The organism is Sphingobium sp. Leaf26 (assembly GCF_001421665.1).
Classification (GTDB): Bacteria; Pseudomonadota; Alphaproteobacteria; order Sphingomonadales; family Sphingomonadaceae; genus Sphingobium.
The window spans coordinates 107,028-162,589 of sequence record NZ_LMKV01000029.1 but is presented as its reverse complement, the minus strand read 5'-3'; the positions used below and the strand labels follow the sequence as shown (position 1 = coordinate 162,589).

Below are 55,562 nucleotides of genomic sequence, written 5' to 3'. Positions count from 1 at the left end.
GCGCCTGTCCGGGCCGGCGGAGGATCGAGAGTGACACCGGGTCGCCATTTTCGGTCCGCAGGAAGATCTGCGTCTCGCCCTCGCCAGCGATCGTGCCCGCGACATGGAAGGCATCGCCCAGCCCGATGATCCGTGGGGGTGCTCCGGGCGCGACCAGGGCGGACAGCACGGCCTTCACCCTGTCGACTTCCGCAGGCGTCGCCGGAATCTGGGCATCCGGGGCGATCAACTGGATCTCGCTGGGACGATTGCCGGGACGGGCGAACAGGATGACCTGCGCCTTCTTCAGCTTCGGGATCTTCCCCCGTGCGTCGATGGGGGCATCATAAAGATAAGTTACAATAGGACTGATTCCCGCATCGCCGCGAATCAGCCCCGCTACATCGGCCTCCACAAACAGTCTTTTATGTCCCGACGGCACGATTCCCGCCTGTACGGGCTTCAGGGCTATGATGTTGCGAATGCGCACATGGGCCACCAGCGGTGCCTTGTCCGCCAAGTCCACCATATCGGCGTAGGACAAGCCCGCCGGTCCGAATGAGGGTTTCGTCACCACTTTTTCATTCTGGGCAAATGCCGGGAAAACCGCGGGAGATGCGGCGGAAATGAGGCAGGCCAACCCAAAACGGGTCAGGCGGGTAGCGGATTTCATCGTCATCTTCGTCCTGTGTTATTGGCCCGTGGCAAGGATGTCACAGGCAAGTCATTCCGATATGAAATGGTAACCGCAAATGAACAAAACGATAAAGCGTTTGCGTGCCACGATGCGCCGCGATAGGAGTTTGCGCGGTAGCAAATGAACGGACAGGGGCCAAAGGCGATTGGGATAGCCCGGTCGGCTTGGGTCGTTTTTGGCTGATTTTGTATAAACCACTGGTAAGATGAGTTAAGGAGTGTCGTTGCCGAATGGCCTATGCTGACCACTCGCAAGGATCGAGTCGGACTGTCTCGATCGTCATCGTCGCCCTGATTCACGCTGTTCTTGGCTATGCCTTCGTCACCGGTCTTGGCATGAAATATGTCAAAAAGGCGGCAGAACAGCTGAACGTGATCGACGTGAAGGAGGAACCGCCACCACCGGACGAGGAGCCGCCGCCGCCGCCGCCAGATCAGCCGATCGAGCCGCCGCCGGTTGTCGCGCCTCCGCCGATTGTGCAGACCCCGGCGCCTGCGCCGCCGATTCAGACCGTTCGGACACCCCCTCCGGTGTTCAATCCGGTCCCGGTCGCCGCACCGCCGCCCCCCCCGGCCGCACCGCCGCCACCGCCTCAGGCTGCAACGCGCGCTTCGCCGCGTAGCTCGCCGGGCAGCTGGCTCAGCGATGCCGACTATCCGAGCCGCGCGCAGCGCGAAGAACGTTCGGGTACGGCCGGTTTCCGTCTGGAAATCGGCGCAGATGGTCGTGTGACCAACTGCACCATCACGCAGTCGACCGGCCATGCCGACCTCGACGAAGCAACCTGCCGTCTGCTGCCGAAGCGTGCGCGCTTCAAGCCGGCCAAGGGTTCTGATGGCGCGGAAATGCCCGACACCTACAACGGGCGTATCACCTGGCGTCTGCCGGAATAATCCTGATCGGGAAGGCGTGCGCGTGACGCCGCCTTGCCCTAGCTTGATCTCATTGAGAGGGAAGTCTTGAACATGTTGATGTATCTCGCAGCTGCGGCTCCCAAGCCGGAAAACCCCTATGGCCTGATGGAAGCCCTGGAACAGGGTGGTACCATCGCCTGGACCGTGTTCCTCATCCTGTGCGCCATGTCGGTCGGTACTTTCTACATTCTGTTCACCAAGCTGATCGAACAGCAGAAGGTGATCAACCAGGGCAAGAAGGTTCGTGCGACCTTCTGGCGCTCGGCTTCGCTCAAGGAAGCGTCGGCCAAGCTCGAAAAGAACTCGGCCTACAAGCAGATCGTCGACGACGGCATCAAGGCCCAGGACGAACATGGCAAGCTGAAGGATCCGGTCGAAGCGCATGACTGGCTGCACGGCTCGCTGGCGCGTTCGGAAGCCGCGATCAACTCGTCGCTGAACGGTGGCCTTGCTTTCCTCGCAACCGTCGGTTCGACCTCGCCGTTCATCGGTCTGTTCGGTACCGTTATCGGTATTTACCGCGCCCTGATCAAGATCGGTGCTGCCGGTCAGGCCTCGATCGACGCCGTCGCCGGCCCGGTCGGTGAAGCTCTGATCATGACCGCCCTGGGTCTGGCCGTGGCCGTTCCCGCAGTGCTCGCCTACAACTTCCTGCAACGCCGCAACAAGTCGATCGCCGAACAGCTGAACGGTTTCACCGTCGACCTGCTCGCCTATCTGGTTTCGGACGGCGCCGTGAAGCCTTCGGTCACTGCCGCTCCGGCGGTTGCTGCCAAGCCGGCTGCTGCTCCGACCAAGGCCTGATTGCCTTAATACTCCGGTCAGGAAACGGGGTGGCGGCTGCGACCGCCCTGTTTCCTCCCGGACGTGGGCCTCGTCCGACGAGGCACCATCGATACCAAGGTTAGGATATATCAATGGCAATGAGTGCTGGCTCTGGCGGTGACGACAAGCCTTTGTCCGACATCAACACGACGCCGCTCGTCGACGTCATGCTGGTGTTGCTCATCATCTTTCTCATCGCGGTCCCGGTCGTCGTCCAGACGGTCGACCTCCAGCTTCCCAAAGTGGCTTTCGAGCCCACTACGACGAAGCCGGAAAATGTGTCTCTTTCGGTTACGCAGGCCTCTGATGGCAAATGCGCGGTGTTCTGGGGCATGGCTCCTGTAAGCTCCAGCGAGTTGCTGGATCGCGCCGTGGCCAAGCTGGAAGCGGACATCAAGAAGGTTGGTGGCGTTGAAAACATGACGCCCGAGGATCTGCCCGAAGTGCATATCCGCGGCGACATCAACACCCCCTATCGTTGCATCGGCGGCACCATCTATACGATGCAGCGCGCTGGTTTCCCGAAGGTGGGCTTCATCTCCGAGCCGGAACCCGGCACGACGACGACCCGCCTCTGACCGGCTGATTAAGGAGATTTCGCTATGGCTATGAGCATGGGCTCCGATGATGGTGAGCCGATGATGGAAATGAACACGACGCCGTTGATCGACGTCATGCTCGTTCTCCTCATCATGTTCATCATCACCATTCCGATCCAGACCCACGCGGTAAAGATCGACCTGCCGCAGAACGCGCCGCCTACGGACAGCGTGATCGACCCGGTCAAGAACAAGGTCGCGATCGATCCGGCTGGAATCATCACCTGGAACGGTTCGGCAATCGATCTGCTGACCCTCCGTCAGTATTTGCAGCAGTCGCTGCGCCTGCCGGTCGAGCCGGAACTACAGTTCCAGCCGAACGCCGCCACGCGCTACGTCACGGTTGACGAAGTGCTGGCGGAGATCAAGCGTGCGGGCGTGACGAAGCTGGGCTTCGTCGGCAACGAGCAATATGGCAGCTTCTGATCGCTGACATCCGACAGCGCTTTTCCCGCGCAAGACTTCCCGGTTTACGGGATGGCGGGTCGGATCAAGGCCACAGAAGATTGCGGATATTCAGGGGTCGCCTTCGGGCGGCCCTTTTTTTGTGCATGCGCTGCCGGAAAAGCGGCAGGCCGCGTCGCAATCGGCTCGGCCTTAACCCTTTGCTTACTTCGTCGGCCGACAATAGCCCAACGGCAGAGCGGTAGCGATATGGGTGCGGAACGACAGACAGAATATGGCCAGAAGGGCCGGGCGGCGGAACGCCGCCATGTCCAGATCGGGGTCAAGGTACGGCGGCCGGGTGAGACCTGGTTCACCAGCCGCATCACTGACGTGTCCATCACCGGATTTCGCCTGCAAAGCTTCATGAAGCTGGCGGTCGGCGCGGACTTGTGGATCATGCTGCCGGGATTTGAGGGACGCCGCGCGCGCGTACTGTGGACCCGTGGCCCGGAAGCCGGATGCGCCTTCGAGCGGCCGCTGCATCCCGCCATTCTTGATCATATCGTGCGATTAAACCTAAGCGCTGCGGCGCGCTGAGTCGCCTGTGCGGCCGGTCAGGTGGCGGCCACGTCCTGGAACTGGAGACTGGCGAGACGGGCATAGAGGCCCTCCTGGGCCACCAGCGCCGCATGGTCGCCCTGTTCCACGATCCGGCCTTCATCCATCACCAATATGCGATCCGCCGCCCGGACCGTCGCCAGCCGATGGGCGATGACGATCGTAGTGCGACCCTGCATCAGCCGGCCCAGCGCATCCTGCACCAGCCGTTCGGATTCCGCGTCAAGGGCGGAGGTGGCTTCGTCCAGCAGCAGGATCGGCGCGTCGCGCAGCAGTGCGCGGGCGATCGAAAGGCGCTGGCGCTGGCCACCCGACAGGCGGGCGCCGCCTTCGCCCAGATGGCTGTCCAGCCCCTGCGGCAGGGCGCGCAGGAAGGATTCTGCGTTAGCCGCGCGGGCGGCGTCCCAAATCTGCGCGTCCGTGGCGTCCCATCGGCCATAGCGCAGATTATCACGGGCTGACGCAGCGAAGATCACGCTGTCCTGCGGCACCATGGCCATCATTGCGCGCAAGGCGGCGGGATCGGCATCGGGCAACGCTACGCCGTTCAGGCGCACCGTACCGGCGGATGGGTCGTAGAAGCGCAGAGCAAGCTGGATCAGCGTGGATTTGCCCGCACCTGAAGGACCGACCACGGCTACCGTCTCGCCCGGCGCCACTGCAAAGGACACGCCATGGAGGGCGGCCTGATCAGGCCGGGTGGGATAATGGAAATGCACATCCTGGAAGGCCAGATGCGCGCCCAGATCGGCTGGTGCGAGGATCGCGGGATGAGCCGGTGGCACGATATCCGGTTCGGCCGTCATCAATTCGTGCAGGCGGCTGGCCGCCCCGGCGCCACGCAACAGATCGCCCCAGCTTTCCGATAGCGATCCGAACGCGCCGGCCACCAGGCCACCTGTGAGCACGAAGGCCGCGATGCTGCCGCCCGACAGTCGGCCGGCGGCAACGTCGAGCGCGCCCTGCCACATGACCGCGGTAATCGACCCGAAGACCAGGGCGATCACCACGGCGGTCATTAATGCACGCAGGGCGACTCGTTTCCGGGCGGTGCCGAAGCCATTTTCCACCGTCGCGTCGAACCGCGCGGCCTCCCGTTGTTCCTGTCCGAACGCCTGGACGATCTTCATCGCACCCAGCACTTCACTGGTGATGCTGCCGATATCGGCCAGCCGATCCTGGCTGGCACGGGACAGGCCGCGCACCCTCCGGCCAAGGCCGATCAGCACCAGCAGGATGACCGGGATGCCGAGCAGAAGCATGGCGGCCAGTTTGGGCGCCAATGCGAAGAGATAAGCGAGCCCGCCAAGGCCGGTGACGAGATTGCGCAGTGCGACAGAGGCGGTGGAGCCGACCACCTGCTCGACGATGGCAGTGTCGGCGGTCATGCGCGATGCGATTTCGGACGGCCGGTTTTCCTCGAAGAAACGGGGGGCCTGGCGCAGCAGATTGGCTTGGGTGGCGCTGCGAATGTCGGCGACCACGCGCTCGCCCAGCCAGGACACGAAATAGAAGCGCAGTGCCGTCGCCAATGCCAGAACGACCACGATCATCAGCAGATATTCGAACCAGCGGCTGATATCGCCGCCGCCCATGAACCCCCGGTCGATGACGAGACGAAAGCCGCTGGGGATACCCAATGTCGCTGCCGATGAGACGATCAGCGCCAGCAGCGCGCCGGCAATCCGGCCGGGATAGCGGCGGGCGAAGTGCCACAGCATCGACAGGCTGCCAAGGGCGGGGCGCGCGTTGGCGCGGGCTGCGGGTTGCGGGGCATCCTCCATGGATGCCGCGCTTAAAGCTATTTCCATTCAGATGGAACATCCGACCGCCCGGAAATCGCGTAAAACATTGAGCCATCAGCCCCGGATCGCCTCAATGTACCGGTCAGCTATCCCGCGCAATCTCTCCTGCCAGTTGCATGACACGGCGGGCATCGGCCTGACCGGTCAGGGCATAGGCCATGCTACCCGCTTCCCAATAGGCCATGGTGTCGCCCTGTCTCCGCGCCATCATCGGCGTCGCTTCAGCCGGGGTTTCGGCCCGGTCGGCGAAGAAGGACAATTGCTCCCCCTGCGGAGTCACCATCGACATGGCGATGGACGGGCTGTCGGCGGTGGGGAAAAGCTGGACGTCGGTGACACGCCACCCGGCGGGGAAGGCGGGCAGGACGATGCCGGTCGACTGCTCGATCTCCTGTGGGTTGAGCGTGGCGCTTTCGACCTGCGACTCCATGCCCTGCCGCAGCAGGCCGGCACGGCGCGAGGCGGCCGCTTCATCCAGGAAGCTGCTGGCCTGAGCGCTCTGGGGAAATTCGCCCAGTTCGCCGCGCGCGATCCAGCCAGTGGCGATCAGGGCGGCGATGGCGGCGGCGCGGCCCATGTGGCGCCAGGTACGGCCAGTGTCATCGTCGTTGGCCACCGGCAGGCTGGTATCGCGACGGCGGCCGAGCAGCGTACCCTTGGTCCCGTCCTGCATCAGGCGGAAGTCGATGTGCGGCCAGCGCTTGCGCCAGCGCCGCGCGACCAGCCGCTCACCGGGCCGGGCGGCATCGTCCAGCAGCACGACGCCGTTGGGCGACAGGCGGGCGAACAGGCTGTCGGCCGCACCGCGCACCAGCGGATGCACGCTCCAGGGCGGGCCGTCGATGATGATGAGGTCGATACGCTCGGGCAACTGGTCCAGCGCATACCAGCGGCCGGGCCAGTCGGCGCTCTCTTGGGTCAGCGGCGCATGGCGGATATCGACGTCCAGTGCATGGTCGGCCAGCCATCGGCGCGTTGCATCGACGAAGCCGTCATGCTGGTCGAAACTGTGCAGCCGGCCGCCGCCATGGATTTGCAGCGCGCGGGCGGCGATCAGGGAGGAGGCGCCGGCCCCCAGTTCCACCACATGGGCGGGGCGCAGCCGCGCGATTTCCCGCACGATGTGACGCAGGAAGCCGACATCCGCCTTCCAACTGCCAAGGTGGGGAAGGGCATCATGGGCCAGATCCAGTTCATCGAGCAGAGCGCGCTTGTCCGCTGGCCGCCCGCCCGAGAGGCTGGCGAGCAACCAGGGCCAGCCGATCGCGCCGAATGCAATCCGCCAGGCCATGTCGGACAGGCGGCGCGGCAGGGCGCTGCTGACCGGCCGAGGCTCGCCCAGAGGTAGAAAGCCGGTAAGATCGCGGGATGTCACGGGAAAGCACTTTCTTCTGTAGAGGCAAGGCTATGGCGCCCCTTGTGTTTCACGCATATGACGCAGCTTCGCATGGTCAATGACGGACGCAGGGAATGCCGATGACCCGTATAATTTCCGCGACCGTCGAACGTTGGCCGGTCGCGGGCGCCTTCGTCATCAGTCGCGGCGCCAAGACTCATGTCGATGTGATCGTCTGCACCGTAGGGGATGGCGCGCATGAAGGGCGGGGCGAGGGCACGGCCATCTATTATGAAGGCGAGAGCGCGCAAGCCTGTGTCGCGGCGCTCCATGCCTATGCCGGGCCACTGGAGCGCAATGCGCTGCTGACCCATATGCCGCGCGGCGCGGCACGCAATGCGCTGGACTGCGCATTGTGGGATCTGGAGGCGAAGCGGGCCGGGGTGCCGGTGTGGCAATTGGCCGGGCTGGCTGCGCCCGCGCCGTTGCCGACCGCCTTCACCATCAGTCTGGGCGATCCGACGAAGATGGAGGCGGATGCACGGGCGGCGGCCGCACGCGGCTTTGCTCTGCTCAAATGCAAGCTGACCGGCGAGGGCGACCGGGCGCGGATCGCGGCCGTCAGGGCCGGTGCGCCGGATGTGCGGTTGATCGTGGACGCCAATGAAAGCTGGCACGCCATGGACATTGCAGCCGAAGCGGCGGCGCTGGCGGCGCTGGGCGTGGAAATGGTCGAGCAGCCGGTGATCCATGGGCAGGAGGAACGGCTGGCGGGTATCAATGCCATGCTTCCGCTGTGCGCCGACGAAAGCTGTCACACCCGCGCCGATCTTGACCGGCTGGGGGATTTCGATGCGGTCAATATCAAGCTGGACAAGGCCGGCGGCCTGACCGAGGCGCTGGCGCTGGCGACCGAGGCGCGCGCGCGCGGGTTTCGGATCATGGTCGGCTGCATGCTGAGCACGTCGCTGGGGATCGCGCCGGCCGCGCTGGTGGCGCAGGGGGCGGACTGGATCGACCTGGATGGCGCGCTTCTGCTGGCGGAGGATCGGCCGGGTGGCCTGCCATTGCGCGACGGGTTGTTGCAGCCCGGAACGTTCTGGGGGCAGGGCTGACGCCTGATCAATGGCACCCGATCAGTAGCTTCCGCTTAGTAACCCAGGGTCAGGCCGACCGCATAATATTTGGGGCCGACATTGGCCTTGGCCCGCAGTTTGGGGATGATCGGCATGGCCAGCGTCGCATAGGGACGGGTATTGTCGCCGCTGAAGCGCACACCCGCGCCGATCGTGGCCGACAGCGGAATGGTGTAGGCCGCCTCGACCCGGCCATAGAGTTTCGTGTCGCCATCGCGGACATAGACGCCCGCGCCCGGTGTCAGGCTGAACCCGGCCATATTGAACGCATAGCCTGCCCCCAGTTCCGTACCCCAATGGCCGTCAGCGCGGCCATAATTGGCTTCAGCGCCCAGTCCTTTGGCGGATGCGGTGGCGGGCAGGGCGACGGCGAGCGCGGCGACGGTGAGGATGAGGTGCTTCATGGCCTATGCGGCTAGGGTGTCGGACATCGACCGACAAGGCAGGGTGGGATGAGGCGAGTCGGTCCTGCGGCGGAGCGGTGGAAGTTGCCGCCTTTCGCCGGGCCGGAGGATGGAGGGATATATGGCGATGCCCGTCCATCATCAGGTCTGGCGCGACAGGTACGGGGCAAAGGCAAAGGTCGGACACGCAAAATGCCGTTCGGGCCATGCGGAACAGAAGCGCCCGGCAACGCATGGCGAGCTATGCCTCGCCAGCCGCCCAGTAAGGCCCTTCGACAAGCTCAGGGCGAACGGGATCGCCTCACTTCCAACCCCTAGGCGTCATTCCAGCGGGCGCCGTAGCCCGCTGGATACCGACGGGAGGGGCAGACCTTATTTCGCGCCCGGCTTTCGTGCTGCATGCGCCTGGGCGATGGTCGCGCCGGGCGTGCTGGCCAGCCGGGAGATGGTCTTGAGCGCATAGTCGAGCTGGAAATCCTCCACGCCCTTCTTCTTCAGTTCCTCGGCCGACATGGCAAAGCGCGGATCGTCCTTTATGTCTTCTTCCAGCGCCTTGTCGTCGGCCTTGATCTCGTTGATCAGGTGACGGCGCAGGTCGCTTTCGCGGAATTTCGGCCTGTTCTTATAGTCGGGATCGGACAGTTGCGGCACGCGGATATCCGGTTGGATGCCGCCTTCCTGCACGCTGCGGCCAGATGGGGTATAATAGCGTGCCGTGGTCAGCTTGAGCGCCGTGGTGCTGGACAGCGGCAGCATGGTCTGAACGCTGCCCTTGCCGAAGCTGCGTTCGCCCATCACCAGCGCGCGATGCTGATCCTGCAAGGCGCCGGCCACGATTTCGGAGGCCGAAGCGGAGCCCGCATCGACCAGCACGATCACCGGCAGGCCCTTCGCATCGTCGCCGGGCTTGGCATAGTAACGCTCGACATCACCCTTGGCCCGGCCGCGCTGCGACACGATTTCGCCGCGTTCCAGGAAGGCGTCGCTCACCGTTACCGCTTCGTCCAGCAGGCCGCCGGGATTGGAACGCAGGTCGAGGATATAGCCGGTGGGCTTGTGGCCCAGCGACTTGTCGATGCTGCGGATCGCCGACCGCACGTCCGCCCCGGTATTGGCCGAGAAGCTGACGATGTTGATGACGCCGATATTGTTCTTCACTTCCCATTTGACGGGCTTCAACTGAATGATCTCGCGCGTCAGGGTCAACTCGATCGGCTTGTCGCGGCCGGCACGGACCAGCGTCAGCTTCAGGCTGGTGCCCGGCGCACCGCGCATCTTGTCCACGGCCTCGTCCAGCGTGCCGCCATAGATGAGCTGGCCGTCGATATGGGTGATATAGTCGCCCGCCTTGATGCCCGCGCGCCAGGCAGGGGTGTCCTGGGTCGGGGCGATGACCTTGACCGCGCCATCCTCCTGCGTGACCGACAGGCCAAGGCCGCCATAGCTGCCCTCGGTCTGGGTGCGCAGATTCTGGAAATCGCGCGCATCAAGGAAGCTGCTGTGCGGATCGAGGCTGGCGAGCATGCCGTCGATCGCGCCCTTGATCAGCTTCTCATCATCGACCTTTTCGACATAGTCGCTGCGCACCTTCTGGAACACGTCCATGAATTCGTCGAGCGCCTTGTAGCTCGATGCCTCCCCATCGGCGAGCGCCGCGGTGGTAGCCGGAATGAGCGCAAGCGCCCCGAGCGCAACCGCGCCCTGGAGGAAGGTGGATTTCATGGCTGTCCTAGGAGTGTGCATCAATAGCCCGATATACGCCGATTCGCATGCCAAAGCAAAAGCGCGCTTCGATGGAGTGTCGCCCCGTCTCGATCAGCGTCAGGTTAACGGGATTCCAGCAGGGGTGCGACCAGTGGTCTGAACGCTTCGGGCGTGGCGGCGAGGTGCGCGAGGGTCTTCGCCCGTTCCGCTTCGCCCATCCTGGCGATCTTGGACCGGCCCTTCTCGAAGATCGAATGGTTGGTCGCCTGCGCGCCATGGATGAAGCGCTGGGTGATTTGCAGCAGCATATGCGTGGGTGCGACCATCGCCACCAGTTCCGGATCGACCCCGGCGGGCTGGTAGGTATAGACGACCTCGCGGAAGGCGTAGGACATGGATTCGGCGAGATTGGTGCCGAAACTGTCGCCGAAGATCAGCAGTTTGCCGCCGATCGGTGCCGTAGGGTTCCGATAGATGCGGACACAGCCATGATTGTGGATGCCATTGTCGAAGACCAGCCGGTCCGACATTTTTTCGTTGAAGCACAGTTCAAAGTTCGAGCTGGGGGGATGGAGTTTACCGCCGAGATCGCCGATCTTCTGCTTGACGGCAAAAGCGGACGGCATGCCATCAACGGGCAATTCCCAGCGCTGGAGTACGGTCTGCGCGGCGATCATGGCACCAAAATCGGTCCAGTGCGTATCCGTTTCCGCAAAGCTGAGCGTTCGGGCGTTCCACAACTCCCAGCGCGGCATGATGACCGGTTCATCCCTGAACCTCTTCAGGAAATCGTCGAACATCGTGCCGGATGCGCGGGGAAAGGGATAATAATCCCGCAATATCTCTTCTTTGGCGGGGGCGACCAGCAGGCTGATGCGGTTCAGGCCGAAATCGGACTTCCATGCGGGAAAGCGCGAAAAGAGATCGGTCCAGCTTAGCACGCTGACGTCGTCGAGCACCCCCGGTCGGGTGAACTGGGCGACACTGTCGTTGGTGTCGTTGCTGAGAAACAACTGTCCCATGCGGCCGAGCAGGGTCTGCGCGCCTGTGGCCGGAATGTCGGGGCTGGGGCCGCCGCGCTTGACCATGCCGGTCAGGGAAAGCCGTTGCCGTTCCTGGTCTACGACCTCCCACCGGCAGATGACATCGCGCCCCTGATCCTGCCGCACGGTCATGCAGACATGGAAGACGCCCTTGCGCGCCGGAACGTCCACAACGAAGCCCGGTGCGGCGATGCAACTGGCCAGCACTTCGTTGCCGTGTTTGATGGTGACGGGCACGCCATTGCCGGCATTGGCAACATGGCCGGAAAAGACCAGCCGGTCATCACCGATCGCCAGCGGTTGCGCGATCCATACCCGGCCGAGCTGGTCCGGCCCCTGCAATCCGTTCAGGCTGATCGCCCAATCCGCATCGGCGGCGGCGTCCATCTGCTTTGCCTCATCTATCATCGTCTTGAAATAGTTCCAAACTTGCTATGTTGTCAGGATTGACACGCTATGGGCAATCGCATCAGCGCTCAACGGTAAACATCGTTCCGGTCATCAGCCCAGCCCCACAAGCGGGACGATATCGACCGGCCGGCCGTTGCGGCGCAGTTCGACGGTGATGTCGGGGCGTTCGGCGCCGGTGATGCCGACCGGTTCGCCCTGTCGCACGGTGTCGCCGACCTGCGCCGTCACGCGGTGGAGGCCGGTGATGAGCGTGGTCCAGCCCTGTCCATGGTCGATGATCAATATCTGCCCATAGTCGCGATAGGGGCCGGCAAAGGCGATGCGACCGGCGGTGGGGGCGATCGCCTGCGCGCCGGGCTGCGTCACCAGCGTCAGGCCGCGCGAACGGACACCGCCATCATTGACCTCGCCCATGCCGGTGACGAGCTGGCCGATCACCGGCAGCCGATAAGGGGGCGGGCCGCCGGCGGAGGCATCGCGCTCCGGGCCGGGCGCGCCGGCCTGATCGGGGCGGGCGGGGCGCAGCAGCGGGCCGGACAAGGCCGCCAGTCGATCGCGCAGGTCGCCCGCTTCCTCCAGCCGGTCCATCAGGTCGACAATGTCGCGCGCCCGCTCGCCCAGCGCCAGCGCCCGTTCGCTCTCCATCCCCGCATTGGACCGATAGTCGCGGGCGGCCACACGCTTTTGGGCTTCGAGCGCAGCAAGGGCGGTCTGCCGTTCCTTGCGGTCGGCCTGCGCCTTTGTCAGGGCGTCGGCGGCCTGCTGGGCGGTGGCGCGCAGGGCGCGGCTCTTGTCCAGTTCCTGCCGCAGGCCGGCGGTGCGCTGTTCGATGACGGGCAGCACCTGCCCCAATACCGCGCGCATATGGACGGCGTCGGCCACCGATCCGGGTTGCACCAGCGCGAGCGTCAGCGGGCGGCGGGCCATCATCTGGAGCGCGGCAGTCAGGCGGACGACGGGTTCCTGCTTCGCGGCGAGGCGGGCGGCCTGGGCGCGTTGCAACCGGTTGATGATGGCGATGCGGGCCTGTGCCGCCTGGATATCGGCTTCCGCCTGCTGGATGCGGGCGGCGATGGCGGCGGCGCGGCGGCGGGCCTGTTCGGCTTCGTCACGGGCGGCGCTGGCCTGTTGTTCGAGGCGGGCGGAGCGATCGCGCGCCTCATCCGACTGGCGTCGGGCATTTTTCAGGGACTGCTGCTCCTGCGCCAGCGTCGTGCCGGCGGTGCCGGACAGGATGATGGCGCTATCGTCCGCCGCGGGCAGGCGCGTGGCGGCGAGGGCCAGAAAGCCCGCCAGTCCGCCCGCGATGATGATATTGCGCTTCACCCGATGCCCTGTCCCTGCATGGCCTTTGCCTAGGCGCAAAGCGGGCGTCTTTCTAGCCTTCGCGGTGATAGGGGTGGTTCGCCAGGATGGAGCAGGCGCGCCAGAGTTGTTCGGCCAGCATCGCGCGGGCCATCATGTGCGGCCAGGTCATCGCGCCAAAGGCGATGAGCAGGTCGGCATTGGCGCGCTCGGCATCATCGAAACCGTCGGCCGCGCCGATCAGGAAGCGGCATTCGCGGGTGCCCGCATCGCGCCAGCCCTCGATCCGGCGGGCAAAGTCCATCGATCCGAGTTGCTTGCCCTTTTCGTCCAGCATGACGGTGACGGCGCCGGGACCGACGGGGGGCAGCTTGCCACCCCGGTCGGGCATTTCGGTGATCTTGTGCGGCATGGTCAGTCGCTTGACATAGCGATCGACCAGTTCGGCCTCGGGCGAGCGCCCGATCTTGCCGCGCGCGATGATGTGGAGGAGCACACTCTACTCCGTTCATGCTGAGTAGGAGCGAAGCCCCGTATCGAAGTATCCGCGCGATCCTTCGATACGCCCCCCGGATCACGTCCGGGGTCAGCGGCTACTCAGGACGAACGGAGATTGCCTGAAAGTTCAGGCGTTGCCCGCGACCGGTGCGTCGACGAAGCCCCACATCCGTTCCAGATTGTAGAAGCTGCGTACTTCCGGCTTGAACAGATGGACGATCACGTCGCCGGCGTCGATCAGCACCCAGTCGGCGACCGGAAGGCCCTCGACCCGCGCGGAGCGACCCGTTTCCTTCTTGATCCGTTCGGCGAGATGCTGGGCGATCGCTGCGACCTGACGCGACGAACGGCCGCTCGCGATCACCATATAATCGGCGATGCTGCTCTTGCCTTCCAGCGGGATGGAGATGGTTTCCTGTGCCTGGTCGTCGTCCAGCGATTGCATGACAAGGGCGTGCAGGGCGGCCACGGATTCGGCACCAGGGGCCGTGTCGTTGGCAGGGGCGAGGTTAGACAATTAAACTCCAATCTAGATGACGTACCGGCGCGTGAGCGGATCGCGCACACACGTTGCTTCATATTCGCGATGCCAGAGGGGGTTCGCCTGCCGCAGCAGGGTCGCCGATCTTGGATCAGGGCGGAAGCGCAATAGCACGAGCGCCGGTGGTCTCCAATTCGTCCAGTCTGCACTCTGGCGCGCGGACCGGACGAAGCGCCGCAGCCAGCTCATGGCCACAGAGCCACGGGCACCCCTATCATAGCGCGGACGGGCGATCACGGCAATGGGCATTTGCCGGGCGATGCCGCGCCAGTCGCGCCATCGGCCAAATTGCGCCAGATTGTCGGCCCCCATCAGCCAGATGAAGCGGTTGCGCGGGTAGCGCCGGGTCAGTGCGCGGAGCGTGTCGATGGTGTAGCGGGTGCGCAGGTGACGCTCGATCGCGGTCGCGCGAATCGGAGCGCGGCGGGCGATCTTGCGGGCATGGGCGAGGCGCGCGGGGAGCGGGGCCATGCCCTTTGCGGGTTTTAGGGGATTGCCGGGGGAGACGAGCCACCAGATTTCATCAAGGTCTAGGGCGGCCCTGGCGAACAGGGATATGGCGCGATGGCCATCATGGGCCGGATTGAAGGAGCCGCCGAGCAGGCCGATCTTTTTCATGGGCCTGCCATGCCAGCGCCGGGCCAAGGCTGCAACGGTGGACGATGACAGGCGATCCCGTCAATGATCGGCGGCGCGTTTCCATTGGCGCTGATAGGGAATCCGGTCGAGCTTTGCCATCAGGTCCGCAAAGGGACCATCCGCCCGCGTGGCGGGCCGGTGTGATGGCATAATCCTCTCTGTCTTGTGTTCAGGCCGCCGCAGCGGGCGGCGGAATAGTATGGACTTCCACATGACACTCTCCGACCCGCGACATGTTGATCCGTGCCGCTTCTGGTGAAGATACGCGGGGGGGCGGAGGCTTGTTCCTGCTTTATTTCATTCCGCCGCCGGCAGAGCGCGCGCCTCGTCGGTCTGGGCGTCGCGCGCCAGAACGTCGAGCGGCTCCATCGCCTCGATCTCCTTGCCGCCGGTTTCGATGTCGAGGTCGCGGAATTTGCGGCCGGTGGACAGGACACGGCTTTCGAAGCTGCCGATGAAGCTGTTATAGTTGGAAACGGCGCTGTTGAGGCCGGAGCCGAGACGCTTCAAATGGGTCGCGGCGACGGACAGTCGCTCATAGAGTTCCTTGCCAAGCTGGCCGACCTGCTGTGCCTGTTCCTGCATCTTGGCCTGCCGCCAATGACCCGCCAGCGTGCGGGCGAGGGGAAGGAAGGTGGCGGGGCCGCAGATGATGACGCGATTCTTGGCCGCGCGCTCCCACAGGTCCATGTCCGCTTCCAGCGCGGCGGTGACGAAATTGTCGCCGGGGACATACATGATGACGAAGTCGGGCGCCTTGTCGAACTGCTCCCAATAGGCCTTGCGCCCCAGCGCGTCGGCATGGGTGCGCATGGCGCGGGCATGGTCGAGCATATGGGCGTCGCGTAAGCCGGGATCGACCTGATCGACGGCGTTCAGATAGGCGACGAGCGAGCATTTGACATCGACCACCATCTGCTGGTCGCCGGGCAGGTTGATGATGAAGTCCGGCCGCATCCTGCCATCTTCTACCGCGACCGAAACCTCTTCCTTGAAGTCCACGAAGGGGGAGAGGCCGGCGGTTTCGATGAGGTTCTTGAACTGCTGCTCGCCCCAGCGGCCGCGGGTCTTGGGCGCGGCGCGCAGGGCGTTGACCAGCTTCGCCGTCTCCTCACGCACCTGGCCCTGGCCCAGATGGACCTGCTGCACCGCCTCGCGCAGTTCGGCATAGCTGCCGACCCGATCCTTCTCGACGCGGGCCAGCCCTTCCTCATAGCGTTTGAGGGTGGTTTCGACCGGGTTGAGCAGGGTCTTGAGCTGCGCCTCGCTCTTCTCGTTCGCCTGGGCGAAGCGCTGGTCGGCGCGGGTCAGGAACTGGGTCTGGGCCTGATCCAGCAGCTTGCCGCCAATCTCGCTGAACTGGGCGGAGAGTTGCTCCTTGGCGTCCCTGAGCGCGGCGATCTGCTGCTCGAACGCCTGGGTGCGGGCTTGCGTGTCCGATTTGAGCGCGGCCAGTTCGCGTAGCGCGGCTTCGCGGTCGGCCTGGATCGATTCGATACGCTGGGCGGCGGCGGCTTGCAGCGCTTCATGCTTTTGCGTGGCGGCGATCTGGACCGAGTCCAGCCGCTGGTCGGCGGCCTGCTGCGCGGCTTCGAGCCGGGCGATCCGGGTCGCGGCCTGATGAACGCGCTCCTGCTCCACCGCCAGTTCGGCGATGGCGCCGTTGCGCTGGCTGGCGGCAAGGTCCAGCTTGCCGGCAAGGTCGGCCTTTTCGGCGGCCAGCGGCGCCAGCGCCCTGCCCCGGAGCAGCCAGCCGACGGCGAGGCCGATCAGCAGGGCGATGACGATCAGAAGGGCGGCCAGGCTGTCCATTGCATATCCTTGTCTGGAACGAAACGGGAATCTAGCGGGCGGGGCCGGCGGCCGCAAGTGAGACAGCGAGTTAGACAGTCGAATCATACAGCGAAAATTCGATAGTTAGCTAACTACCTATAGGATCAGGCCGCCTGTTTCGCCGGCGCCGCGAAGCGCTGGCGATAGTCGCCCGGCGACAGGCCGACGAGGCGATGGAACAGTTTGCGGAAGGCGGCGGCATCCTCATAGCCGACGCTCCAGGCGATCTGGTCGATGCTGCGCTTGGTAAATTCCAGATGCTCGCGGGCCTTGGCCACCCGCAGATGCTGGACATATTCGATCGGGGTCATGGCGGTCGCGGCCTTGAAGCGGCGCTGGAAGGTGCGTTCCTCCAACGCCGCCTGCGCCGTCATCTCGCCGACGCTGACGGGTTTGGCTTCACGGGCGGCGAGCCAGTGCTGGACCTTCAATATCACTTCGTCGCCATGGCTCATGCGCGGCATGAAGCGGGCGAAATGCTTCTGTTCGCGCCCGGCGGTGTCGATCAGCAGGAATTTGGCGGTGTCGAGCATCACCGTGGGGCCGAGCAGCCGGTCGACCAGCCGCAGGCCAAGGTCGGTCCATGCCATCAGGCCGCCGGCGGTGATGATGTCGCCATCGTCGATGACGATGCGGTCGCAATCCAGCTTCACTTGCGGAAAGCGGGTGCGGAATTGATCGGCGAACCACCAGTGGGTCGTGGCGGGCCGGCCGTCGAGCAGGCCGGTGGCGGCGAGCAGGAAGGCGCCGCCGCAATTGGAGGCGAGCGTCGCGCCCTGGGCATGGCGATCGAGCAGCCAGCGAGCATAGGGTGCGGCCTCCTGCGCATCCGGCACGCCGCTCAGGCGGCCGGGGATGAGCCAGATGTCGGGTGTGCCGGGCAACCCGTCATGCGTGTCGTGGCAGCGGACGAAGCCGCCATCCGCCTGCCTCTGCCAATGGCTGGCGCGCACAAGCGGGCCGCCATGCTGGTGCGAATATTGCCCGGCGATGGCGAGCAGGTCGGTCATCCCATGGACCATCGCCTGCTGGCAGTCGGGATAGAGCAGGATGCCGATTTCGGCCCTTGGCGCCCGTATTGCTGGAGGCGGCGTAACGATCATGATCGCACCTTTGTCGGAATCGGCCCGCTTAATGTCGGAACCGCCAATCCCGATCTTCCGCGATTCCCCCTAATTCTGCAAGCACAGGGCGTGAGGGACGCCTTTCCGAGAGATGGACGAAGGGATTTCATCATGAGCAATTATGTCACCACCCAGGACGGCACCCGCATCTTCTACAAGGATTGGGGGCCGCGCGATGGCCAGCCGATCGTCTTCTCCCATGGCTGGCCGTTGTCGGCCGATGCCTGGGACGCGCAGATGGTGTTTTTCGCCGATCGCGGCTTTCGTACCATTGCCCATGACCGCCGCAGCCATGGCCGGTCGGATCAGGTGTGGGCCAACAACAGCATGGACCAATATGCCGACGATCTGGCGGAGCTGATCGCGGCGCTGGACCTGACGGATGTGGTGCTGGTCGGCCATTCGACCGGCGGCGGCGAAGTCACCCGCTATGTCGGCCGCCATGGCACGGCGCGGGTCGCGAAGCTGGCGCTGATCGGTGCGGTGCCGCCGTTGATGCTGAAGACGGAGACCAATCCGGGCGGGTTGGGCATCGAGATATTCGACGGTATCCGCAAGGGGACGTTCGACAATCGCAGCCAGTTCTTCAAGGATCTGACCATCCCTTTCTACGGCTATAATCGCGACGGAGCGGCGATTTCGGACGGGGTTCGTGACGATTTCGTGCGGCAGGGGATGATGGGCGGCCTGAAGGGCCAGCTCGACTCGATCCGCGCCTTTTCCGAGAGTGATTTCCATGCGGACCTCGCGAAGGTCGATGTGCCCACGCTCGTCCTGCATGGCGATGACGACCAGATCGTGCCGATCGGTGCGGCCGCGCTGTCCACCATCAAGATCGTTACGGAGGCGGTGCTGATCGTGTATGAAGGGGCCGACCATGGGTTGACGGTCACGCATCAGGATCGGTTCAACGCCGACCTTCTCGATTTCATCAACGGCTGACAATTCCGACCCCGTTCGGACTTCGACAGATTCGGACCGGACGGGATCGTTTTCAAGGAGACTTCCCATGACCAACGAAACCATCCTCATCACCGGCGCGTCGGACGGCATCGGCGCGGTCTATGCCGATCGCTTTGCCAGGCGTGGCGCCAATCTGATCCTCGTCGCCCGGCGCGCGGCGAAGCTGGAAGCGCTGGCCGCGCAATTGCGCGGAACCGGCGTTGTCGTCGAGGTGATCGCGGCCGATCTGTCCAGGGCGGACGACCTCGCCCGGATCGAGGCGCGACTGCGCGACGACGATGCCATTACCGGGCTGATCAACAATGCCGGGATCGCCGGGGAGCAGGCCTTTACCGAGACGGACCCGGCCTATCTCACCGGCCTGATCACCCTCAACATAATGGCGGTGACGCGGCTGTCGCGTGCGGTGGCGCCACGCTTTGCAGAGAAAGGCGCAGGGACGCTCATCAACATCACGTCGGTCACGGCGCTGATGCCCGATGGTTTCACGGCGGTCTATCCGGCGAGCAAGGCCTATGTGCTGGCCTTTACCGAGGCGTTGCAGGTCGAACTGGGCGGCAAGGGGGTGAAGGTGCAGGCGGTGTTGCCGGGCATTACCCGCACCGCCATCTGGACCGCCGAGCAGATCGCCACCATGCCCGACGCGATGGTGATGGATGTCGGGGTGATGGTCGATGCGGCGCTGGCAGGACTGGACATGGGTGAGGCGATCACCATTCCGGCGCTGCCGGAGCGGGGCGATTTCGACGCTTACATGGCCGCGCGGGCGGCTTTGCGGCCCAACCTGTCGCTGAAGGCGGCGGCGGCGCGCTATCGGGTTTGAACCAACTCTTCCAACAGCACCGTTCATGCTGAGCCTGTCGAAGCCCTTTTACAGAAGAAAAGGGAGGCCCCCCGCGACTGACTGCTTGCAGCAGTCGCTCAGGACAGGCTTCGACAAGCGCGGGGCGAACGGAGGTCAGGTTGCAATCGAAGGAGACATATCATGATCCTCGGTCTTTCCATTCCCGCTTTCATTGCGCTGCATGTCGCGATCAGTCTGGTCGGGATCGTCGCGGGACTTGTTGCCCTGCCGGCGCAGGCGAAAGGGCATTTCCTGCCCCGGACGCAGGCGATTTTCCTCATTGCCACCTTGCTCACCAGCCTGACCGGCTTCCTCTTTCCGTTTCGGGGCTTCACGCCGGCGATCGGCGTCGGGATCGTCTCGACGCTGGTGCTGATCGTCGCCTTTGTGGCCTTCTATGGACTGAAGCTGCGAGGGCGGGCGCGGGGCGTCTATGCGGTGAGCGCCACCGCGGCCCTGTGGATGAACCTGTTCGTGCTGGTGGTGCAGGGTTTCCTGAAAGTGCCGGCGCTCACCATATTGGCGCCGACCGGCAGCGAGCCGCCTTTTCTCGCGGCGCAGGGGCTGCTGCTGATCGTCATGCTGCTATTGGGCGCGGCGATCCTGCGTCAGCCCAGCGTCGCGCGGAAGGCGGCCAGCCGCGTGATCGCCTGATCCAGCGTCGCGTCCGTCTTGGCAAAGCAAAGGCGGACGAGATGGGTGGACGGATCGGCGGGATAGAAGGCGGAGAGGGGGATGGCCGCGACCCCCGCTTCGTCGATGATGCGTTCGCAGAAGCTGACGTCGTCCAGCGCGATGCCGGACGCCGGCAGGTCGATCGACAGGAACCAGGTCGCGGCGCCGGGCAGCACGGCATAGCCGGCCTGCGTGAGGCCCGCCGCCAGGCGGTCGCGCGAGGCCTGATAGGTGGCGCGCTGGTCCGCCAGCCAGTCTTCAGGCCAGCCTAGCCCCTCCGCCACCGCCCATTGCAGGTTCGGCGGGGTGGTGAAGGTCAGATATTGATGGGCGCGGGCGAGCAGGGTGGCGAGCGCGGGCGCGGCGCACATCCAGCCGACCTTCCAGCCGGTGACGGAGAAGATCTTGCCGGCCGACCCGATCTTGACGGTGCGGTCGCGCATGCCGGGCAGGCCGATCAGCGGGCGATGGGGCCGGCCGTCATAGACGGTTTCTTCCCATACCTCGTCGCAGATGGCGATCAGGTCATGGGCAATGCACAGGTCGGCGAGCAGCGCCAGTTCCTCGTCGCGCATGACCATGCCGGTCGGATTGACCGGGTTGTTCATCAGCAGGATGCGGGTGCGGGGCGTGATGGCCGCCGCCAGCGCATCGCGGGTGATGCGCCAGTCGGGCGGAGTCAGCGTGACGATGTTCGGGATACCGCCGGCGCGTTCTACGAGCGGCAGATAGGCGTCGTAGAGCGGGGCCAGCATCAGCACTTCGTCGCCCGGCCGGACGAGCGCGAGCAGGCTGGCGCACAACGCCTCCGTCGCGCCGGAGGTGACGATGACCTCCTGCGGGCTGAGGTCGAGTTGCTGATGGCGGGCATAATGCGTGGCGAGCGCGGTGCGCAGTTCGAGGAGGCCGGGCATCGGCGGATATTGGCTGGACCGGGTGAGCAGCGCGTCGGCGGCGGCTTGCAGCACGTCGCGCGGGCCGGGGCCTTCGGGGAAGCCCTGCCCCAGATTGATCGCGCCCGCCTCCCGCGCACGGGCGGACATATGTTCGAAGATGGTGGTCGGCATGTCTCGATAGACGGGATGGCCGAGGGGAGAGGCGTCGCTCATGGGGGGTGGTATAGTGGCTTGCGGCGCGAGGTCCATTGACCGCTGTACGGCATTTGGCAGCAACATGGCGTCAATCCAGGTCTTCATCCCATACGAGGCCGAGCGCGAAATGGAGTGACCGCAGCAGTTTCCAGTCCTGCATCGCCATGCCCAGCAACAGCTTTTCGAGTGATCGCCGGTCGAGTTGCGCTATCCGTGCGACGACATCCCGTTCGTTATCGGCTGGCATCTTCCCGGCTGCGGCAGCTTCGTTGGCGAGAAGTGCGGTTGCCACCATATGTTTGCAGTGACCGGCATCGTCATAGGCGGGGCAAGTGCAACGGCCCGCAACGTCCGGGCCGCGCCGTTCGAGCGAGACGGTGTAGTCATCCGCGCCAAAGGCGGCGGCAAGGACATGATCGGCGCTGGCGCTCAGCAGGATGACCTGACCCTGATCGGCATAAGTGCGCCCGCGCGCGAACGACTTCTCGCCTACAGCCTTGCGCAGGCGGTCTTCATCATAAGGCATAAGGTTGACGTGGTGGGGGTTATTCCCACTCGATCGTGCCGGGCGGCTTCGACGTGTAATCATAGACCACGCGGTTGATGCCCTTGACCTCGTTGATGATGCGGGTCGCGACGCGGCTGAGGAAGGCGGCGTCGAAGGGGTAGATGTCGGCGGTCATGCCGTCGGTCGAGGTGACGGCGCGGACGGCGCAGACGCTGTCATAGGTGCGATGGTCGCCCATCACGCCCACGGTGCGGACCGGCAGCAGCACGGCGAAGGCCTGCCAGATGGCGTCGTACAGGCCCGCGTTGCGGATTTCCTCCAGATAGATGAAGTCCGCCTTGCGCAGGATGTCGCAGCGTTCCTTGGTCACTTCGCCGGGGATGCGGATGGCGAGGCCGGGGCCGGGGAAGGGGTGGCGGCCGACGAAGATGTCGGGCAGGCCCAGTTCCTTGCCCAGCACGCGCACTTCGTCCTTGAACAGTTCGCGTAAGGGTTCGACCAGCTTCATGTTCATGCGTTCGGGCAGGCCGCCGACATTGTGGTGCGACTTGATCGTGACGCTCGGCCCCCCGGTGAAGGACACGCTTTCGATGACGTCGGGATAGAGGGTGCCCTGCGCCAGGAAGTCCGCGCCGCCGATCCTGGCGGCTTCCTCCTCGAAGACCTTGATGAATTCGCCGCCGATGAACTTGCGCTTCTTTTCGGGGTCGGTGAGGCCGGCGAGGCCGCCAAGGAAGCGGTCTTCGGCATTCACATGCACCAGTTTGATGCCATAATGTTCGCGGAACAGGCTGACGACCTGCTCGGCTTCGCCCAGACGCATCAGGCCATGGTCGACGAAGACGCAGGTGAGCTGATCGCCGATCGCTTCATGGATGAGGACGGCGGCCACGGCGGAATCGACGCCGCCGGACAGGCCGCAAATGACGCGGCCTTCGCCGACTTGCGCGCGGATCTCGGCGATCTTGGTCGCGCGGAACTCCGCCATGGTCCAGTCGCCCGCGAGGCCGCAGACATGGCGTACGAAATTGGCGAGCAGCTTGCCGCCGTCGGGGGTGTGGACGACTTCGGGATGGAATTGGGTGGCGTAGAAGCGCTTGGCTTCGTTGGCGGTGACGGCATAGGGCGCGCCCTCGCTGGTCGCGACGACCTCGAAGCCCGGCGCGAGGCTCGTCACCTTGTCGCCGTGGCTCATCCACACCTGGTGATTTTCACCCGTGGTCCACAGGCCGTCGAACAAGGCGCAGCCCTTCTTGACTTCAATGAAGGCGCGGCCGAATTCGCCGCTTTCGCCGCCTTCGACATTGCCGCCCAGTTGCTGCATCATCGTCTGCTGGCCGTAGCAGATGCCCAGGATGGGGATGCCCGCGTCGAAGAAATGCTGCGGGGCGCGGGGGCTGTCTTCCCACATGACCGAGGAGGGGCCGCCGGACAGGATGATGCCCTTGGGCTTCATGCGCTCGAAGGCTTCGGCGGCGGCGTTGAAGGGGGCGATCTCGGAATAGACGCCGGCTTCGCGGACGCGGCGGGCGATGAGCTGGGTCACCTGACTGCCGAAATCCACGATGAGGATGGAATCCTGAAGGGGCAGCGTCATCGAATCGCCTTTATATCGAGCGTGGGAAGGGATTCGCGCCCGGTTAGTCGTAGCTCGCCCCTATGTCCAGTTATGCCTTGAAACGCTATGACTGGAATTGGCGCCCTGCGCGCCAGCCGATCAACGCCGCGCCGGCAAGGATGGCGGCCGCGATCAGGAAGGCGCTGCCGATGAAGGGGATGGTCGGCCTGGGGCCGACCGACAGCGAATAGATGGCGCCGAAGAAGAGCGGGGAAATGACTCCGGCGATGGCGCCGACGCTGTTGTTCGCGCCCTGCAACTGGCCCTGTTCGGATTCCGAGACATGGCGGGTCATCAGCGACTGGATGGTCGGCATGGCAAGGCCCCAGAGCGCGTTGGGGAAGATGGCGGCGATGAAGAGGGTCGCGGTGGAGGCAAGACCCATGGACGCGATGCCGATCGCGCCGAAGCAGAGGCCCACGACCATGGTGGTGCGATCGCCCAGCCGCTTGACCACCGGGCCGACCAGCAGCCCCTGCACGCCCATGTCGAGCAGGCCGACCAGCGCGAGCAGGCTGCCGACCTGCCAGGCGCTCCAGCCGTAGCGGTCGCCGGCATAGAGGACGAAGATGGCCGAAAAGATGTGATGGGCGAAATAGAGCAGGAAATTGCCGACCGCGAGGCTTGAGAGTTCCGGGTGGGATTGCAGCAGTTTCAAGGCGCCGAACGGATTGGCGCGGCGCCAGCTAAAGGCCATGCGCTTTTCGGGCGCGAGAGATTCGGGGAGCACGACAAGGCCGTAGAGGAAAGCGAGGGCGGAGAGCAGGGCAGCGGCCCAGAAGGGCGCGCGGTGCGAGATTTCCCCCAGCAGGCCGCCGATCAGCGGCCCGGCGACGAAGCCCGCGCTGAACGCCGCGCCGATCAGGCCATAGCCCTTCGCCCGGCCCTCCGGCGGGGTGATGTCGGCCATATAGGCGAAGGTGGAGGTGAAGCTGGACGAGGTGACGCCGGCCAGGATGCGGCCCAGCGCCAGCCACCAGAGATTGGGCGCCAGCGCCATCAGCACATAATCGAGCGCGAGGCCGGCGACCGAAATGAGGATGACAGGGCGGCGGCCGAACCGGTCGGACAGGGAACCGATCAGCGGCGAGCAGATGAATTGCATGCCGGCCCAGAGCGCGACGAACAGGCCGTTCCACATGCCCGCTGCCGCGTCCGAACCGGACAACGTCTCGATCAGTTGCGGCAGGACCGGGATGACGATCCCCATCGACATGACGTCGAGCAACGCCGTGATCAGGATGAAGATGATCGCGGCGGTGCGACGCGGGGAGGCGGGGGCGGTCATGGCGGTGGGGCTATCGTGGCGGGAGGGCGATGCCAAGGGTCAGGCTGTGCAGTCCAACGGGAAAACTTGCGTTCAAGGGCACGCCCCCACCCCAAACCCTCCCCTTGAAGGGGAGGGCCGATGTCGGCTCCTTATCCTTCCGCCTTGCCCTTTTCCGGCAGAACCCGCTCCCCGCTCACAGGCGCGGCAGGTGCCGGATCGACGGCGCTCTTGACCAGCGTGTCGAGGGTCGAGCCGTCGAGGCCGAGTTCCTTCATCAGGCCGTCGATCACCGGGGCCTGGGCGCGGTAGCGCAGGGCGGCGGAGACGGCGGCGCTGGCGAGATTCTGGTCGCCGCCGGCGTTCACCATACCGTCCGTACCGCCGTTGCCGCCGCCGGTCAGGCCGTCGACCTGCACGATCTTGATCGAGTCGATCGATTCCATGGGCTTGGCGGCTTCGCGGATCAGGTCGGGCAGTATCTTGAGCAGCGCCAGCCTGGTCTGGAGCGACATCTGGTCGGACGACAGCAGGTTCGCCGCTTCGTTGACGGCGCGCTGGCCGGCGGCTTCGACTTCAAAGCGGACGCGGTCGGCCTCGGCGCGCAGCTTGACGGCTTCGGCTTCACCCTCAGCCGCGACGCGCAGCGCTTCGGCGCGGTCGGCGGCGACCTGCTTCTCGGCCTCCGCCTCGACCCGCATCGAGATGGCGGCGCGCTCGGCCTCGCGCGAGGCGTCGATCAGTTCGATCCGCTTGGCGCGCTCGGCGATTTCGGTGGCGCGTGAGGTCTGCACCTGCTCCTCTGCGGCGACGGCCTTGGCACGGGCTTCGTCGGCCTGCGCCTTGGCCTGGCTTTCCTCGCGGCTCTTGTTCTGGACCGCGATCTGCTGTTCCTGACGGGCGAGTTCGAGCGACTGGGCCTGCTGGATCTTGGCCTGCTGCACGGCGCGATCCGCCTCGATCTGCTGGCTGTCGACCAGCTTCTTCGCTTCGATCTTCGCCTGTTCGGCTTCCTGGCTGCGCAACGACTGTTCGCGGGCGACTTCGGCCGATTGCACGGCGCGGCGCATTTCGACCTCGCGCTCCTGCTCCAGCCGGGCGAATTCCGTGTCGCGGGCGATGAGCATCGACTGGCGTTCGGCCTCCAGATTCTTCGTCTCGATCTGGACGCGGGTATCCTGCTCGATATCGTTGCGGGTCTTCTTGCGCAGTTCGATCTGCTCGGTCAGCTTGGTCAGGCCCTCGGCGTCGAAGGCGTTGTTGGCGTTGAAATGTTCGATCGAGGTCTGGTCGAGGCCGGTCAGGGACACGCTTTCCAGTTCGAGGCCGTTCATGGCGAGATCGACCGACGACACCTGCTGCACCTTCTGCACGAAGTCGCCGCGCTGCTCGTGCAACTGGTTCATGGTCATGCCCGCCGCGACCGAACGCAGCGCGTCGACGAACTTGCCCTCGACCAGTTCCTTGAGCGCTTCGGGGTTCATCGTGCGCATGCCGAGCGTCTGGGCGGCGGTGGCGATCGACTGGGCATCGGGGCGGACGCGGACGTAGAATTCGGCCTTTACGTCGATGCGCAGCCGATCGAGCGTGATGAGCGCGTCGCTATTCTTGCGTTCCACCGCAAGGCGGACGGTGTTCATGTTGACCGGCATCGTCTCATGGAAGATCGGCAGCACCAGCGCGCCGCCGTTCATGACCACCTTTTCCCCGCCGAAGCCGGTGCGGACGAAGCCGATTTCCTTCGATGCACGCTTGTAGAGGCGGGCGATCACGATCCCCAGCACGATCAGGACCAGCAGGCCGCTGCCCGCGATCATCGCGTAGGGAAGGATGGAAAAACCTTGCTGGACGGCAGGCAGGGTCATGTCTGTCTCCTAGAGTATGGGTAAATAATGGTCGCCATATGAGATGGCGCGGAAGATATGATCGTCCCGGCGGACGAGCAGGATGGTTTCGCCTTCCTCCAGCGCCTGGCCCGCATTGTCGGGTTCGACCATGACATAATGGGCCTGGCCATGATGATCCTGAACGCGGGCGCGGGCGGGGGAGCCGCTGGTGGCGCGGCCGGTGACGATGCGGGCCTGGCTGCCGACCAGATGGTCGAGCGGGATGGCGGTCGTATGATCCTGCGGCAGGAGCGGGGCTACGAGGCGGGCGGCGACGCCGGTGGCGGGAAGCGCGGCGACGGCGGCGGCGGGGACGGCGATCCAGGGGGTGATCATGCCACCCCACAGGTCATGCGCCGCCTGCTGCCCCAGCAGGCCGATGATGGCGAAAAGCGTGAGGAAGAGGGCGACCAGCGCCAGCAGGGGAAGGCGGCCAAGGCCGAGCCAGCCGAGCAGGTCGGCATCGCTGTCGAGATCGAGATCGGCATCGCCGGCAAAGCCCAGCGCCTGCACGGCACCGATCAGCAGCATCAGCACCAGCGCCGACACGAAGACGATATTTTCCGGCGCGAAAAGAAAGGCTTCCACTCCCGAACCTCCTGATTCGTCGCAATGCTAGACGACGAATGGAGGCCGGGACAGGATAAAGCGACGTCGAACCCGTCGTCCCATGCCGCTTCAAGATCAGGAGGGGCGTTCCCCGGCCTGTGCCGGGGAACAGGGAAGGCTTACTGCATCACCAGATCGCGGCTGATGTAGACTTCCGCCACGCGGCCATTCTTCATGGCGCAGGTGAAGCGGCGGCTGGCCCCGTCATTGGCGCGATAGCTGGTGCGGCTTTCGACATAGCCGTCGATATTATAGCCGTCCGCCGTGGCGATGGGCGTTTCCATGTGGCGCACTTCGGCATAGCCGCCCTGCTGCTGTTCCGCTTCGTCGCGGGCGGCAACGGCGCAGGCGTCCGTCATGGCGTCGTCGGGGCCGCTCGTGCCCGCGACATCGGAAAAATCGGCGTCATCGCGCGGGCGCGGGTCATCGCGGACGTCTGTGCCGTAATCGGTGCCGCTGCGGGATGGGGGGGCGTCATATTCGCCGCCGGTGTCGGGGTCGCGGACCTTTTTGTCCTTCGACATGGAATTGGCGACGATCGCGACCGCGCCGATGATCGCGGCCACGCCGATCGCATCGCCCACGCCAAAGCCGTCGCCACGGCGATGATGGCGGTTCCAGCCGCCCTGATGGCCCCAGCCATTGCCGTAGCCGCCGCCATAGCCATAACGCGGGCGCGCCTCAGCCGCGCTGACGCTGCCCAGCAGCAATCCTGCGCCGACCAGTGCGCCTGTCATCCAGCGGGTTTTGGGTCCGATCATTGTCCTACGCCTCCTGCGATGAAGAGAGACATAGCTACGATCGGCTGTCCAGAGGGTGAACGGTTGCGGCATCGCATGACGGGCTGAGGCTGCCTCATATGCAGCGTTCCCCGGCCTGCGCCGGGGAACGCAACGCCCGTTTCTTTGCGAGAGCGGGATTACTGGTCCGGCTTCGCGTTGATCTTCAGTCCCGTGAAATAAGCCGCGAAGCTGTAGCTGTCGGCATATTCCTCGATCAGCTTGTCGACCGGCTTGCCGGAGCCGTGGCCGGCGCGGGTTTCGACGCGGAGCAGGCGGGGGCGGGCGCCCAAGTCGGCGGCCTGGAGCGCGGCGGCATATTTGAAGCTGTGGGCGGGCACCACCCGATCGTCGGTGTCGGCGGTGGAGACGAGGATGGCGGGATAGGCCTTCCCACCCAAGATGTTGTGATAGGGCGAATAGCCGTAGAGCAGCGGGAAATCCTGCGGGCTTTCGGGCGATCCATAATCGTCGACCCAATAGCGACCTGCGGTGAAACGGTCGAAGCGCAGCATGTCCATGACGCCCACGGCCGGCAGCGCGGCGGCGAACAGGTCGGGGCGCTGGTTCACCACCGCGCCGACCAGAAGTCCGCCATTGGAGCGCCCCTCGATCGCGAGGCCGTCCTTTGTGGTGAAGCCGTTGGCCTTGAGATATTCTGCCGCTGCGATGAAATCGTCGAACACATTCTGCTTGTTCGCGCCGCGTCCTGCTTCATGCCAGGCCTTGCCATATTCGCCGCCGCCGCGAAGATTGGCGATGGCATAGACGCCGCCCTGTTCCAGCCAGGCCATGCGCGTGGCCGAATAGCCGGGCGTGAGGCTGATGTTGAAGCCGCCATAGCCGTAGAGAATGGTCGGCGCGGCGATGGCGCGATCGGCCAGCACCTTGCGCCGGATCACCGTCATCGGGATCAGCGTGCCGTCCTTGGAAGGGTAGAGCCGCTGTTCGACGCCGAAATCGTCGGGGTCGAAAGGCAAGTCGGGCTGGGCGAACAATTCGCTCTTCAGGCTGGTCGTATCGAAGCGATAGATGCTGGCCGGGGTGACGAAGCCGGAGAAGCTGAAGAAGGTTTCGGGATCGCCCTCCCGCCCGCCAAAGCCGGCCGCCGTGCCGAAGCCGGGCAGCGGCACGTCCGTCACCTTGCGCCCGTCCAGTTCGACCAGTTCGGCGACGGTCTGCGCGTCGCTCATATAGGCCAGGATTATGCGGTTGCCGACCAGCGAGCCGCCGGCCAGCGTTTCGGGCCGTTCGCGCACGATTTCGCGCGGGCGGCTGCGCGGGCGGGCGGCGTCCAGCGTCACCACCCGCATGTGCGCGGCATGATCGTCGGTCAGGAAATAGAGGCTGCGGTCGCGGCTGCCGATCAGGCGCCAGTCATGATCCAGCCCCTTGACCAGCGGGCGCGGCCGGACCGGGCCACCGGTGAGTTCGGCGATATGGAGTTCGCGGCGGGGGTCTATGCCCTGGAAGCTGCTGATCAGCAGCCAGCGGCCGTCGCTCGTCACCTGCGCCTGATGGCTGAGCGCGGGGCGATCGGGCGTGTCGTAGATGAGCTGGTCCTGCGCCTGGGCCGTGCCGACGCGGTGATAGTAGAGCTGCTGGTTCCGGTTGGCCGACTGGTAGGCTTCGCCATCCTGCGGCGCGGCGAAGCGGGAGTAGAAGAAGCCCTCCGCCCGGCCGTCCCACGCGATTTGCGAGAATTTCACCCAGTCGACCCGGTCGTCCAGCGTCTTGCCGCTGTCGACGTCGATCAGCCGGAGCGTGCGCCAGTCGCTGCCGGCGTCCTGCACGGCGTATGCGAGAGTGCGGCCATTGGGGGAGGGCACCCATTCGGCAAGCGCGCTGGCGCTGTCCTTCGCCCAGCCATTGGGATCGAGCAGCAGCCGTTGCTGCCCGGCCAGCCCTTCGCGGACATAGAGCGGGGTCTGGTTCTCCAGCCCCTTGTTATAACCGTAGAAATAGCGGCCCCCGGCTTTGCGCGGGACGGTGAAGCGACCATGCGAGAAAAGCGCCTGCATGCGCCCCTTGAGCGCCTCGCGGCCCGGCACGCCGTCCAGATAGCGGCGCGTGAGGCTGTTTTCCCGATCGACCCAGTCACGCACGGCGGGATCGGCGCGCAGGTCGTTTTCCAGCCAGCGATAGGGATCGGCGACCTTCACGCCGAAATGATCCTCGACCAGATCCAGCCGCTTGGCGATCGGATAGCGCAGGGCCGTATCGCCGGCGTCGATAGCGGCGCCCTCCGGCCCGGCGAGCGCAGGGGCGGCCGCGAGCAGCAGCGGCAGGATCAGGGCAGCGGCGCGCATCCTCTCTTTCGACTCTTCTTTTCCAAACGACAACAGGCCGTGGCTCCTAGAGAGCCACGGCCTGTTGGTAAAGCACCAGTCCTGCGGAACAGGACCGTGTTAGATCAGGCTTCTTCCAGCTCGTCGGCGCTGAAGACCGGACCGGAGTCCTGGCCCTTGGCATCGACGTCGCGGTCGACCAGTTCGATGATCGCCATCGGCGCCGCGTCCGAAGCGCGGAAACCGGCCTTGATCACGCGGGTATAGCCGCCGTTGCGGTCCTTGTAACGCTCGGCCAGGACTTCGAACAGCTTGGCGAGCTGCGCATCGTCCTTCAGGCGGGCGTCGGCCAGACGACGGTTGGACAGGCCACCCTTCTTGGCGAGGGTGATCAGCTTTTCGACGTAGGGACGCAGTTCCTTCGCCTTGGCGACGCCGGTCAGGATCTGCTCATGCTTGATGAGCGAGGCAGCCAGGTTGCGCAGCAGGGCGGTACGATGACCGGTGGCGCGCTGAAGCTTACGATGACCAACTTTATGACGCATTATATATTCCTTCGTTCGTTATGGGACCGTGCGAGGTATCCCGTACCAGGCGATTTTAAGGGGACCGCCCCGCATAACCCCATAAGGAAGCGGGTCGAAGCTGTGCCCCGACCCGAACCTTTTTAGCCCAGCAGCTCCTGTTCGAGCTTCTTGGCCATTTCCTCGATATTTTCCGGCGGCCAGCCGGGGATGTCCATGCCCAGGCGCAGGCCCATGGACGACAGCACTTCCTTGATTTCGTTCAGCGACTTGCGGCCGAAATTGGGGGTGCGCAGCATCTCGGCCTCGGTCTTCTGGACCAGATCGCCGATATAGATGATGTTGTCGTTCTTGAGGCAGTTGGCCGAGCGGACCGACAGTTCCAGTTCGTCCACCTTCTTGAGAAGATAACGGTTGATCTGGTTGGTGTCGCTTTCGCCTTCCGAAGCCGCAGCGGCGGTGTGACCCGCAGCAGGGGCGGCGGCGGGCAGCGCGTCCTCGAAATGGACGAACAACTGGAGCTGGTCCTGAAGGATGCGGGCGGCATAGGCCACCGCGTCTTCGGGTGTCACGGTGCCGTCGGTTTCGATGGTCAGCGACAGCTTGTCATAGTCCAGTTCCTGGCCGACGCGGGTGTTGTCCACCTTGTACGCGACCTGGCGGACCGGCGAGTAGAGCGCGTCGATCGGGATCAGACCGATGGGGGCATCGGCCGGACGGTTGGCGACGGCGGGGACATAGCCCTTGCCGACGTCGGCCGTCAGTTCCATGTTCAGGGTTGCGCCCTGATCGAGGTGACAGATGATCAGGTCCGGGTTCATCACTTCGATGTCGCCGACGACGCTGATATCGCCAGCCTTCACCACGGCGGGACCGGTGGCGGACAGTTGGAGACGCTTGGGGCCTTCGCCTTCCATGCGTAGCGCGACCTGCTTGATGTTCAGGACGATGTCGGTGACGTCTTCACGCACGCCGGCCAGCGACGAGAATTCGTGCAGGACGTTCTCGATCTTGATCGAGGTGACCGCCGCGCCCTGAAGCGAGGACAGAAGAACCCGGCGCAGCGCGTTGCCGAGCGTCAGGCCGAAGCCGCGCTCCAGCGGTTCGGCGACGAACGTCGCCTTGCGCTTGCCGTCGCCCGACGCCTTGATCTCAAGGCTGCTGGGCTTCTTCAATTCCTGCCAGTTCTTCATGTTGACAGTCATGTATTTCCCCTGGGGATGGGCCGAAACGCTTATGAAATCCTGACCCGACAGGAGCGTTTTGGCGATGCAAACGGGAAAACGGGCGACGCGTCCGCCGCCCGCATATCATGCAGCGCTGCGTTTAGACGCGGCGACGCTTGGACGGACGCACGCCGTTGTGCGGGATCGGCGTCACGTCGCGGATGGAGGTGATGTGGAAGCCGACGGCCTGCAATGCGCGCAGGGCCGACTCACGGCCCGAACCCGGACCCTTGACTTCGACTTCCAGGGTGCGGACGCCATGTTCGGCGGCCTTGCGACCAGCGTCTTCGGCGCACACCTGAGCGGCGTACGGGGTCGACTTGCGGCTGCCCTTGAAGCCCATCATGCCGGCCGAGGACCACGAAATCGCGTTGCCCTGGGCGTCGGTGATGGTCACCATGGTGTTGTTGAAGCTGGCGTTGACGTGCGCGACGCCGGCCGAGATGTTCTTGCGTTCGCGGCGCTTGATGCGCTGGGGTTCGCGTGCCATTTTGCTCTAATCCTACAAAAATCGTTTGAAAGCAGAAGTCGTCGGAGGGCCGTGCCGAAGCAGCGACCCTCAACGATTACTTCTTCTTACCGGCGATCGCCTTGGCCTTGCCCTTGCGGGTGCGCGCATTGGTGTGCGTGCGCTGGCCGCGGACCGGCAGGCCCTTGCGATGACGCAGACCGCGATAGCAGGCCAGATCCATCAGGCGCTTGATGTTCATCGCGGTGTCGCGACGCAGATCGCCTTCGACGGTCAGGTCGGCGTCGATCGTTTCGCGGATCTGGAGCACTTCGGCGTCCGAGAGATCCTGCACGCGACGGCTGTGGTCGATGCCCAGCTTGTCGGCGATATCGACGGCCGTCTTGCGACCGATGCCGTGAATGTAGGTGAGCGCGATGATCACGCGCTTGTTGGTCGGGATGTTCACACCCGCAATACGTGCCATGGTAATAGTTTCTCCTGCTCCACAGGGCCGGCTTGCGCCATCCCTATCTCAAAGCGTCAAGCCGGATTTCCCTGGCGAGGAAAAGCGGCCAATTACAAGGCCCCAGACGCAAAAAAGACGGCTAGTGCCAAAAGCACTGCCGCTCTCCGCATGGTGGGGAACGGGGCCTTTAGCGATTCGGCGGAAAATAGTCAATTGCCGTGCGGCCGGACGCAGAGGTTCGGCGGTTCGCCCCTTTTCCGGTTGAGTGGGGGAACGGGGTCCGGCATGGAAGGGGGATGCGTGTCCTTCCCTGCTTCGCCGCCTTCCTTCCCTCGCTGGTGCTGCTCGCGTCCTGCGTCGGTCCCGGTTCCGGCCCTGCCCGGCCGGTTCCTGCGCCTGCGCCTGCGCCAGCGCCCGGTCCCGCGCGCCCGGTTCCCGCGCCTGTGCCGCCGGCCCAGCCCGCCCCGGTCGCGACCGAATGGCAATATCGCCCCGCGACGCCGGGCAACTGGAGCTATCGCGCGGAGGCGGCGGGCGCCGTGGCGGTGTTCGGGCCGAGCGGGGCCGATGTGCGCCTGACGCTGCGCTGCGACCGGGCGAGTCGGCGGATCAGCCTGGCGCGGGCCGGGGCTGGCAGCGCAAGCGCGATCATCGTGCGCACCAGCTATGGCGCGACGAGCTGGCCCGCGACCCCGTCGAGCGGCGGCGCGAACGGCGTGGTGCCGCAGATCGTTGCCTTCCGCGCGGCGTCGGACACGGTGCTGGACCAGATCGCCTATAGCCGGGGCAAGTTCGCGGTCGAGGTGACCGGGCAGGCGGCGCTGATCGTCCCCGCCTGGGCCGAAGTGTCGCGCGTGATCGAGGATTGCCGGGGCTGACCCGCACGGCGCGTTCCGGGCCGAAGCGCGGACGCGGAAGTATGATTCGAAAAAAGATAATTACAAGTCTTGATCCTGTGCCTCGTCTGATTCACACTTCCTCTCGTGGCCGATCAGAGGTTGCAAGCGAAGTCGGTCACGCGGGCTTCAACATAGCGAAAGGAGGTGATCCGATGTCTCATGGTTCAGCAATGGGGTCGGTTCAGTCCATTCGGGAAACGCGCCGCTGAGCGACGCTTTTTAGCATCGATCCTTCACCCGTCAGCATGAAGAGCGCCGACACACAGGCTGTGTCTGCGGGTGGACGATAGCGCGATCACCGTTTTCCATGGGCGGTCTCCGGCCGCTGACCATGTCAATGATGGGCCGTCGGGGCGCAAGCGTCCGGCGGCCCCTCTCATGCCTGGGGAAGGTCGGGTCTCCGTCGGATCGGCCACGTCACGTCAATCCCAGGGCGCGATCATGGTCCTGGCCGGGGCCGATGATCCGATGGACGAACAGGCCTTCATGTCGGACCGAATAGAGGATGCCATATCCTTTGCAGGAGCGACGACGGATGCCATGTCGTTCATAGCGCGGGATCAAGGGAAAGGCGTTGGGCATCGTCGCTAACCGCTTCATTGCGTCACGAAGCTTTGCGATGAAACGGATGGCCCGGTCGGGATTGTCCCGTTCAACCCAGGCGTGAACGCCTTGAAGATCACGCACCGCCTGGCTCGACAGGCGGACGCGCATCAACGATGCGCAGGGTCGAGTCCACCGCGCACGTCGGCGACGATGGCATCCGACACCCTGTCGAGATCGACACCGCCACCGGCTTCCATTTCCCTGATGCTCTCGTTCAGAGAGGCATCCAGATCCTTGAGCCACCGCTCTTCATCTGCGGCACTGCTCTGGTCGCGGCGGATCAGGTCGCGCATATAGAGCATCGTGCGAAAAAGTGGGCGCCGGTTTTTCGCTTAAAACGATGCGAAAACAAAGAACTAGAGCATCGTGCGAAAAAGTGGGCGCCGGTTTTTCGCTTAAAACGATGCGAAAACAAACCACTGGAGCGCGCGACCTGCGTCGGATTTAACGCAGCGCGCTCTGGTCGCTGGCACTGGCATAACCGCCATCTTCTATGCGACTTTGCACAAAGTCCCGCAGGGGATCAGGCAAGGAGATATTCATGGTCGCCATGGAATGTCGCCTCCAGACCAGCTTCCATGGCAAAAATTGCCATGACATTCAATTTGCGGCTCATATGCTTAAATGCGGGCCTGCGTGCGCGCTCGCAGGCCCGCCGGGGATGATGCGGTCCGGCGATGACGCGCCGGCAGCGAGGCCACCCAGCGCGCCATCGCGCCTACCCTCGCATCGTACCTGTATCCATATAGCGCTGGTGCCAGGCGAGCGCTTCGCCCGGCAGCATCGGCGATTGCAGGCCGAAACTGCCTTTCATCGCCCGCGCATAATAGTCCGCCAGCATCGGCCGGTAATCGGGATGGGCGCAACGGGCGATGATCTGCTCCGCGCGCTGGCGTGGGGCGAGGCCGCGCAGGTCGGCCAAGCCCTGTTCTGTGACGATCACCTGCACATCCTGATTGATATGGTCGACATGGCTGCAATGCGGCACGATGGCGGAAATCTTGCCGCCCTTGGCCGTGGAGGGCGTCATGAAGATCGACAGATAGGCGTTGCGGGCAAAGTCGCCCGATCCGCCGATGCCGTTCTGGATCCGCGATCCCATCAGGTGCGTGCTGTTGACGTTGCCATAGATGTCGGCCTCGATCAGGCCGTTCATCGCGATGCAGCCGAGGCGCCGGACCAGTTCGGGATGGTTGCTGATCTCCTGCGGGCGCAGCAGCATCCTGTCGCGATAGCGGCCCATATCGGCATTGAGCCGGGTGGCGGCCTGCGGGCTGAGCGAGAAGGCGGTGGCGCTCGCCATGCGCAGCTTGCCCGAATCCAGCAGGTCCAGCATCCCGTCCTGAATGACTTCGGTATAGGCGACCATGTCTTGGAAGGGCGCGTCGATCAAGCCGGTCAGCACGGCATTGGCGATATTGCCGACACCCGATTGCAACGGCAGGAGTGAGGCGGGCAGGCGGCCCTGACGCACTTCATGGCCGAGAAAATCGAGGAGATGGCCGGCGATCGCATGGGCAGTCGCATCGGGCGGGGAGAAAGGCGCATTGCGGTCCGGCGCGTCGGTTTCGACCACCGCGATCACCTTGGCCGGATCGCAGCGGAAGGTCGGCTGGCCGATGCGCTGGTCGGCGCGGACCAGCGGGATGGGCTGGCGATGGGGCGGCAGGGCGGTGCCGTAATAGATGTCGTGCATCCCCTCCAGCGCGGGGTTCTGCCAGCGATTGACCTCCAGGATGACGCTCTTCGCCCGGTCGATCCATGTCTTGTTGTTGCCGACCGAGGCGGAGGGGATGAGGTCGCCATTGGCAGTGATGCCGGTGACTTCGACCACCGCGACGTCGAGTTCGCCGAGGAAGCCCTGCCATGCCATCGGCGCGACCTGGCTCAAGTGCATGTCGAAATAGTGCATCTGCCCGGCATTGATGCGTTCGCGGGCGATGGGGTCGCTATTATAGGGCAGGCGATATTCGATGCCGTCCGCCTTCGCCAGCGCGCCGTCCAGTTCCGGCCCGGTGGATGCGCCGGTCCAGATCTTGACGCGGAAGGGGTCGCCGGCGGCATGGGCGGCGGTGATGCGGTCGGCCAGCGCCAGCGGCACCGCCTTGGGATAGCCGGAGCCGGTAAAGCCGCTCATGCCCACGGTCATGCCGTCACGGATGAGCACGGCGGCCTCTGCTGCGGTGCGGCTTTTGGCGGCCAGTCCGGCGTGAGCGATACGGGGTGCGGTCATCCTCTCATCCTCCTCGCGCCCGTCATGGTGGGGCGTGGCGATGCAGGTGTGGCCTTTTGGTGCCGGGGACAATAAGGATTGGCCGCACAATATCTGTGCGTAAGGCGTGTAAATGTCTGACCTGTTGATCGCTTTGCGAACATTGATCCGTCTGGTCGAGGTGCCCAGTTTCTCGCGCGTGGGCAGGGAAGTGCATGCCAGCCATACGACGATCGCCCGGCGGCTGGACCTGGTGGAGGCGCATTTCGGCGTCCGCCTGTTCCATCGCACGACGCGGCGGCTGGTGCCGACGGCCGATGCGGACCAGTTGCTGGTCCATGTGCGCACGATGCTGGATGCGCTGGATCTGGCGGAAGCGGACTTCGGGCCGGAGCGGGACCAGCCGCACGGGCTGGTGCGGATCGGCCTGACCACCGCGCTCGGCCTCTATTATGTCGAGCGGCTGGGCGAGCTGGGGCGGCGCTATCCGGGGTTGCAGATCGACTGCGCCATGACCGACTGGCAGCGCGACGTGGTGGAGGATCGGCTCGATCTGGCCGTGCGGGTCGGGCCGATCGGCGATGACAATTTGGTCGCGCACCCTTTGGGGCGGCTGGCGCGGCGGCTGGTGGCGCATCCCGACTATCTGGCCGCGCAGGGCGTGCCGGCGTCGGTTGATGCGCTGACGGGGCATCAGTGCATCGCCTATGCCTATGGCGACATGCCCGCGCGCTGGACGATCGACGGGCGCGAGCGGCTGGTGAAGGGGCTGTTCCGGTCGGACAATAGCGAGGCCGTGCATCGCGCGGCGTTGAGCGGCCTGGGCATCGCGTTGCTGCCGGCGATCCGGGTGGCGGGGGATATGGCGGCGGGGCGGCTGGTGCCGGTCTTGCCCGACAGCGCCATCGCCCCGCTCGACATTTTCGCGGTCCACCCCTCCCGCCGCCGCCTGCCGCCGCGTGCGCGGATCGTGCTGGACTTCATCAAGGCGCATTTCCCGGCGGAGGGGTGAGTGGCTGTTACCGTTCGCTCCCCTTCGCCTTCCCCCAGGCGCGCGCAGCGGTATAGCCCAGATAGCCGGTGCCGAAGAGCGCGTAGAGCGGTTCGGGCAGCGCGTTGAGATAGGCGCGCATGCCCATGGTGATCGCCGCTGCCATGTCCGGTCGCACCCCGGCGATCAGGCCCATGGGCAGCGACCAGAGCAACAACGCATACATGACATAGAGAAAGGCGGGGCGCGCGCGCTGCGTCCAGAGGTCGGTCGATTCGTTGTCGCCATCCTGTTGCATCGTCACACCTCCCTTAACCGATCCGGTTGGCGAGCCAGCCATAGAGGAAGGCTTCGTTGGCCGGTCGCTGCTCCGCCAGCGCGACATAGCGTTCGCCTTGCAGCGCTTCGAACGCCTTGAGCAGGACCTTGTCGCCGGCGGCCCCGCGCAGGGCACGGAAGGCGGTCAGCGCGGCGAGGGTGCGCGCGCCGACCTGCCGGTCGACCTTGAGGTCGGGATAGTCCTTCTGGTTGCGATTGAGCGCGTTAAGCGCACGCTGGAGAAAGCCCGTCGCGGTCGAAACGCCCATATTGATGCCGGTATCGAACAGTTCCGCTGCGATCGGCCCGCTCATTTCCGCGATGAAGGCATAGCCGGGCCGCTCCCAATAGAGGCGGCGATAGATCCCCTCCGCGACGCCGCGTGGCAGCGCCTTCATGTCGCCCACATAGCCATTGGCGCGGGCGACGCCGAGCGTGATGCCCATATTGGTGGGGCCGCCGCGATCGGCGGGATGATCGCTATAACCGCCCTCGCGGGCAATGACCTCGTCGACCAGGTCGTGAATATCCATATGCGCCTCCTATTTGGAATGAGGCGAATCATTTATCCCATATGGTTCGTTGTAGGACAGAGTATAAATTACGTCACGCCCCATGTCAGTCGCGCGGCGTGCGACGGTCCGGCTTGGGCGCGATGGCGATATTGCGCTTCATCCAGCGCTGGATATGCGTCAGGCCGAGACGAAGGACCACCAGCAGGATGGCGCCCAGAGCTGCTCCGGTCATCAGATACATCGGATTGTCCTTCCCGTTATCGCTGGATCAAGCGGCAAGGGGCGGTCTTCGTTCCCGTGTTTCAAGGCAAGGCCCTGTCGAGCCATAAGGTGCATGGCGATAGGCGCGCGGGGAAAAGATGAGCGTGGCTGGCTTCATGGCTTCATGCCTGCTGCATGATCCCTCCCGCGCCCGCGCGTGAGAGATTTTCCGGCGTCCGTCCCCTTGATGGCCGCTTCTTCCGAAAATATTGGTCGGGACGAGAGGATTCGAACCTCCGACCCCCACACCCCCAGTGTGATGCGCTACCAGGCTGCGCTACGTCCCGACCGGAGGGCGCCCAATATAAGCAGCGGATTAAAAGCGCAAGCGCTCAATTGCATCCGCCGTCACCGATCGTCGTAATCCCTAATCATATTGCCTCTTGCCCCCCATCTATGTTAGCCGCCCGCCCTTGATCCGTGCATGCCGACTGGGCGTGTGCGACCGACAGATACAAGGCAGTCCCACCCATGTTCATTACCCCAGCCTTTGCCCAGACCGCGGGCGGGCAAGCCTCCGGCGCCGGAATCCTGGTACAGATGGCGCCGCTGGTCCTGATCTTCGTCGTCTTCTATTTCCTGCTGATCCGTCCGCAGCAAAAGAAGCTGAAGGAGCACAAGGCCAAGATCGACGCCGTGAAGAAGGGCGATCAGGTCATCACCGGTGGCGGTCTGGTCGGCAAGGTCGTGCGCGTGGACGAGATTTACGCCGATATCGAACTGGCGCCCGGCCTGAAGGTCAAGGCGGTCAAGTCGACCCTGACCGAGGTGATCGACCCCACCGCCGCCAAGCCCGCGAACGACTGAGCCACCCCATGCTGAACTTTTCGCGCTGGGCGGTCTTTGCGATCATCCTGCCTCTGGCGATCGGCGTGTTGTGCGCCATTCCCAGCTTCCTGCCCGACGCGACCGTCGCGCACCTGCCGCGCTTCATGCAGACGCGCGTCAATCTGGGCCTCGACCTGTCGGGCGGCAGCCATCTGCTGCTCGAAGCGTCGACGCAGGATGTCGCCAAGCAGCGCCTGACCAATATGGAGGATCAGGTCCGCACCGAACTGCGCCGGAGCGATCCCAGGATCGCGATCGGCGACATTTCGAGCCGCGACGGGAAGCTCAGCTTCATGGTCCGCGAGCCGAGCCAGGTGGACGCCGCCGTCGAGCGCATCCGGCCGCTGACGCAGGGCGCGGGGCTGACCGGCCAGCGCGACTTCAATGTCGAGGTGGTCAACAGCTCCACCATCGTCATCACGCCCACCGATGCCGGCATCAAGAGCGCGGTGAAGAGCGCGATGGAAGTCGCGACCGAAGTGATCCGCAAGCGCATCGACGAAATGGGTACGCGCGAACCCACGATCCAGCAGCAGGGCGACAATCGCATCGTCGTGCAGGTGCCGGGTCTGGGCGATCCCAAGGCGCTGAAGGATCTGCTGGGCCAGACCGCCAAGCTGGAATTCAAGCTGGTCGACACGACCGCCAACCCGTCCGAAGTGGCGCAGGGGCGTGCGCCGGTGGGCAGCGAAGTGCTGAAATATCCCGCCAACCCGTCGGGCGTGCCGTTCATCGCGGTCAAGCGTCAGGTGATGGTGTCGGGCGAGGATCTGACCGACGCGACGCAGGGATATGACCAAAGCAATCAGGCGATCGTCAACATCCGCTTCAACAGTGCGGGAGGCCGTCGGTTCGGGCAGGTGACGTCGCAGAATGTCAACCGCCCCTTCGCCATCATTCTCGACAATCAGGTGCTGTCGGCGCCGAACATCAACGAACCGATTCTGGGCGGCAGCGCGCAGATCGCCGGCAGCTTCACCGTGGAAAGCGCCAACCAGCTCGCCATCGCGCTGCGTTCGGGCAAGCTGCCCGTCGCGCTGACGGTGGTTGAGGAACGCACGGTCGGGCCGGGGCTGGGTGCGGATTCGATCCGCGCCGGCCTGATCGCGTCGATCGTCGCCGTCGTGGCGGTCGCCGCCTTCATGTTCGTCAGCTACGGCCGGTTCGGCATGTATGCCAACCTGGCGGTCGCCATCAACGTGGCGGTCATCCTGGGCGTGATGGGCATGCTGGGCGCGACGCTGACGTTGCCGGGCATCGCCGGTTTCGTGCTGACCATCGGCACTGCGGTCGACGCGAACGTGCTGATTTACGAGCGTATTCGCGAGGAGCGGCGACGCGGGCGCAATGTCGTGGCGTCGATCGAACATGGCTATAAGGAAGCGAGCCGCACGATCTTCGAAGCGAACGTGACCCACGCCATCGCGGGCGGCATCATGCTGGCGCTGGGGTCGGGGCCGGTGAAGGGCTTCGCCATCGTGCTGCTGATCGGCATTGCGACCAGCGTGTTCACCGCCGTCACCTTCACCCGCATGGTCGTCGCGAACTGGGTGCGCCGCACCCGTCCGACCGACATTCATATTTAAGAGGGGCGGGAGGACACACCCATGAAACTTCTCAAGCTCGTCCCCGACAATACCAATATCGGCTTCGTCGCCGTACGCAAATGGGCGTTCGCGCTCACTGCGCTGCTGACGGTGCTGGCGGTCGGCGCAACCGCGCACAAGGGCCTGAACCTTGGCGTCGATTTCGTCGGCGGCCTGATGATCGAGGCGAAATTCCCGCAGGCGGTGGAAACCGACAAGGTCCGCGCGACCATCGGATCGCTGGGCGTGGGCGAAAGCTCGCTCCAGCAGTTCGGCGATCCCAAGACCGTGCAGATCCGTCTGCCGCTACCCGAACAGGGTGGCGCCGGCGCGGCCAATGCGGTGGTGGAAAAGACCCGCAAGGCGATGACGGCGCAGTTCCCCGGCGTCACCTTCTCCCGCTACGACACGGTATCGGGCAAGGTGTCGGGCGAGCTGATCCAGAATGGCGTGCTGGCGGTGGTGCTGGCGATCCTGGGCATCGCGGTGTTCAGCTGGTTCCGCTACGAATGGCAGTTCGGCGTCTCGACCTTCGTCGCGATCGTGCATGATGTGCTGATGACGCTGGGCTTCTTCGCGATCACGCAGTTGGAGTTCGACCTCAACATCATCGCCGCCGTGCTGACCATCGTGGGCTATTCGATCAACGACAAGATGGTGATCGACGACCGTATCCGCGAAAATATGCGCAAATATCGCAAGATGGACATGAAGTCGCTGATCGACCTGTCCGTCAACGAAACCCTGCCGCGCACGGTCATGACGTCGGTGACGATCCTGCTGGCGCTGGGTGCGCTGTTGTTGCTGGGCGGCCATGTGCTGCGCGGCTTCACCGCGGCCATGATGCTGGGCATCATCGTGGGCACCTACTCGTCGGTCTATGTGTCGTCTTCGCTGCTCATCTCGCTGGGCCTCAGCCCGCAGACGTCGGAGAAGAAGGCGGGCAAGAAGGGTGATTATGCCGGGACGGCCGAGCGCGTTGGACCCCGTGACGACGGCGCCAAGCCCTGAGCGATTCCGGTATCAAGCTCCGTCGCGACGATAGCGGGCAGGGGCCGATCGTCACCGGCTTTCAGGGCCGGGGCTTCCGGGTGCGCGACGATGTGTTTCCGCACGGCCTGTTGCTCAGCCCGGTCCGGGCGCTGGCCTGGGCCGATGCGCCGGCGTCGGTGGATGCGCTGACGGTGGAGGCGCTGGGCGACCTGTTCGGCACCGATCCGCGCCCTGAATTCCTGCTGCTGGGCACCGGCGTGGGATTGCGCCAGCCGCCGCGCCCCTTCGTCCGCGCGGTCGAGGCGCTGGGGATCGGTGTGGAGGCGATGGACAGCCGTGCCGCCGCCCGCGCCTGGGGCGTGTTGCGCGCCGAAGAGCGGCAGATCGTTGCGGCTCTGCTGCCGCTGTAAGGCACTGCGGTTGTCACGACGCTGTTCCCCGGCGCAGGCCGGGGTCCAGTATTCGAGGTCTGAACTGGACCCCGGCCTGCGCCGGGGACCATGATGGCACTCTTGTTTCGGGCAGTGCTTGCCCTCCCGCCCCGCTTTGGCCAAGCTGCGCCCCTCTTGCACCAGAGGGGCTTTTTTCATGGCATTTCACCGTCCCGCCACCGCGCTGATCGCTGCGCTGTTTGTCACAACCAGCGCATATGCCGCCACGCCCGATGCGCAGGCGCGGGGGGACGAGCCGGCCTTCCGTGCGCTCTACAAGGAACTGGTGGAAACCGATTCGAGCTGGCCGGACGGCAGTTGTACGCTCGCGGCGGAGCGGATGGGGGCGCGGCTGAAAGCGGCGGGCTATGCCGACGGCGACATCGCGATCGTCACCGACCCAGCGCACCCGAAGGAAGGCAATCTGACCGCCATCCTGCGCGGCAGCAATGCCAGGCTGCCGGCCGTCCTGCTGCTTGCCCATATCGACGTGGTGGCGGCCAAGCGCAGCGACTGGGAGCGCGACCCCTTCACCCTGATCGAGGAGGGCGGCTATTTCTATGGCCGGGGTACGTCCGATGACAAGGCGATGGCGGCGGCTTTCACCGACCAGATGATCCGCTACAAGACCGAGGGCTACAAACCCAGGCGCACGATCAAGCTGGCGCTGACCTGCGGCGAGGAGACGGAGAAGGCCCTGAACGGCGTTGAATATCTGCTCAAGAACCGGCCCGATGCACTGAAGGCCGGATGGGCATTGAACGAGGGCGGCGGCGGGTCGCTGGACGAAGCGGGCAAGCCGGTCAGCCAGGGCGTGCAGGCGGGCGAGAAGGTCTATCAGGACTTCACCCTGACCGCGACCGCACCGGGCGGGCACAGCTCGCGCCAGACGCCCCGTTTCAACGCGATCGGCTGGATGGCGGCGGCACTGGCGCGGATCAACGACTATGATTTCCCGGTCAACCTGACCCCGGCGGCCAAGGCCTATTTCGGGGCGTCGGCGCCGCTCTATCCGGCCAAGGTGTCGGCGGCGATGGCGGCTATCGGCGCGGGCAAGGCGAGCGAGGCGGATTACGCCGCGGTGTCGGCCGAGAGCGCGAGCTGGAACGCGACGCTGCGCACCACCTGCATCCCCACGCTGATTTCCGGCGGCCATGCGCCCAATGCCCAGCCGCAGTCGGTGACCGCCAATGTCAATTGCCGCATCATTCCGGGCGAGGCCGTGGACACCGTGTTGGCGCGATTGAGCGAGGTGGCCGCCGATCTCAAGGTCAAGGTGACGCTGGCCGATCCGCCGCAGCCCAAATCCTCCGCGCCCGAACTGACGCCGCAGATCATGGGGCCGATCGAGGCGTTGACCAAGGAAATGTGGCCGGGCGTGCCGGTGATCCCGCGCCTGGCGACCGGGGCGACCGACGGGCGTTTCACCAATGCGGCGGGCATCCCGACCTATGGCGTGTCGGGCATGTTCGCCGACCCGGACGGGCAGGGCGTCCATGGCCTGAACGAGCGCATCCGCGTCAAATCGCTGCTGGACGGGCGGGCGTTCCTCTACCGGCTGGTGAAGCTGTATACGGAATGAGGTGTTTTGGATGGGGATGGTACGTCAACCCTTCCCCCGTTCGGGCTGAGCCTGTCGAAGCGTCTTCCTCTCTGTGAGCTTGGACAGGAAGGAACGGCCCTTCGACAGGCTCGGGGCGAACGGACTTTATTCCAATCCGATCTGCCGCCTCCCGTTGTATCAGGGATGTCATCCACCCCCAACGAAAAGGGCCGCCCAAACGGGCGGCCCTTTCCTTTCGGCTGGGAGCCGGAAATCAGAAGCGGAACTTCACGCCCGCGCGATAGCTCTGATATTTGACGTCGCTGCGCCAGGCAGTGGTGTCGGCTGACAGGGTCAGGTCGATATTGCCGGTGGTGACCGTCAGCCCGCCGCCGATCTCGCCCCAATTCTTGTCCTGCCCGCCCAGCGCGAAGGGCGCCATGCTGCCGGTGCCGCCGACCAGATTGGCCAGGAACCAGCCCGGCTGGTCGTTGAATTCATGGACGAAGTTGGCGGTGACATAGGGTTTGAAGCCGCCCATGTCGGACTTGATCGTGGCGCCCAGACGCCCCTGCGCGCTGCGGATCGCATGGCGCTTGATGACCAAAGCCGCGTCGCCGCCATATTCCGCCAGATTGCCCGAGCTGATATAGGCACCGCGGATCGAGGCACGGGGCACGATGCTGAACGTGTCGCCACCCAGCGCCTTGCTGAGGCCCAGTTCACCCGACAGCGCCAGTTCCTGGTCGCTGCCATAGAGGGTGTAGGGGTTCACCCCAACCGCGAAGGAACGGCGCGACCGGGTGGCCATTGTGCCGGCGCTGCCGACCGCATCCAGCTTCAACCCGCCAAGGTCGAAGGCGCCGTAGACGGTACCCTGATAGAGGCGGGCACGCGCCCAGTCGCTGGCGCCGGTATTGCCCTTCAATTCGCTGAAGGAGGCGGCGAGGCCGATCACGCCATTGGTGCCGAACGCCTTTTCGACGCCGATCGCGGCGTACCAGCCATCGAACTGGTCGTTGCCCAGCGGCACGGCGGTCCGCATCGGGGACGCCTTGCCGTCGATATAACCGCCGGCCAGGAAGGCGCTCATATCGTCGGGCAGCACGCCTTCGCGGGTGGTGGTGTCGCTGTTGCCACTCTGGTCCATGCCGAGGTCGATATTGTTCAGGCTGGCGGCGGCGAGCTGGATCGGCTGGCCGGTCATGGTCAGCGTGCCGCCGAGCGAACCGGCGTCCAGCTTGGTCAGGCGGTCGCGATAGAAGCGCGCCATATTGTCGTTCAGCACCTCGGCCATCGACGTCTTGAGCGTTTCGGTGCGCGGCGCCATGCCCTCGAACGTCGCCTGGATGCCTGCCACGCTCAGCAGGTCAGCCTCGCCATAGAGGTTGGCGTAATTCGCATAGAGGCTGCGATTCTGGTCGAGCAGCTTGGCGAAGCTGGTCTGGTTCGGCGATGCGCCGTTGACGACATCGGCATAGAGGCCGGCGTCGATCCGCACGCTGACGCTATTGTCGCCATAGATCAGCACCGGCTTCAGGATCGCCGATAGCTGGGCCGGAGCGGTGAAGGTGCCGTCGACGCCGCCTTCGGCCGTGACGAATGTATATTGGTTGCCATAGCGGACCTTGGTGCCGGTGGTCGCGCCGAACACGACCCGGCCGCCGACCGCCGCGATGCCGTCGATCGGATCGCCGACCGCGAGCAGCGAGACGTCGCCATCGGCCTGCGCCGCGGTGATAGCGGCTGCGCTGCCCTGGGCCTGACGCTGGTCCTGGCCGCCGCCTTCGCCACCGGTCGGCGGGGTTTCGACTTCGCCTTCGCCATCATCTTCGACGAAGCGGGTGGCCTTGACCGCCAGCACATCGGACACGCCATTGGCGCCCAGGTCGATATGCAGCGTGCTGCCGGAGGTCAGGATCGCATTGCCCTCGACGCTCAGCGTGCCGATGGTGCCGATGCCGCCCGGTGCGATGGTGCCCAGTACATTGGTGAAGAAGGGCGCGCGTACCGTGCCCTTGCCCGACAACAGGCCGGTCATCAGGAAATAGTCGCCGGGGGTCGTGACGCTGCCGTCGACATTCACCACGCCGGCCAGATGGGAAATATCCATCAGGCTGGTCAGCGAACCGTCCGCCGTGACGTCCAGCGTGGCGCCGGTGCCCGAAATGGTGAAGCGGTCGACCGTGGCGTCGATGTCCAGCGTGGTCTTGCCGGCCGCGCTCAGCGTCACGTCATAATAACGACCGATGACCCCGGCCGAGGCGACAGGGTCGATGTTGTTCGGTACGAAGCCGGTGGCGCCGGGCAGGCCGTTGGCCAGCGTCGGGCCGGGCAGGGCCTGGGTGGTGACTTCGCCATCGTCGGCGTCGCCTTCCGCCTGCGCTTCGAGGATGGTGCCGTCGGCCAGCGAGGCGCTCGTGCCATTGGGGCTGCGTTCGGCGATTTCCACCTTGCCCTTGTTGTTGGACACGGTCGTAGTGCCGGACGCCGTCGTGGCGGCGGGGGTGGCGCTGCCGTCGCCCTCTTCAACCGCGACACCGTTCACATAGAGCGTGCCGGTGCCGACATCATAGCAGATGCCGTCGGGCTGGTAGCAGAGCTGGCCGAACTTCTGCGCGTCGTCATCACCAAAGGCGCCTGCGCCCGGCGTGGTCGGCACACCATTCACAAGCTGGCCTGTGCTGTCGATGATCCGGTAATTGGGGTCGAGCGCCGTGATCCAGTGGTCGGCGTCGCTCCACTTGCCGTCGCCCGCCTTGGCGGTGGCATAGCGATAGGGATTGTTCTGCGCGATCCAGTCCCAGAACAGATAGAGCGGCTGGTAGAAGGAGGAGCCGCCATAGGAACTGGCCGGCTGGTCGAGGAAGTAGCGGCTGCCGCCCGACAGGACGCCGATCACCGTCTTTTCGTCGAACGCCTGGTCCAGGATCAGCGGGCCGCCCGAATCGCCACCGGCTGTGCTGCCTTCATTGGGCAGGGCGTCGTCCTTGAACAGGTTGAAGTCGAACGGATTTTCTCGCGTCGGATCGTCGAAATCGGTGTGATAGAGATTCTGCGAATAGCCGCTGCCACCGCCGAACAGGAAGCCGTCGACATCGTCCAGCGAACCCAGCAGGCCCAGGAAATTCTCGGCCGACTTGCGGCGGAAGTCGATGCCATAGCTGTTGCCGGTCGTGCCGCTGCCGCTGCGGCCATAGCCGGTGATCGCCACATGATAGCCGGTACCGGTCGTCTCGCTGATCGAGGAGGGGGCGGGCAGGGCGGAGAAGAGGACGGTCCAGGTCGGCACGTCGGCGGCGGGCGTGTCCAGCGTGGCCATGGCGACGTCGCCATAAAGGAAGCTGAGCGCTGGCGGATCGAGCGAGTCCGGATGATAGGCGATATTGTTGACGTTATAGACGCTCAGCGCCGTGTTGGTCGTATAATTGTTCGACAGCCAGTCGATCAGGCCGGGGCGGGCGTCCGCCTCGAACGCGAAGGCCACGGGCACGCCGCCATTCACCGTGCTGTAATCGGCCGAGGTGCGATCGTTGACGCAGTGCGCCGCGAAGATGACGGTGCGCGGATTGATGAGCGTGCCGGTGCAGACGAACCCATCGTCCCGATACATGATGCCGACGCCGTTGACGCCGCTGTCGAGAATATCCTGGGGCGTCTTGTCGTCGGCCGGCACGACCGCCTGCGCGGCAGGTGCGATGCTGAGCGCGGCGACGGCGGCGGAAGCGAGAAGGGCGGTACGTCCGGCGCGCGCCAACAGGCTCACGCCATTCTTGCGAATGTGCATGTTAAAAACTCCCCAAAGACCGGGACGGACGCTAACCAACTGTATTGTGCAAGACAATCAGTCGAAGGAAGAAAGTCGGCACTTGTTTCATAAAGGTCACAATGATGACTGATTTATCCCATATTAATCCGTTACTAACGATGATTGTCATTCATTATCCGATCGTAATGAAATCGACCGCGCGTGTTTGATGGGGTCGGCGCGGCGGCGGTCGTGTCGATCCGTCCGCTGATCGGCGGGTCGCTTGCGCATTGCGCCATATCTGCCTAAGCATGGAATCAAGTTCCGGCTCCGCTTTTGGGGGCTGGCGAGTGCAGAAGTGAGTTACGGCATGGTGCAGCAGAGCCGCCCATCGCCGCAGAGTTCCGGCCCGGCCGGCCGTTATGCGGGCAAGCGTGCCCGCTCCGGTCCGGGCGATGGGAGCAAGGCTGCGGCCATTCCGCCCCCGCCGGTACAGCGGGTCTTTCCGCCCCATGGCGCGCGCGATCGCCGATCCTATGCCGCGATCGACCTGGGCACCAATAATTGCCGCCTGCTGATCGCCAAGCCGTCTGCCGACGGCTTCATCGTCGTGGATGCCTTTTCGCGGATCGTGCGGCTGGGCGAGGGGCTGGCCGCCACCGGCCGGATCAGCGATGCGGCGATCGACCGTGCGATCTCGGCGCTTTCCGTCTGCGCCGACAAGCTGCGCCGCCGCCACGTCACGCTGGCGCGGTCGGTCGCGACCGAGGCCTGCCGCCGCGCGTCCAACGGGGCGGAGTTCATCCAGCGCGTCTATCAGGAAACCGGCATCGCGCTCGACATCATCAGCGCGCAGGAAGAAGCGCGGCTGGCGGTGCTGGGCTGTCATGCTCTGCTGGAGCCGGGCGACGGGCCGGCGCTGATCTTCGATATCGGCGGCGGATCGACCGAACTGGTGCTGGTCGATTCGCATGGCACGACCGGCGCGCCGCGCATTGTCGACTGGGTGAGTGCGCCCTGGGGCGTGGTGTCGCTGACCGAGAGCGAAGCGTTCGACCATGGCGACGCCGCCGACCGGCTGGCCGCATACGAACGGATGCGCGCGCGGGTGACGGAGGCTTTCTCGCCGCTGGCGCGCCGCCTGCCCAAGGATGCGCAGGATATCCGCCTGCTTGGTACGTCGGGCACGGTGACGACGCTGGCGAGCCTGCATCTGGGCCTGCCGCGTTACGACCGGCAGGCGATCGATGGCCTGATCGTGCCGTGCGAATCGATGCGCGCGATTTCGAATCGCCTGTCCGGCATGGGTCTGGCGGAGCGGCAGAAGCTGCCCTGCATCGGCACCGAACGCGCCGATCTGGTGGTGGCGGGCTGCGCCATTTTGGAATCGATCCTCGACATCTGGCCGGCGGAGCGACTGGGCGTCGCCGACCGGGGCATTCGCGAGGGTATTTTACGCGGCCTGATGGACCGCGACGGGAGAGTGATGTGAGGGGTTCTGGTGTCGGCAAGGTGCGGGTCAAGACCGCCAAGGGCCGTACGGCGCAGTCGGTGCGCTGGCTGGAGCGGCATCTGAACGACCCCTATGTCCGCAAGGCGAAGGCGGAAGGCTGGCGCAGCCGCGCCGCGTTCAAGCTGATCGAACTGGACGAGAAATTTCACTTCGTGAAGGGATCGAAGGCCGTCGTCGACCTTGGCGTCGCGCCGGGCGGATGGGCGCAGGTGGTGCGGAAGATGGCGCCGAAAGCGGCGGTGGTGGGCATCGACCTGCTGCCGGTCGATCCGATCGGGGGCGTCACCCTGTTCGAAATGGATTTCATGGACGACAAGGCGCCGCAGATGCTGCGCGATGCGCTGGGCGACGCGCCGGACCTGGTGATTTCCGACATGGCGGCCAATACGGTCGGCCATGCCGCGACCGACCATCTGCGCACCATGGGGCTGGTCGAGGCAGCGGCCTGGTTCGCGGTGGAGAATCTGCGCAAGGGCGGCACGTTCGTCGCCAAGGTGTTCGCGGGCGGCACGGACGGCGAATTGCTGGTGCTGCTCAAGAAGAATTTCACGACGATCAAGCACGCCAAGCCACCGGCCAGCCGCAAGGGCAGCGTCGAATGGTATGTCGTGGCGCAGGGATTCAAGGGGCGGCCCGATGAACCTGAACGGGATCGGGCGGGCGCACCGGTAGAAGAATAGTCCGGTGACGGACTGACGGGGCAGCGGAAAAGGCGGGGGCATTTGGTCGCAACGGTATCGACGGTCGCCTATCTGGGGCTGGAGGCGCGCGCCGTGGAGGTGCAGTGCCAGCTTGTCCCCGGCCTCCCCAATTTCATTCTGGTCGGCCTGCCGGACAAGGCGGTGGCCGAAAGCCGCGAGCGGGTGCGCAACGCGATCGCCGCGATCGGGCTTTCATTGCCGCCCAAGCGCATCACGGTGAACCTGTCGCCCGCCGACCTGCCCAAGGAAGGATCGCATTTCGACCTGCCCATCGCGCTTGCGCTGCTGGGGGCGATGGGCGTGTTGGATGCCGAGACGCTGTCGGGCTATGTCGTCGTCGGCGAACTGGGGCTGGACGGGCGCACCGCGCCGTCGCCCGGCGTGCTGCTGGCCGCTCTCCATGCGGGCGAACAGGACAAGGGGCTGGTCTGCCCGGTCGCGCAGGGCGCGGAAGCCGCCTGGGCCGGGGAGGTGGAAGTGGTCGCCGCGCCGGACCTGCTGAGTTTGCTCAACCATTTCAAGGGTATGTCGGCTTTATCGGCACCGCAGCCCGGCATAGTGGACGCGCCGGCGCGGGGCGCGGACCTGAAACAGGTCAAGGGGCAGGAAGTCGCCAAGCGGGCGCTGGAGATCGCCGCGGCGGGCGGGCACAACCTGCTGATGGTCGGGCCGCCGGGCGCTGGCAAGTCGCTGATGGCGAGTTGCCTGCCGGGAATACTTCCCGACATGACGCCATCCGAAGCGCTGGAAAGCTCCATGGTGGCGAGCGTCGCCGGCACGCTGGAGGGTGGACGGATCAGCCGGGCGCGGCCATTCCGCAATCCGCATCATAGCGCGTCGATGGCGGCTTTGGTCGGCGGCGGATTGAAGGCGCGACCGGGCGAGGTCAGCATGGCGCATCTGGGCGTGCTGTTCCTGGACGAATTGCCGGAGTTTCAGCGCACCGTGCTCGATTCGCTGCGCCAGCCGCTGGAGACGGGCGAGGTGACGGTGGCGCGGGCCAATGCGCATGTGACCTTTCCGGCAAGGGTGCAGTTGATCGCGGCGATGAACCCGTGCCGATGCGGCCATCTGGGCGATCCGGCGCTGGCCTGTTCCCGCGCGCCGCGCTGCGCGGCGGACTATCAGGCCAAGGTGTCGGGGCCTTTATTGGATCGCATCGACCTGCATGTCGAGGTGCAGGCGGTGACGGCGGCCGACCTGGTGCTGCCGCCGCCCGCCGAAGGATCGGCGGAGGTCGCGGCGCGGGTCGCGGCGGCGCGGAGTTTGCAGACGGCGCGCTATGCCGGGACGAAGGTGCGCACCAATGCCGAGGTGGATGGCGAGCGGCTGGAGGACGTCGCCGGGCCGGACGAGGCTGGACGGCAACTGCTGGCGCAGGCCGCCGCCGCGATGAAGCTGTCGGCGCGCGGCTATACGCGGGTGCTGCGCGTGGCTCGCACGATCGCCGATCTGGCGGGCGCGGAGCGGGTCGGGCGGGTGCATGTGGCGGAGGCGTTGAGTTATCGGCGACGGGCGCCGGTGAATTGAAAGTAGATTTCCAAAATCACATTGCGACATCGAGGCGAAATGACGATCACCGCGCGCCTGAATATCGGTGAGAGCCTTGGCGATCGCGTGATGAAAGTCGATCATGCTGGCGAGCATGGCGCTGTCTGCATCTATCATGTTCAGAAATGGTTCGCGCGATGGCGAGCGCCGGACATGATCGGCGACCTCGATCATTTCATCACGCACGAGCGCCAGCATCGCGCATTGTTCGGCCAGGAATTGCGACGCCGCGGGCAGCGCCGATGTCGCAGCTACCTATGGTGTGGCTTGGGTGGCGTCGCTCTTGGCGCTATCACCGGATTGGCAGGACGGCATGCGATTGCCGCAACGACTGTAGCGATCGAACGGGCCGTGCTGATGCACATGTATGAGCAGATTGAGGCGCTGGCGGGAATAGATCAGGAGGCAGTCGCCATATTGCGGCATATCATCGTTGAGGAGCAGGAGCATCATGATGTTTCGCTCGCCAATATGAATCCGCATGGTTTCTGGCCAAGACTGCTGGAGCCAGTCGTTGGATTATCCACGCATGCAGTGATCTGGCTCGGGATGAATCTGCGAAGTCGTTAATGGCAATTCCAGCGAAGACCCATTGTTCGCATGCTTTGACAGGCTCTGCACGAACGGCTGGGCGGTATCAGGGCAGCGGTTTGACGCTGACCAGCGTGCAGATGCCGATAAAGAGGCCGCTGATCGCGAAGCCGAGCAGGAAACGACGGATGTCGGGCCAGAAGTCGGGACGTTCCATGGCGCACCTCTTCCCTTTGGGATGATGGCGCGGGGGTTAGGAGCGTGGCAGGCAGGTTGCCAGTGACAAATATGGTTAGAGGCTCAACACGCCCGTTCGTTCTTGCAACGTACAAAGAAAGAAGGGCCCTTCGACAAGCTCAGGGCGAACGGAGGGTTTAGTTCTCAACCCGCGCTGTCGTTGGCGATCAGCTTCAATTCGGCGGTGGGGGTGTCGCTGTCCTTGGGGCGGAAGCGGCCTTCGATGCGGCTGCCCGGTTCGATCGTGATGCGTTCATAGACGACGTCGCCGGTGATGCGGGCGCTGCTTTCCACCACCAGTTCGCCGGCCGTGATCGACCCGTCGACCAGGCCGGCGAGGCGCGCGCTCTGCGCCGTCACATGGCCGGTGATGCGGCTGTCCGGTCCCTGCACCAGCGCGGCGCAACTGATGTCGCCATCGATCACGCCGTCGACATGCAGGTCCACGCTGGCGGTCAGGTTGCCGGCGATGCTGACGTCGCCGCCGATCAGCGAGAAGGGGATGGACTTACCCCCGGTCGCGGACATCGGCGAAACGGGCCGTGGCGATTTGCTGGACTTGGAGAACATCTTTGCGGGCCTCCAGGAAGGGGCGGGGATTGACGGCCTGACCGTTCAGCCGGACCTCGAAATGCAGATGGGTGCCGGTCGAGCGGCCGGTCGAGCCCATGCGGCCGATCGTGTCGCCGCGTGCGATCTTCTGCCCGACATGGGCAGCGAAGCCGGACAGGTGGGCATAGCGGGTCATGATGCCGTTGCCATGCTCCACCTCGACCACATTGCCATAGCCCTGACGCTGGCCGACATAGCTGACCTTGCCATCGGCGGCGGCGTTGATCGGCTGGCCGTAGCGGCCGGGAAAGTCGAGGCCGGCATGGAAGGCGGCATGGCCGTTGAACGGGTCGCGGCGATATCCATAGCTGCTCGTCAGCATCGGCGATCCGGTGGGCTGGCCCGACGGGATGGTGAGCAGGCTGCGCTCCAGAAACTCCATGCGCGACATGGCGTCGGCCAGATTTTCCAGTTCGCCAGTCATCGCGCCCTTGTCGCCTTTCCAGGGGACGAAGGGGCCGCCTTGCGCACGAGCGGCGCTGCGGGCGAGCGTGTCGGGGTTGAGGCCGAAGCTGCGGATGGCGGCGGCGGCCTTGTCGGCGCGGCGCTCGACCGCATGGGTCAACAACAAGGCGAAGCGGCGCTGGCGCTGTTCCAGTTTGACCAGCGGCGCGGCTTCAGGCGCCATGCTGATCTTGGCATTCAGCTTTTCCGCTCCTTCGGCCTTTGCGTCGCTTTTCTCTTCACCGACCAGATCGGCGCCGGCATCCTTGCCGTCTTCGGCCCCGAAATGGGTCTTGTAGAGATCGTCCATGAAGTCCTGGCGGGTCTTGAGATCCTGCGCCAGATCCTCGACCGACTGGCGATAGCCCTCCACCTTGCTGGCGGCACTGGCGACGGACTTGCCCTGCTGCGCCAGTGCGGCGCGCTGCTGTTCGACCGAGGCGCTGCCGGCGAGCATGGAGACGGTGACGCCGGCCCAGCCGATCAGCGCGGCGGAAAGGGCGCCGGCCGCCACGAGTTGCGCGCGGCGGGAAATGCGGATGAATTTGACCTGGCCACCGGAGCGCAGGAAAATCTCCCGCTCAGGGCAGAGGGCGTTGAGCCGGTCCCGGAGACCGGCCATTCCCTTCTTCTTCTGATGCGACAATGCGACCCCGCGACTCTAAAACCATCATTCTTTTGCCCGCGGGGCCGGTAGCAAAGCTTTGCCTATCGCGCGAATCCATGGCTGCGGACTCGTGACGAGTCGAAAGTCGAACGGGACGAAACGAGGATCGGGCGCTTTGGTTCCGTGCACATGACGGCATTTTTCATTTTTTCGCCTCTTTTCGTCGGCCGTGGCGGCCGCGCCTTTCAGCGGTCGCAAATCGCCATCTGGTCCCGCGCTACCGTCAGGGGGCGCCTTGCTTGACCGGATCTGTGTGCATCGCTATAGGCGCGGCTGCCCAGCGGCGTGGATGTGCGGAGACTCGGTCTTCTCCCGTCCTTATTCTGGGCGCTTTTTAGAGCTGAACATTGCCGGGTGCTCTTGCGGCTCCAGGGGGCTTATGCCCACCGGGGCCTTTGCCGTTTGGTCGAATCTCTCGTCCGGACGGTGCAAAACGCGGGGACGTCCAGGTAAAGTAACTGAAAAAGGTGAAGGGCTTCATGCCAACAATCAACCAGCTGGTCCGCAAGGGCCGCGATCCGCAGAAGGCCAAGAGCAAGGTCCCTGCAATGGAGGCGAATCCGCAGAAGCGCGGCGTTTGCACCCGTGTCTACACCACGACCCCGAAGAAGCCGAACTCGGCGCTTCGTAAGGTTGCGAAGGTGCGTCTGGTCAACCAGCGCGAAGTCATCACCTATATTCCGGGTGAAGGCCACAACCTTCAGGAGCACAGCGTCGTGCTGATCCGTGGCGGCCGCGTACGCGATCTTCCCGGTGTGCGTTACCATGTGCTGCGCGGCGTTCTGGATACCCAGGGCGTCAAGGATCGTAAGCAGAGCCGTTCGAAGTACGGCGCGAAGCGTCCGAAGTAAGGGAGACTAAAATATGTCACGTCGTCGTCGCCCCGAAAAGCGCATCATCCTGCCCGATCCCAAGTTCGGTGATATCGTGCTGTCCAAGTTCATGAACAGCATCATGCAGGACGGCAAGAAGGCCGTTGCTGAATCGATCGTCTATGGCGCTCTCGAAACTGTCGAGACCCGCGCCAAGAAGGATCCGATCGGCATGTTCCATGACGCGCTGAACAACATCAAGCCCGGCATCGAAGTCCGCAGCCGCCGCGTCGGCGGTGCGACCTATCAGGTGCCTGTCGAAGTTCGTCCCGAACGTTCGCAGGCCCTGGCGATTCGCTGGCTGATCACCGCCGCGCGCAACCGCAGCGAAACCACGATGGCCGCGCGCCTGTCGGGTGAGTTGCTGGACGCCGCCAACAACCGCGGCAATGCCGTGAAGAAGCGCGAAGACACGCACCGCATGGCGGAAGCGAACCGCGCCTTCTCGCACTACCGCTGGTAACAGCGGTAGCGGCAGAAACGCCGCTGGTAATAGCAGGGCGGGCGCTG

The 55,562-nt window shown here is 65.0% G+C and carries 56 protein-coding genes and 1 tRNA gene (1 of these 57 only partly in view); 22 read left to right on the top strand and 35 right to left on the bottom strand.

Features of this window, described 5'->3' with window-relative positions:
• Positions 1–652, bottom strand: partial view of a hypothetical protein gene (locus tag ASE85_RS18290; protein WP_200928402.1) — the 5' portion only. 221 nt of this gene lie to the left of the window's left edge; only the first 652 of its 873 coding nucleotides appear in the window; the start codon lies at positions 650–652; its stop codon lies off the left edge, out of view.
• Between the two features lie 254 nt (positions 653–906).
• Here ASE85_RS18290 and ASE85_RS18285 point away from each other — a divergent pair, with 254 nt between their 5' ends.
• From ASE85_RS18285 to ASE85_RS18265, 5 genes are all read left to right on the top strand, one after another.
• Entirely contained in the window at positions 907–1,569 is a 663-nt protein-coding gene (locus ASE85_RS18285) for an energy transducer TonB (RefSeq protein WP_056691861.1), read from the top strand.
• 72 nt (positions 1,570–1,641) lie between these two features.
• Positions 1,642–2,394 carry a MotA/TolQ/ExbB proton channel family protein gene (locus ASE85_RS18280; protein ID WP_200928398.1) on the top strand — a complete coding sequence of 251 codons (753 nt, stop codon included), beginning with the start codon at positions 1,642–1,644 and terminating at the stop codon, positions 2,392–2,394.
• 113 nt (positions 2,395–2,507) lie between these two features.
• Positions 2,508–2,993, top strand: coding sequence for an ExbD/TolR family protein (locus ASE85_RS18275; protein WP_056691857.1), 486 nt, complete (start codon positions 2,508–2,510; stop codon positions 2,991–2,993).
• 24 nt (positions 2,994–3,017) lie between these two features.
• Positions 3,018–3,440: an ExbD/TolR family protein gene (locus ASE85_RS18270; protein ID WP_056691854.1), complete on the top strand. Its 423-nt coding sequence runs from the start codon at positions 3,018–3,020 to the stop codon at positions 3,438–3,440.
• Between the two features lie 228 nt (positions 3,441–3,668).
• The gene (locus tag ASE85_RS18265; protein ID WP_056691853.1) at positions 3,669–3,998 is read left to right on the top strand and encodes a PilZ domain-containing protein; all 330 of its coding nucleotides are present in this window, start codon (positions 3,669–3,671) and stop codon (positions 3,996–3,998) included.
• A 17-nt stretch (positions 3,999–4,015) separates the two neighbouring features.
• Here the strand turns inward: ASE85_RS18265 and ASE85_RS18260 are convergent, their stop codons facing one another.
• Entirely contained in the window at positions 4,016–5,803 is a 1,788-nt protein-coding gene (locus tag ASE85_RS18260; protein WP_056691850.1) for an ABC transporter transmembrane domain-containing protein, read from the bottom strand.
• A 103-nt stretch (positions 5,804–5,906) separates the two neighbouring features.
• A complete protein-coding gene (locus tag ASE85_RS18255) occupies positions 5,907–7,199 on the bottom strand; it encodes a class I SAM-dependent methyltransferase (protein WP_056691848.1) in 1,293 nt (430 codons plus the stop codon).
• Between the two features lie 101 nt (positions 7,200–7,300).
• Between ASE85_RS18255 and dgcA the strand changes: the two genes are divergently transcribed.
• Positions 7,301–8,275 carry an N-acetyl-D-Glu racemase DgcA gene (gene dgcA / locus ASE85_RS18250; protein WP_056692067.1) on the top strand — a complete coding sequence of 325 codons (975 nt, stop codon included), beginning with the start codon at positions 7,301–7,303 and terminating at the stop codon, positions 8,273–8,275.
• 35 nt (positions 8,276–8,310) lie between these two features.
• Here the strand turns inward: dgcA and ASE85_RS18245 are convergent, their stop codons facing one another.
• From ASE85_RS18245 to ASE85_RS18205, 9 genes are all read right to left on the bottom strand, one after another.
• On the bottom strand, positions 8,311–8,700 hold the full coding sequence (locus ASE85_RS18245) for a hypothetical protein (RefSeq protein ID WP_056691846.1): 390 nt from the start codon (positions 8,698–8,700) through the stop codon (positions 8,311–8,313).
• A 372-nt stretch (positions 8,701–9,072) separates the two neighbouring features.
• Complete coding sequence (locus ASE85_RS18240; RefSeq protein ID WP_056691843.1) at positions 9,073–10,422, bottom strand: S41 family peptidase; 1,350 nt, start codon at positions 10,420–10,422, stop codon at positions 9,073–9,075.
• 104 nt (positions 10,423–10,526) lie between these two features.
• Positions 10,527–11,834 carry a hypothetical protein gene (locus ASE85_RS18235; protein WP_056691841.1) on the bottom strand — a complete coding sequence of 436 codons (1,308 nt, stop codon included), beginning with the start codon at positions 11,832–11,834 and terminating at the stop codon, positions 10,527–10,529.
• Between the two features lie 114 nt (positions 11,835–11,948).
• Positions 11,949–13,184, bottom strand: coding sequence for a murein hydrolase activator EnvC family protein (locus tag ASE85_RS18230; RefSeq protein ID WP_056691838.1), 1,236 nt, complete (start codon positions 13,182–13,184; stop codon positions 11,949–11,951).
• A gap of 52 nt (positions 13,185–13,236) precedes the next feature.
• Complete coding sequence (locus ASE85_RS18225; RefSeq protein WP_056691836.1) at positions 13,237–13,659, bottom strand: 23S rRNA (pseudouridine(1915)-N(3))-methyltransferase RlmH; 423 nt, start codon at positions 13,657–13,659, stop codon at positions 13,237–13,239.
• A gap of 129 nt (positions 13,660–13,788) precedes the next feature.
• A complete protein-coding gene (rsfS, locus tag ASE85_RS18220) occupies positions 13,789–14,178 on the bottom strand; it encodes a ribosome silencing factor (protein ID WP_056691831.1) in 390 nt (129 codons plus the stop codon).
• A gap of 12 nt (positions 14,179–14,190) precedes the next feature.
• Complete coding sequence (locus tag ASE85_RS18215) at positions 14,191–14,820, bottom strand: nicotinate-nucleotide adenylyltransferase (RefSeq protein ID WP_056691828.1); 630 nt, start codon at positions 14,818–14,820, stop codon at positions 14,191–14,193.
• A gap of 318 nt (positions 14,821–15,138) precedes the next feature.
• A complete protein-coding gene (gene rmuC / locus ASE85_RS18210; RefSeq protein ID WP_056691826.1) occupies positions 15,139–16,653 on the bottom strand; it encodes a DNA recombination protein RmuC in 1,515 nt (504 codons plus the stop codon).
• A gap of 125 nt (positions 16,654–16,778) precedes the next feature.
• Entirely contained in the window at positions 16,779–17,777 is a 999-nt protein-coding gene (locus ASE85_RS18205) for a GlxA family transcriptional regulator (protein WP_056691823.1), read from the bottom strand.
• 132 nt (positions 17,778–17,909) lie between these two features.
• On the opposite strand from ASE85_RS18205, the gene ASE85_RS18200 reads away from it, so the two are divergent.
• From ASE85_RS18200 to ASE85_RS18190, 3 genes are all read left to right on the top strand, one after another.
• The gene (locus tag ASE85_RS18200; RefSeq protein ID WP_056691821.1) at positions 17,910–18,740 is read left to right on the top strand and encodes an alpha/beta fold hydrolase; all 831 of its coding nucleotides are present in this window, start codon (positions 17,910–17,912) and stop codon (positions 18,738–18,740) included.
• 67 nt (positions 18,741–18,807) lie between these two features.
• Complete coding sequence (locus tag ASE85_RS18195; RefSeq protein WP_056691819.1) at positions 18,808–19,584, top strand: SDR family NAD(P)-dependent oxidoreductase; 777 nt, start codon at positions 18,808–18,810, stop codon at positions 19,582–19,584.
• Positions 19,585–19,746: 162 nt separating this feature from the next.
• Complete coding sequence (locus ASE85_RS18190; protein ID WP_056691816.1) at positions 19,747–20,259, top strand: hypothetical protein; 513 nt, start codon at positions 19,747–19,749, stop codon at positions 20,257–20,259.
• Here the strand turns inward: ASE85_RS18190 and ASE85_RS18185 are convergent.
• The 12 genes from ASE85_RS18185 to rpsM all read right to left on the bottom strand — a co-directional run bounded on the left by ASE85_RS18185 (position 20,214) and on the right by rpsM (position 33,011).
• On the bottom strand, positions 20,214–21,389 hold the full coding sequence (locus tag ASE85_RS18185; protein WP_056691813.1) for an aminotransferase: 1,176 nt from the start codon (positions 21,387–21,389) through the stop codon (positions 20,214–20,216). The genes ASE85_RS18190 and ASE85_RS18185 overlap by 46 nt on opposite strands.
• A 70-nt stretch (positions 21,390–21,459) precedes the next feature.
• Positions 21,460–21,897 carry an SWIM zinc finger family protein gene (locus tag ASE85_RS18180; RefSeq protein WP_056691810.1) on the bottom strand — a complete coding sequence of 146 codons (438 nt, stop codon included), beginning with the start codon at positions 21,895–21,897 and terminating at the stop codon, positions 21,460–21,462.
• A 19-nt stretch (positions 21,898–21,916) separates the two neighbouring features.
• Entirely contained in the window at positions 21,917–23,476 is a 1,560-nt protein-coding gene (gene guaA / locus ASE85_RS18175) for a glutamine-hydrolyzing GMP synthase (protein WP_056691807.1), read from the bottom strand.
• A gap of 85 nt (positions 23,477–23,561) precedes the next feature.
• On the bottom strand, positions 23,562–24,785 hold the full coding sequence (locus ASE85_RS18170) for a TCR/Tet family MFS transporter (protein ID WP_056691804.1): 1,224 nt from the start codon (positions 24,783–24,785) through the stop codon (positions 23,562–23,564).
• 131 nt (positions 24,786–24,916) lie between these two features.
• Positions 24,917–26,629: a flotillin domain-containing protein gene (locus tag ASE85_RS18165; RefSeq protein WP_056691801.1), complete on the bottom strand. Its 1,713-nt coding sequence runs from the start codon at positions 26,627–26,629 to the stop codon at positions 24,917–24,919.
• 9 nt (positions 26,630–26,638) lie between these two features.
• Complete coding sequence (locus tag ASE85_RS18160) at positions 26,639–27,238, bottom strand: OB-fold-containig protein (RefSeq protein ID WP_056691798.1); 600 nt, start codon at positions 27,236–27,238, stop codon at positions 26,639–26,641.
• Between the two features lie 140 nt (positions 27,239–27,378).
• Positions 27,379–28,020, bottom strand: coding sequence for a hypothetical protein (locus tag ASE85_RS18155; RefSeq protein WP_200928397.1), 642 nt, complete (start codon positions 28,018–28,020; stop codon positions 27,379–27,381).
• Positions 28,021–28,178: 158 nt separating this feature from the next.
• Positions 28,179–30,347 (bottom strand): prolyl oligopeptidase family serine peptidase, encoded by a 2,169-nt coding sequence (locus ASE85_RS18150; RefSeq protein ID WP_056691795.1) that lies wholly within the window; start codon positions 30,345–30,347, stop codon positions 28,179–28,181.
• Positions 30,348–30,451: 104 nt separating this feature from the next.
• Positions 30,452–30,871 (bottom strand): 50S ribosomal protein L17, encoded by a 420-nt coding sequence (gene rplQ, locus ASE85_RS18145; RefSeq protein ID WP_056691791.1) that lies wholly within the window; start codon positions 30,869–30,871, stop codon positions 30,452–30,454.
• A 122-nt stretch (positions 30,872–30,993) separates the two neighbouring features.
• A complete protein-coding gene (locus ASE85_RS18140; protein ID WP_056691788.1) occupies positions 30,994–32,055 on the bottom strand; it encodes a DNA-directed RNA polymerase subunit alpha in 1,062 nt (353 codons plus the stop codon).
• Between the two features lie 121 nt (positions 32,056–32,176).
• The gene (gene rpsK / locus ASE85_RS18135; RefSeq protein ID WP_004208752.1) at positions 32,177–32,566 is read right to left on the bottom strand and encodes a 30S ribosomal protein S11; all 390 of its coding nucleotides are present in this window, start codon (positions 32,564–32,566) and stop codon (positions 32,177–32,179) included.
• A 76-nt stretch (positions 32,567–32,642) separates the two neighbouring features.
• Positions 32,643–33,011, bottom strand: coding sequence for a 30S ribosomal protein S13 (rpsM, locus tag ASE85_RS18130; RefSeq protein WP_056691786.1), 369 nt, complete (start codon positions 33,009–33,011; stop codon positions 32,643–32,645).
• A 278-nt stretch (positions 33,012–33,289) separates the two neighbouring features.
• On the opposite strand from rpsM, the gene ASE85_RS18125 reads away from it, so the two are divergent.
• Positions 33,290–33,871, top strand: coding sequence for a hypothetical protein (locus tag ASE85_RS18125; protein ID WP_056691783.1), 582 nt, complete (start codon positions 33,290–33,292; stop codon positions 33,869–33,871).
• Positions 33,872–34,309: 438 nt separating this feature from the next.
• Here the strand turns inward: ASE85_RS18125 and ASE85_RS18120 are convergent, their stop codons facing one another.
• From ASE85_RS18120 to ASE85_RS18110, 4 genes are all read right to left on the bottom strand, one after another.
• Positions 34,310–34,606, bottom strand: a complete 297-nt coding sequence (locus ASE85_RS18120) for a type II toxin-antitoxin system RelE/ParE family toxin (protein ID WP_056691781.1) — start codon at positions 34,604–34,606, stop codon at positions 34,310–34,312.
• Positions 34,606–34,791 (bottom strand): hypothetical protein, encoded by a 186-nt coding sequence (locus ASE85_RS18115; protein WP_235523608.1) that lies wholly within the window; start codon positions 34,789–34,791, stop codon positions 34,606–34,608. The genes ASE85_RS18120 and ASE85_RS18115 overlap by 1 nt, the downstream gene beginning before the upstream one ends.
• A 151-nt stretch (positions 34,792–34,942) precedes the next feature.
• On the bottom strand, positions 34,943–35,050 hold the full coding sequence (locus ASE85_RS24475) for a ribbon-helix-helix domain-containing protein (protein ID WP_443018544.1): 108 nt from the start codon (positions 35,048–35,050) through the stop codon (positions 34,943–34,945).
• Positions 35,051–35,216: 166 nt separating this feature from the next.
• Positions 35,217–36,731 carry an acetyl-CoA hydrolase/transferase family protein gene (locus ASE85_RS18110; protein WP_056691775.1) on the bottom strand — a complete coding sequence of 505 codons (1,515 nt, stop codon included), beginning with the start codon at positions 36,729–36,731 and terminating at the stop codon, positions 35,217–35,219.
• A gap of 112 nt (positions 36,732–36,843) precedes the next feature.
• On the opposite strand from ASE85_RS18110, the gene ASE85_RS18105 reads away from it, so the two are divergent.
• On the top strand, positions 36,844–37,722 hold the full coding sequence (locus tag ASE85_RS18105; protein WP_056691772.1) for a LysR family transcriptional regulator: 879 nt from the start codon (positions 36,844–36,846) through the stop codon (positions 37,720–37,722).
• Between the two features lie 7 nt (positions 37,723–37,729).
• On the opposite strand, the gene ASE85_RS18100 is transcribed toward ASE85_RS18105, so the two are convergent.
• The 4 genes from ASE85_RS18100 to ASE85_RS18090 all read right to left on the bottom strand — a co-directional run bounded on the left by ASE85_RS18100 (position 37,730) and on the right by ASE85_RS18090 (position 39,082).
• Positions 37,730–37,999 (bottom strand): 3TM-type holin, encoded by a 270-nt coding sequence (locus ASE85_RS18100; RefSeq protein ID WP_056692061.1) that lies wholly within the window; start codon positions 37,997–37,999, stop codon positions 37,730–37,732.
• Between the two features lie 13 nt (positions 38,000–38,012).
• On the bottom strand, positions 38,013–38,552 hold the full coding sequence (locus tag ASE85_RS18095) for a glycoside hydrolase family 108 protein (RefSeq protein WP_056691769.1): 540 nt from the start codon (positions 38,550–38,552) through the stop codon (positions 38,013–38,015).
• A gap of 85 nt (positions 38,553–38,637) precedes the next feature.
• Positions 38,638–38,775: a hypothetical protein gene (locus tag ASE85_RS23210; RefSeq protein WP_156358416.1), complete on the bottom strand. Its 138-nt coding sequence runs from the start codon at positions 38,773–38,775 to the stop codon at positions 38,638–38,640.
• 230 nt (positions 38,776–39,005) lie between these two features.
• Positions 39,006–39,082 (bottom strand) — tRNA-Pro (locus ASE85_RS18090).
• Positions 39,083–39,266: 184 nt separating this feature from the next.
• Here ASE85_RS18090 and yajC point away from each other — a divergent pair.
• From yajC to ASE85_RS18065, 5 genes are all read left to right on the top strand, one after another.
• Entirely contained in the window at positions 39,267–39,602 is a 336-nt protein-coding gene (gene yajC, locus ASE85_RS18085) for a preprotein translocase subunit YajC (protein ID WP_056691766.1), read from the top strand.
• Positions 39,603–39,610: 8 nt separating this feature from the next.
• Positions 39,611–41,209 (top strand): protein translocase subunit SecD, encoded by a 1,599-nt coding sequence (gene secD, locus ASE85_RS18080; RefSeq protein WP_056691762.1) that lies wholly within the window; start codon positions 39,611–39,613, stop codon positions 41,207–41,209.
• A gap of 21 nt (positions 41,210–41,230) precedes the next feature.
• A complete protein-coding gene (gene secF / locus ASE85_RS18075) occupies positions 41,231–42,220 on the top strand; it encodes a protein translocase subunit SecF (RefSeq protein ID WP_056691759.1) in 990 nt (329 codons plus the stop codon).
• Between the two features lie 47 nt (positions 42,221–42,267).
• Positions 42,268–42,612, top strand: coding sequence for an Mth938-like domain-containing protein (locus tag ASE85_RS18070; RefSeq protein ID WP_082462914.1), 345 nt, complete (start codon positions 42,268–42,270; stop codon positions 42,610–42,612).
• 178 nt (positions 42,613–42,790) lie between these two features.
• Entirely contained in the window at positions 42,791–44,215 is a 1,425-nt protein-coding gene (locus ASE85_RS18065) for a M20/M25/M40 family metallo-hydrolase (protein ID WP_056691745.1), read from the top strand.
• Positions 44,216–44,450: 235 nt separating this feature from the next.
• Here the strand turns inward: ASE85_RS18065 and ASE85_RS18060 are convergent, their stop codons facing one another.
• Positions 44,451–47,963 (bottom strand): autotransporter domain-containing protein, encoded by a 3,513-nt coding sequence (locus ASE85_RS18060; RefSeq protein ID WP_056691743.1) that lies wholly within the window; start codon positions 47,961–47,963, stop codon positions 44,451–44,453.
• Positions 47,964–48,294: 331 nt separating this feature from the next.
• Between ASE85_RS18060 and ASE85_RS18055 the strand changes: the two genes are divergently transcribed.
• Genes ASE85_RS18055 through ASE85_RS18040 form a run of 4 tightly spaced genes read left to right on the top strand, consistent with a single transcriptional unit; the run spans position 48,295 to position 52,259 of the window.
• Positions 48,295–49,416, top strand: a complete 1,122-nt coding sequence (locus ASE85_RS18055; protein WP_056691739.1) for a Ppx/GppA phosphatase family protein — start codon at positions 48,295–48,297, stop codon at positions 49,414–49,416.
• Positions 49,413–50,117: an RlmE family RNA methyltransferase gene (locus ASE85_RS18050; RefSeq protein ID WP_056691736.1), complete on the top strand. Its 705-nt coding sequence runs from the start codon at positions 49,413–49,415 to the stop codon at positions 50,115–50,117. Before ASE85_RS18055 ends, ASE85_RS18050 begins: the two co-directional genes overlap by 4 nt.
• Before the next feature lie 42 nt (positions 50,118–50,159).
• Positions 50,160–51,668: a YifB family Mg chelatase-like AAA ATPase gene (locus ASE85_RS18045; protein WP_056691733.1), complete on the top strand. Its 1,509-nt coding sequence runs from the start codon at positions 50,160–50,162 to the stop codon at positions 51,666–51,668.
• Between the two features lie 39 nt (positions 51,669–51,707).
• Complete coding sequence (locus ASE85_RS18040; RefSeq protein WP_056691729.1) at positions 51,708–52,259, top strand: demethoxyubiquinone hydroxylase family protein; 552 nt, start codon at positions 51,708–51,710, stop codon at positions 52,257–52,259.
• A 342-nt stretch (positions 52,260–52,601) separates the two neighbouring features.
• Here the strand turns inward: ASE85_RS18040 and ASE85_RS18035 are convergent, their stop codons facing one another.
• Both ASE85_RS18035 and ASE85_RS18030 read right to left on the bottom strand, forming a co-directional pair.
• Positions 52,602–52,985, bottom strand: a complete 384-nt coding sequence (locus tag ASE85_RS18035) for a bactofilin family protein (RefSeq protein ID WP_200928396.1) — start codon at positions 52,983–52,985, stop codon at positions 52,602–52,604.
• A complete protein-coding gene (locus tag ASE85_RS18030; RefSeq protein ID WP_082462913.1) occupies positions 52,966–54,135 on the bottom strand; it encodes a M23 family metallopeptidase in 1,170 nt (389 codons plus the stop codon). The genes ASE85_RS18035 and ASE85_RS18030 overlap by 20 nt, the downstream gene beginning before the upstream one ends.
• Positions 54,136–54,659: 524 nt before the next feature.
• Between ASE85_RS18030 and rpsL the strand changes: the two genes are divergently transcribed.
• Together rpsL and rpsG are read left to right on the top strand one after the other, a co-directional pair.
• A complete protein-coding gene (gene rpsL / locus ASE85_RS18025) occupies positions 54,660–55,031 on the top strand; it encodes a 30S ribosomal protein S12 (RefSeq protein ID WP_056692058.1) in 372 nt (123 codons plus the stop codon).
• Between the two features lie 13 nt (positions 55,032–55,044).
• Positions 55,045–55,515, top strand: a complete 471-nt coding sequence (gene rpsG, locus ASE85_RS18020; protein ID WP_056691721.1) for a 30S ribosomal protein S7 — start codon at positions 55,045–55,047, stop codon at positions 55,513–55,515.
• Positions 55,516–55,562: the final 47 nt, after the last annotated feature.

Excerpts from the sequence above, each read along its gene's own strand:
- ASE85_RS18285 (WP_056691861.1), top strand. The coding sequence starts at position 907 with ATGGCCTATGCTGACCACTCGCAAGGATCGAGTCGGACTGTCTCGATC.
- ASE85_RS18280 (WP_200928398.1), top strand. The coding sequence starts at position 1,642 with ATGTTGATGTATCTCGCAGCTGCGGCTCCCAAGCCGGAAAACCCCTAT.
- ASE85_RS18275 (WP_056691857.1), top strand. The coding sequence starts at position 2,508 with ATGGCAATGAGTGCTGGCTCTGGCGGTGACGACAAGCCTTTGTCCGAC.
- ASE85_RS18270 (WP_056691854.1), top strand. The coding sequence starts at position 3,018 with ATGGCTATGAGCATGGGCTCCGATGATGGTGAGCCGATGATGGAAATG.
- ASE85_RS18265 (WP_056691853.1), top strand. The coding sequence starts at position 3,669 with ATGGGTGCGGAACGACAGACAGAATATGGCCAGAAGGGCCGGGCGGCG.
- ASE85_RS18260 (WP_056691850.1), bottom strand. The coding sequence starts at position 5,803 with ATGGAGGATGCCCCGCAACCCGCAGCCCGCGCCAACGCGCGCCCCGCC.
- dgcA (WP_056692067.1), top strand. The coding sequence starts at position 7,301 with ATGACCCGTATAATTTCCGCGACCGTCGAACGTTGGCCGGTCGCGGGC.
- ASE85_RS18245 (WP_056691846.1), bottom strand. The coding sequence starts at position 8,700 with ATGAAGCACCTCATCCTCACCGTCGCCGCGCTCGCCGTCGCCCTGCCC.
- ASE85_RS18240 (WP_056691843.1), bottom strand. The coding sequence starts at position 10,422 with ATGAAATCCACCTTCCTCCAGGGCGCGGTTGCGCTCGGGGCGCTTGCG.
- ASE85_RS18235 (WP_056691841.1), bottom strand. The coding sequence starts at position 11,834 with ATGGACGCCGCCGCCGATGCGGATTGGGCGATCAGCCTGAACGGATTG.
- ASE85_RS18215 (WP_056691828.1), bottom strand. The coding sequence starts at position 14,820 with ATGAAAAAGATCGGCCTGCTCGGCGGCTCCTTCAATCCGGCCCATGAT.
- rmuC (WP_056691826.1), bottom strand. The coding sequence starts at position 16,653 with ATGGACAGCCTGGCCGCCCTTCTGATCGTCATCGCCCTGCTGATCGGC.
- ASE85_RS18205 (WP_056691823.1), bottom strand. The coding sequence starts at position 17,777 with ATGATCGTTACGCCGCCTCCAGCAATACGGGCGCCAAGGGCCGAAATC.
- ASE85_RS18200 (WP_056691821.1), top strand. The coding sequence starts at position 17,910 with ATGAGCAATTATGTCACCACCCAGGACGGCACCCGCATCTTCTACAAG.
- ASE85_RS18195 (WP_056691819.1), top strand. The coding sequence starts at position 18,808 with ATGACCAACGAAACCATCCTCATCACCGGCGCGTCGGACGGCATCGGC.
- ASE85_RS18190 (WP_056691816.1), top strand. The coding sequence starts at position 19,747 with ATGATCCTCGGTCTTTCCATTCCCGCTTTCATTGCGCTGCATGTCGCG.
- ASE85_RS18185 (WP_056691813.1), bottom strand. The coding sequence starts at position 21,389 with ATGAGCGACGCCTCTCCCCTCGGCCATCCCGTCTATCGAGACATGCCG.
- ASE85_RS18180 (WP_056691810.1), bottom strand. The coding sequence starts at position 21,897 with ATGCCTTATGATGAAGACCGCCTGCGCAAGGCTGTAGGCGAGAAGTCG.
- guaA (WP_056691807.1), bottom strand. The coding sequence starts at position 23,476 with ATGACGCTGCCCCTTCAGGATTCCATCCTCATCGTGGATTTCGGCAGT.
- ASE85_RS18170 (WP_056691804.1), bottom strand. The coding sequence starts at position 24,785 with ATGACCGCCCCCGCCTCCCCGCGTCGCACCGCCGCGATCATCTTCATC.
- ASE85_RS18165 (WP_056691801.1), bottom strand. The coding sequence starts at position 26,629 with ATGACCCTGCCTGCCGTCCAGCAAGGTTTTTCCATCCTTCCCTACGCG.
- ASE85_RS18155 (WP_200928397.1), bottom strand. The coding sequence starts at position 28,020 with ATGATCGGACCCAAAACCCGCTGGATGACAGGCGCACTGGTCGGCGCA.
- ASE85_RS18150 (WP_056691795.1), bottom strand. The coding sequence starts at position 30,347 with ATGCGCGCCGCTGCCCTGATCCTGCCGCTGCTGCTCGCGGCCGCCCCT.
- rplQ (WP_056691791.1), bottom strand. The coding sequence starts at position 30,871 with ATGCGTCATAAAGTTGGTCATCGTAAGCTTCAGCGCGCCACCGGTCAT.
- ASE85_RS18140 (WP_056691788.1), bottom strand. The coding sequence starts at position 32,055 with ATGACTGTCAACATGAAGAACTGGCAGGAATTGAAGAAGCCCAGCAGC.
- rpsK (WP_004208752.1), bottom strand. The coding sequence starts at position 32,566 with ATGGCACGCGAACCCCAGCGCATCAAGCGCCGCGAACGCAAGAACATC.
- rpsM (WP_056691786.1), bottom strand. The coding sequence starts at position 33,011 with ATGGCACGTATTGCGGGTGTGAACATCCCGACCAACAAGCGCGTGATC.
- ASE85_RS18125 (WP_056691783.1), top strand. The coding sequence starts at position 33,290 with ATGCGTGTCCTTCCCTGCTTCGCCGCCTTCCTTCCCTCGCTGGTGCTG.
- ASE85_RS18120 (WP_056691781.1), bottom strand. The coding sequence starts at position 34,606 with ATGCGCGTCCGCCTGTCGAGCCAGGCGGTGCGTGATCTTCAAGGCGTT.
- ASE85_RS18115 (WP_235523608.1), bottom strand. The coding sequence starts at position 34,791 with ATGCGCGACCTGATCCGCCGCGACCAGAGCAGTGCCGCAGATGAAGAG.
- ASE85_RS24475 (WP_443018544.1), bottom strand. The coding sequence starts at position 35,050 with ATGGCGACCATGAATATCTCCTTGCCTGATCCCCTGCGGGACTTTGTG.
- ASE85_RS18110 (WP_056691775.1), bottom strand. The coding sequence starts at position 36,731 with ATGACCGCACCCCGTATCGCTCACGCCGGACTGGCCGCCAAAAGCCGC.
- ASE85_RS18105 (WP_056691772.1), top strand. The coding sequence starts at position 36,844 with ATGTCTGACCTGTTGATCGCTTTGCGAACATTGATCCGTCTGGTCGAG.
- ASE85_RS18100 (WP_056692061.1), bottom strand. The coding sequence starts at position 37,999 with ATGCAACAGGATGGCGACAACGAATCGACCGACCTCTGGACGCAGCGC.
- ASE85_RS18095 (WP_056691769.1), bottom strand. The coding sequence starts at position 38,552 with ATGGATATTCACGACCTGGTCGACGAGGTCATTGCCCGCGAGGGCGGT.
- ASE85_RS23210 (WP_156358416.1), bottom strand. The coding sequence starts at position 38,775 with ATGTATCTGATGACCGGAGCAGCTCTGGGCGCCATCCTGCTGGTGGTC.
- yajC (WP_056691766.1), top strand. The coding sequence starts at position 39,267 with ATGTTCATTACCCCAGCCTTTGCCCAGACCGCGGGCGGGCAAGCCTCC.
- secD (WP_056691762.1), top strand. The coding sequence starts at position 39,611 with ATGCTGAACTTTTCGCGCTGGGCGGTCTTTGCGATCATCCTGCCTCTG.
- secF (WP_056691759.1), top strand. The coding sequence starts at position 41,231 with ATGAAACTTCTCAAGCTCGTCCCCGACAATACCAATATCGGCTTCGTC.
- ASE85_RS18065 (WP_056691745.1), top strand. The coding sequence starts at position 42,791 with ATGGCATTTCACCGTCCCGCCACCGCGCTGATCGCTGCGCTGTTTGTC.
- ASE85_RS18060 (WP_056691743.1), bottom strand. The coding sequence starts at position 47,963 with ATGCACATTCGCAAGAATGGCGTGAGCCTGTTGGCGCGCGCCGGACGT.
- ASE85_RS18055 (WP_056691739.1), top strand. The coding sequence starts at position 48,295 with ATGGTGCAGCAGAGCCGCCCATCGCCGCAGAGTTCCGGCCCGGCCGGC.
- ASE85_RS18040 (WP_056691729.1), top strand. The coding sequence starts at position 51,708 with ATGACGATCACCGCGCGCCTGAATATCGGTGAGAGCCTTGGCGATCGC.
- ASE85_RS18035 (WP_200928396.1), bottom strand. The coding sequence starts at position 52,985 with ATGTCCGCGACCGGGGGTAAGTCCATCCCCTTCTCGCTGATCGGCGGC.
- ASE85_RS18030 (WP_082462913.1), bottom strand. The coding sequence starts at position 54,135 with ATGGCCGGTCTCCGGGACCGGCTCAACGCCCTCTGCCCTGAGCGGGAG.
- rpsL (WP_056692058.1), top strand. The coding sequence starts at position 54,660 with ATGCCAACAATCAACCAGCTGGTCCGCAAGGGCCGCGATCCGCAGAAG.
- rpsG (WP_056691721.1), top strand. The coding sequence starts at position 55,045 with ATGTCACGTCGTCGTCGCCCCGAAAAGCGCATCATCCTGCCCGATCCC.